Genomic DNA, 57,671 nt, shown 5'->3' with positions numbered 1-57,671 from the left:
AATGTCTTGATCCTGTGACTGAGATCGAACGCTTTTAAGCAATCTAAAGGTGACTACCAAGGTAATCAGTCCAAGTACCGATGCAGCCATCCAACCGCTTCGCCATCCCAATAGTGGAACAATCAGTAAAATGATCAAACCATTAACACTGTAACCCCAAGCAGTACCGCTTGAAGCAATAGACAGGTTGGTTGCGGTTCGATCTGGGCGACCATAGCGAGTAACCAATTCCACAATCGCCCCCCAACTAATCGCCGCACTCGCCGCCATAACGGTGAGGACAAAAATCATAATGGTCGTATTATCTAGCCACGCCATGGTAAACAGCAAAGACGTAGTTAAAGTACCAGTGATCAATAATAAGCGACCTGAATCTAAACGCGGGCCAATCACTCCCAATAACATGGCGCCTACAAGATAAGACACTTGGGTTAACGCACCAGCAAGAGCGAGATGCCAGCTATTTATATCAACAGAACCTTGCATCATTGGCACTAATGCCGCAAACAAGAAAACACCAAAGCCATGACTGATAACCTGATTAAAGCCGAATGTTATTGGAATACGCATCACAAACCCCTTGCTTCAATACCTTTGAAAGGCATGGACGAAAAACGATCAATGTCGCCATATTAGGAGCTTGCTTTTATTCGGTAAATCGATAAATATTCAACTCTATGTTCAACTTTATTGAAGTCTAAACGATGCGTGATTTACCGATAAATTTACTTCGCACTTTTATGGTGGTGGCTGAGACGCTAAACCTGACTGAGGCCGCCAAACAACTGCACAAGGCGCCATCGACAATCAGCATGCAGCTCAATCGTTTGGAAAATTTAATCGCCAACCCACTTATGGAACGTGGTCAACATGGTGTGCGATTAACTGCTGTCGGAGAGCAATTAAAAGCGCATGCTCAACAGCTTTTAAACTTGCATGATCAAATTATGGGCTCGTTTCAGAATATGGACATCAGCGGTGTGGTTCGGCTGGGAACTCATGATCAATACGCCAGCCGCACGCTTGCTCCACTTTTGCAGGACTTCATTTTGAGCTATCCGGAAGCAGAACTAGAAGCGGTTTGTGATTATCGTCCAGATTATTTGCTAGAGCTTTTGGACAAAGGCAAGCTTGATATTGCTTTAGTTGAAATGCTGGCTGACACCGAAGGCGGCGTCCGATTACGCCGTGACGAATTGGTTTGGATTGGGCCAAAAAATCATTTTGTTCATACCCAAAGCGTACTGCCCTTGGTGGTATTTGCAGAGGGTTGTAAACACCGTCAATTTGCCTGTGAAGCACTCGACAATGCCAAGATTCCTTATCGAATAGCCTTTACCAGCCAAAGCCGCTCAGGTGTCCTAGCTGCGGTTCGTGCTGGCGTGGGAATTGGTATTGTTCCCTACCATACTTTAGAAGATGATTTGGCTATTTATCAGGATTTGCCCTCTCTTCCAGACATGGAAGTGACGCTTTTCACATCGCCAAAAGCCAATGAGGCAACTCGACGTTTAGAAAAAATCATTGTCGAAAACTCAATATTTAATCCACTAATGATAGGAGCCAGATACTAAGGTAATAAGCGCGATATAACGAATGCACGGCATCGGTTTTGATCAACCAATGGACTTTTGGTTTGATAAACCAGTTAAGCGTACCTTGGTAAAAAAGGATTTGATTTCAAAAGCCTTGAACGACCTGACTGTTGGTAATTAATAGGCATTGAACACTGTCATTAAAGTTGCCTCAAATCGTTACACGTTACAGTGTTTATTGAGTAGTGCTCACAATTTGACGTTAAAATTTATCTGTCATATTACGAAATAAATCCGCACCAGGTAGCTGACTGGCAATGCCACATAACCAAAGGTAGGCTCGATGCATTGGGTAACCGCGAAAAATCCAACGCTTTCTGAGTTGGTTATAATTCATTAAAAACTCTTTTTTATACTCTGTCATTGGTTGCTCACACCCAGTTAACCAAGCTTTGTAAACACCAGATAAATCCGCTCCCCGCATAATGCGTTTTAACCAATTGGGAAAACGGGAAAAGGTTATAGCCGATTGATAGTCAATAATATAAGGCTGACCATCTTCCCCTACAAGAATGTTCCCAAGGTTCCGCAGATCCAAATGCACTAAACCACGACGGTGCATTTCAGACACTCTATGCTCTAATTGATGAAAAAATGATTTAGGCAGTTTTTTATTCTGTTTTTTGAGCGTTCGCAAAGGAGTCCCTTCGATGAAAGAGTACGCTATGCTGATGTTAGACAGACGATGAAATTGATCACTCACGCCACTCATTCCATTGAGGCGCTCTAAAGCTTTGTATTCTTGACCAATAAATAAGCGGGCAAACGTTCTTCTCACAAACCATGGGCTGTGTTGAAAGTCCTTAATGACAAAATCAAAAGAATCGTCTTTATAACGGTATACAATTGCATTAGCAAAGCGGCCTTTATGAAGCACACTAACTTTATTGCTATGGAACGAATGTTCGGGAAAGCATTCGCTTAACTGCGAAACCAAAACCTGCTCTTTCATCAACAACACCTGTACTAGTCGCCATTTAGATAGCTACCCTAACAAACGTCAGTTTTATGAAATAGAGATGAACAAAAGTCTCACGTTTCATTACGCTTTTATTTCAAAATATGCAGTAAAATAGTGAAAAAAGAATGAAATAACACTTTTTTCGAGTTAAAAATATTTAAGAAATTATTAACTGTCATATCAACTAAAAAATGGCATCCATAAGAGATATCGACGTCTTTATTTTTCAGCTTTTTGACAAATCATAGGTTGCCATTTACATAGATCGGAACGGCTCACAGTCTGATAATCTATCAATTGGATGCCAGTGTGTTACCCTGTTTAGACTATGGCTGGACTCTAGGAGAGTTGTATTGTTTAAACCAAACTATTATTTATTGATCACTGCTGCTTTAGTTTTGTTGGTTATTATGACCAGTAATGTCTATTTTCAGCTTGCTTGGGCATGGTTTGCCCTGTCATTTTTCACTGTCAGTCTTGCCTACCTTCTAAATAAACCCACTATTTTTCGTAAACGCTCCGATGGCACTGTACCCGTTTATATTCGCTGGGTATTTATGCCGTTTTTGTGGAGTACACAACTTTATAATAGCTGGGCGAGAAGTACTGATTCTGTTCCTGCATTACAAAAAATAGACGAAGGTTTATATCTTGCGAGGCGTTTGTTTCCTTCCGATATTCACCAAATTAAAAGCGAGAACATCAGTGCTGTATTAGATGTGACAGCCGAGTTCAGCTCTTTAAATTGGATGTCTTATCAAGCCGATGTCGATTATTTAAACGTGCCTATTCTTGATCATTCAGTTCCTTCCGATACGCAAATACATCGTGCGCTAAACTGGATACATACGCACCGTAAAACAGGGCGTTCAGTTGTTGTGCATTGTGCTTTGGGCCGTGGCCGCTCGGTGTTTATGATGGCGGCGTATTTGCTAAGCCAGAATCCCAAATCATCACCCAGTGACATCATGGATAAAATTCGTGAAATACGCCAAACAGCGCGTTTAAATAAACGCCAGTTTAAGTATTTGAAACGCGCCTTGGATAACAAGCTTTTGATAGTACAGAACTCCGCTTGGTTGATCGCTAATCCTGTGTCTGGTACCCGTCAATGGGAAGAGCAGCAAGACGTCATCCTTCGTTATTTATCTGCCTATTTTGATGTCACAGTGAAAACCACAACACCAGAAGTGAATGGTACTGATCTAGCCCAAGAAGCCGTTAAAGCCTCGCCAGATATGATCATTGCCTGTGGTGGCGACGGCACAGTCACCGAAGTCGCCGCCACAATGGTTGGAACAAACATTAAGCTGGGCATTATTCCATTTGGTACCGCCAATGCGTTAAGTCATGTGCTCTGCGGCACTATGTCGAAAATTGCCCCGTTGGAAACCATTTGCTTGAATTTAATTGATGGCTGCGAGCAACGTATCGACACAGCAACCTGTAACGGCGAATTAATGCTATTACTTGCGGGGGTTGGCTTTGAGCAGCAAATGATCGAAAAAGCTGATCGCAGCAAAAAGAATACCAGTGGTCAGCTCGCCTATTTGAAAGGTTTGTGGGAAGCCATCGGCCAAAATGAGGTTCATGAATTTACTATTCAGCTAAATGACGATGAGCCGTTTACCATCAAAACTCCGAGTTTAACTATTGCTAATGCCGCGCCTATCACCACTTTGTTAGCACAAGGCAAAGGTGTGCCTAATATTATGGATGGCGAATTGGATTTAACTTGGTTGGACCCAGAGCGAATGCAAATATTGAACTTGGCGGAATTAGCCATGCTTGGTATGGGCGACAGGAACGAAGACAACGACTTACCAGAAGGCAACAACGGCATCTTTCATCGTTCAGCACAGCGTGTCACAGTGGATATTAGCCAAGTTGGTCATTATGTGGTGGATGGTGAAGAACGCGAAGCAGAGAAGCTAGAAGTCGTTGTCAGGCCTAAATCATTGAGCGTTATCGTGCCGGAGTCGGTGGTTAGCTAACACCTCAGCCGCCAAAGATAGACACAATACTTCGTTGTTCATTCTTTAATAACCTGAACCCCAGATTCATCCTTTCACCAAGATTTAAAACAGAGCCTAACTTTCATTAGGCTCTGTTTTTTGGTGCCATCCCCCTACAAATAATAACAATTATCGTTATAATCAAGCTCTTTTATGCGAAGCCTTTTTAACCACTCACACGAGTTACTGACTTCAGGACAAGGTTAAAAGATAGGGAACTCTAGATTCAATGACGTTACATATAGAAAACACAGACATCGTTAATCAAAGACATACAAACTGGCGAGACAGTCAAAATTACTACGGAAGAGTCAGCCGTACACTGCATTGGGTTACGGCGGCACTCGTCATATTACAATTCTCAATCGTGTTAGCATGGCGTGGCACAGGGAAAAACACTTTTACCCTATTCCTAGACAGCATAGGTCCACACGGATCATTAGGATTATTGATTTTAATAGTCACCTTGATTCGTCTAGGATGGACATGGGTAAATAGAAAGCAACGTCCGCCTCAGGCACAAGGTATTGGAGGGAAATTAGCGCGCCTCGTGCATGCCTCTTTTTATGCGTTACTGCTTTTTTTGCCCGTTTTTGCACTACTACGTGAGTATGGTGAAGGCTATGAAATACGCTTATACGGCATGATAATACTTCCCGAAATGGAGCGTAACATCACTTGGATGGTGGCACCTGCCAATCTGTTACACAGCCCTATGTCATGGCTACTTTTTGCCTTAGTCATCGGCCATATTTCCATGGCACTGATTCATCGTTTTTGGTTCAAAGATAAGGTTTTGGCACGTATGACAGGACGACACTCAGCCAACTAAAAAAGCCAGCATTCACTCCTATTGAGTCAATGCTGGCTTTTTGCTTAGTACTTTTTTAGATCAAAACTAAGAGACCGTATTCCAAGGTAATTGCCCAGGCGCTGCATCAACGAAGTTGAAGTACTGCTCTAGCTGGTCAATCAAGTCTCGTATTACTTCATCTTGGCTGCAGCCATAAAGTTCATAACCCAGAGCACCATTGCGAATATACACATCGGCCTGCCAATGAGTATTGTATTTCGAGTTCTCACTGTGCGCTTCTGGTATTTCATGCTCTGTGGCCACCACTTGGTAGTAGAAATCCAATTTTTCGTCACGCTCTAGCTGGAAGGTCACACCGTTTTCCTCTCGAGTGATATTGGCTTTCCAACCATGAGTCGCCAGCTCTTTTTGCACTTCTTCCATAGCTGGTTCCACTACGTCTTTAATAAAGTGTGTCACCTTGGCTTCACCAGGAAATTTAAACAAAGTACTTAAACGTTTGCGCCAGCTGCCTTCATTACTGAATGCTCGACCCGGTGTCGCTGCGGCTTCCACTGCTGCGCCACGATGTCCTTCGATTACCAAGGCTCGCCATAAACCAAGTGCGGCTAACAACATGATGATGGCAAAAGGCAATGCTGCTAAAATACTCATGGTTTGCAATGCGCCTAAACCGCCAGCCAATAACAAGGTTGCAGCAATGATCCCCTCAAGAGATGCCCAAAACACGCGTTGCCAAATTGGTGTTTCTAATGCTCCACCAGAAGCCAATGAGTCGACCACTAAGGAACCCGAATCCGAAGAGGTAACAAAGAAGGTGATAATCAAAAAGACGGTAATAACAGATAAAAAAGTAGACCAAGGCAACAAATCATAGAACTGAAACAATGCAACCGAGTGATCCGCTTGCACTTCGCCAATCAATACATCCTTGCCCTGCTCCATAATCAAATACAGCGCGGTATCACCAAAAATAGCGAACCATAGGAAGGTAAATAATGTCGGAACGGCAAGCACGCCAAAAATAAACTGACGGATAGTACGACCACGGCTGATCTTGGCAATAAACAAACCGACAAATGGTGCCCAAGCGATGGTCCACGCGAAGATGAATAGCGTCCAGTTACCAATCCAATCACTTTGCGTATAAGCCTGTAGATTAAAGGTACGCTCGACAATATTACTGAGATACGAGCCGGTGTTTTGTACGAAGGCATCAAGAATGTGAATACTTGGGCCAACGAAAAACACAATCACCATAATGAATACAGCCAGTCCCATATTCAAAATCGAAAGGTTTTTCACCCCCTTATCCATCCCTGCAACCACAGAACCAATTGCGGCGAGCGTGATTAAACCAATGGCAGTGATCTGAACCGTGGTATTAATTGGAACGTCTTCCCAAAGGTAATGCAAACCTGCATTGATCTGCGTAACCGATAACCCAAGCGTAGTAGCCAAACCAAACAAGGTACCGAGGATGGCAAACACATCGACAATATGACCAATAGGCCCATAAATACGATCACCAATCAGAGGGTAAAGTGCGGAACGCACAGACAATGGCAAACCATGACGGAAAGCAAAATAGGCAAGAACCAGACCCATCAGGCCGTAAATACCCCAAATATGTAAGCCCCAATGGAAGTAGGCAATTTGCATCGCTTCGCGAGCAGCACCGATTGTCTCGGCGGTAGCGTTAGGCGGTTGGGAGAAATGTAAGACAGGTTCAGCCACACCAAAGAACAATAAAGCAATACCGTAACCAGCGGAAAATAACATCGCAAACCAAGCCGGAAAACTGTATTCAGGATCTCCGTGGTCTGGGCCTAAGCGAATATTGCCCCAACGACTGAATCCGATACAAACAAGAAATACGAGAAAAATCGCGGTAGCCAGCATATAGAACCAGCCAAAGGTCTTAGTCACCCAAGCCAATGCGCTTTGAAATACTTCCCCTGCAAGCTCTGGATTACTTAGAGTTCCAACGATAAGAAATAGGGTAACGATAACGGTTGGAATAAATACAGGTAGCAAAATTGCACCCGTTGCCGTCTTTTGTGAATTGGTCATAAAGGCTCCTCCTCTATGTATACTCTGACAAAAGCTGACAATAATTGCAATAAATGATTAGATGTCTAAACATTAACAAGCATAAATGAACCCGCTAAATAGACACAAAAAAGCCAGTGTTACCCCCTAATCTGGCAACACTGGCTTTTGAATTAACACTGTTTCACGGCTATCTTTCTCCTCTTTTACCTTGATCTCGATACACTTTTATCTTGATCTCGATACACTTTTATCTTGATCTCGATGGACGAGAATGTCACCAATCAACAAATTAAGATTAAACCTACTTCAAGTACGGATGATTAATGCTGAGCCGCTACTTGCAATGCTTTCATCTCGTCGTGGCACTCTTTCATTCTAACTTTCACACGGCGTAGAGTAACTTCACAGTCTTGCGTTTGATTTCTCTCTAACGCAAGGTCAAGCTCCTCGAGCACCTTGTCTTCCACTTCTTCTAGCTGATCAACGTAAGTAAAAGCGGTAGATTCGCTGGAAAGTTTAGATATCAATTTGGTGTAAGACTGGCGCGCTTTCACCAAATTATTCGTGTCTGTTTCTACTTCACCTTGCTGATCGACAGCGAATGGCTGCAGCTCTGCAACGGCCTCAGATTTAGCACCGATCATGCGATCAAAAAAAGCGTTATAAGTACTGTCATCTAGTTTGGTTTTCGCTTCTTGGTAGAATTCAATACCTCCGTTCATCACTTTAATAATATCTGTAATGTGGTGGGCATGTGCAGTTTGATTTTGCATATCTTCCTCCTAAGCTAAATTGTTCTAGTTAACGTTTCTTTTATTTCGTGTTCCTACATACATACTTGGCGATGGCAGGATGAAAAACAACCGTCTTTCTGTGGATGCACTTAGACTGCATGTTTTCTGCACTAAGTAGAGACTCCCTTACAAAGTCTTTTTTTCTTATAAAAAATTAAGACCTAACCCTGATCTAACGCAGTTCTTACCCTCTTCATCTGTGCCACTATGACCTCATAGCATTGCGTCTAATTAAATCAAAAGATGGAGTTTGTTATGAAAGCAGCTGTAGCCAGTAAATTTGGTGCCATTCTAAAAATTGAGGATGTGGCTAAACCTAACATTGAACCACATCAAGTACTCGTAAAGATTCATGCTTGTGGCGTTTGCCATACGGATTTACATGCTTGTCATGGAGATTGGCCTGTTAAACCGACTCTACCCTTTATCCCAGGTCACGAAGGCGTTGGCGAGATAGTCGAAGTCGGCAGCGCAGTAAAGCATTTGGTCTTGGGAGATCGAGTCGGCATTCCTTGGTTGTACAGCGCCTGCGGACATTGTGAATATTGCTTAACAGGCAACGAAAACTTATGTCTTTCACAGCAAAACGCAGGTTACTCCGTCGATGGTGGTTACGCGGAATATTGCGCGGCTCATGCGGAATATGTGGTTAAAGTTCCTGAAGGCTTGGGTTATGTTGAAGCGGCGCCGTTATTCTGTGCTGGTGTGACGACTTATAAAGCACTCAAAGTCTCCGGTGCAAAACCTGGTGATTGGGTCGCTCTGTTTGGTATTGGCGGCTTAGGCCATTTAGCCGTGCAATACGCCGTTGCCATGGGGTTTCGAGTGGTTGCTGTCGATACGGGTGAAGCCAAACGTGACTTGGCGATGTCATTAGGTGCAGAATATTTCTTCGATTTCAAAACCGACGATGTCGTAAAAGAAATTCTAGACACAACCTCAGGTGTTCATGCCACCGTTTGTACTGCTGTCAGCAAAGCGGGCTTCAGACAGAGCTATGACGTGATTCGTCGTGGCGGTAAATGTGTCTTGGTAGGTTTGCCGCCAGAAGACATGCCATTGCCTATTTTCAACACAGTGCTTAATGGCGTCAGTGTCGTTGGCTCCATCGTCGGTACTCGTAAAGATCTGGAAGAGTGCTTGGAATTTGCCGCCCGCGGTAAGGTCAAAGCGATTATCGCCGAAAAAACACTGGACGATATTAATGAAATCTTTGCCGACATGGAAAAAGGCGACATTACAGGCCGTATCGTAATGACCTTGTAATTTCTCGTTTTACACCTGTTTTTAAAGTACCAAAGCCAACCCATAACGGTTGGCTTTTTATTGTCTGTGTCTTCTATGAAATACAGCCATTACACTGGCAACCGCGTTGAGGCTTTCAATTCTCGTAAAGAAATATTCGAAGCGATAGCAGACACTCCAGGTAGCTTTCTCAGAACTTGATCCACAAAGCGACTGTAATCGTCTAAATCTTTGGCAACCACTTGCAACAAAAAATCTGCCGCGCCCGTGGTGTTGTGGCAGGATAAAACATTGTCGCAACGTTGGATCATTTGTTCGAAGGTTTGTGTGGTTTCAGCATCATGTTGATTGCAGGTCAGCTGCACAAACGCCATCACGCCAAAACCTAATTTACGTCGATCAAGATTTGCCTGATAGTCAGTTATAATGCCCTCTTCCTCCAGCCGCTTTAATCGTCTCCAACAGGGCGTTTCACTCAACGAAAGCTCACTGGCTAATTTTGCGTTAGTCAGCTTACCATCTTGCTGCATACGTCGAACAATATCAGTGTCTACCTTATCCAAAGCCACCATTGAAATATCCCCCTCTTATTAACCTCATATCTGAAATAATATTTCTTAAGGTCGCTAATATACAAGGAAAAGAGCAAGGTAATTTCTTCTATATTCAGTAGTCTATTAGGCTGACGTATTGATCACCAAAGGAGAACACAATGAAAGCCGTTGTCTACGAAAGCTTTTCAGCCACACCTAAAATTATGAATGTCGAAGATCCAACACCAGAAAATCATGGTGTGGTGATCAAGGTGGAAGCGACCGGTGTATGCCGCAGCGATTGGCACGGTTGGATGGGACATGATCCAGACATTGTGTTGCCACACGTTCCCGGTCATGAGTTTGCCGGTGTTATTGAAGCCGTTGGCAAAGATGTTCAGCGTTTTAAAGTAGGCGACCGAGTGACTGTGCCTTTTGTCAGCGGATGCGGTTCTTGTCCAGAATGCCACGGAGGGAATCATCAAGTCTGCGGCAATCAAACTCAGCCAGGCTTTACCCATTGGGGATCTTTCGCGGAATACGTCTCCATTCATCATGCGGATGTGAATTTGGTGACTTTGCCAGAAACCATAGACTTCACCACAGCGGCTAGCCTTGGCTGTCGCTTTGTAACCTCGTTTAGAGCGGTTGTCGATCAAGGTAAAGTAAGCGCAGGCCAGTGGGTCGCGGTGCATGGTTGTGGCGGTGTTGGACTGTCTGCCATCATGATTGCCAACAGCATTGGTGCCAATGTTATTGCCGTGGACGTGACCGACGATAAACTTGAACTGGCAAAAGCCCTAGGCGCTTATGCGACTATTAATGCCACCAGCGTGGCTGATGTAGCAGAAGCAATTAAAGAGATCACCCGTGGCGGAGCTCATTTATCAATCGATGCTTTAGGCCACCCAACAACCTGTATCAACTCCATTAAAAGTTTGAAAAAACTAGGCAAGCACGTTCAGGTCGGCTTGCTGTTAGCGGGTCAAGCCACACCGCCCATTCCGATGAATCTGGTTATTGCTCACGAGCTAGAAATTATTGGCAGTCACGGCATGCAGGCGTTCCGTTACGATGCCATGTTAGCCATGATCAAATCAGGCAAGCTTCAGCCAGAAAAACTACTTGGCCGCACCATTAGTTTGGAAGAATCTATTGCAGCGTTGACCAACATAGACAAGATCAACCCACCGGGCGTGACTGTCGTTACACGTTTTTAACCTCTGTATCGCATGTAAAAAAAGAGCGCTTACCCTTGAGGGCTGCGCTCTTCTCTATTTAGACGATTCGTTTGTTCAGAGAATCCTCTGATACTAACCGTTATTAGCTCTGTTTGGTTTCTAAATGCATTTCAGACTGATTACCCGCATTAGGATCATTGTAGACACTTTCGTCTAACTGTCCTTCGCTCTTAGCAACCACAGTAGACACTACAGCATCACCAGACACGTTAACCGCAGTACGAATCATGTCTAACAGGCGGTCCACACCCAAAATCAAGCCAATACCTTCGATTGGTAAGCCTACTTGAGCAAACACCATAGATAGCATAATCAAGCCAACACCAGGAACGCCAGCGGTACCAATCGATGCCAGTACCGACATCAAGATCACCGTTAGGTAACCCATCATACCAAGCTCTACATTATAAATATTGGCAATAAAGACCGTCGCGACACCCTGCATAATGGCAGTACCATCCATGTTGATGGTCGCACCAAACGGTACAGTAAAAGACGCTACCGAGTTTTTCACGCCAAGCCGTTTTGTCACCGCACGCAAGGTAACAGGAATCGTCGCGTTTGAGCTGGATGTACTAAAAGCAAACACTTGCGTGTTACGCATTTTCTTCATGAAAGTAATTGGGCTCAAGCCAGACAAGACTTTCAGGATCACTTGCAAAGTCACAAATAAATGGAAGAACAAGACGCCAATCAGCACCAATACATAACCCAACAACTGAGCGAGTAAATCCATCCCCAAATCCGCTATAGCTCTAGCGATAAGACAGAACACGGCATACGGCGCCACTTCCATAATAATGGTGACCATCTTCATCATTATGTCGTTCAATGACTCAATGAAATCGCTAACAACCTTAGCTTTTTGTCCTACCATTAAGATGCTTACACCAAACATGATCGAGAAAAAGATCACCGGAAGCATGTCACCTTGCGCCATGGCGCTAATAGGATTTGAAGGAACGATATTAATCAATACCGTCGATAATGGTGGAGAGTCTTTCCCTGTGAAGGTCACAGAGGACTCGGCATTCATGCCTTCACCAATACCAAAAGCGGTGGCAATAGTCAGCGCTGCGGCAATGGCAATGGCCGTTGTCAGAAGGTAAAGAACGAACGATTTAGACCCAATCCTTCCCAGTAACTTGATGTCACCAATGCCACACACACCACAGACCAATGAGAAGAAAACCAAAGGTACAACAAGCATTTTCAGGGCGTTAACGAACATTGTACCAACGACTTTAAACAAGCCATCCGTTAAATAACTGTTCGCCCATGTTCCATCGGCATTTAGCCCCGTTAAATTGAGGATCAAGCCAACGATGATGCCAAGCCCCATCCCAAGTAGCACTTTAAACGTTGTATTCATAACAGTCTCTCTCATGCCATTAGTTCTAATGGTTTAGGCCGCTAAATGATGACGACCCTAAAATAAAAGTCACGCATATTACATGCCATTATAGTGCATAAAAACTATTTTCTTCGCGATGAAGGGAAAAGACAGTGTCATTTTCAAGAATAGGAAAGGTAAAGAATGTGCCGTTTTTAATGTTTTCAGAAAAATAAAAACACAATAAGGGATGTCTAGAATAATTCTTAAATCATTGTTATTAAAATGATTTAAATCAAAAGATGTCTACTTCCGCACTTTTATATCCTAATAAAAGTACGGAGGAAAACAGATTAAATATTTGAATTTTTTGCCTCACAAAAAGCTAACGCATCTTTAAGTGGTAATGGATGGCAGAAAAAATATCCCTGTATTTTTTGAGCACCCAACTCTTGCAACACTTCCAACTCCGCCAAGCTTTCCACACCCTCACCAAGCACCTTGCTTTTGGTTTCTTTTGCAAAGCCGATCAAAGCTGCGACCAAAGCTCTTTTTCGATGATCTGAATTGATATTAGCGATCAAGCTTCTATCTAATTTTATAATGTCCGCTTGTAACTCCAATATGTGTTGGAAGCTTGCAAAACCTGCTCCTGCGTCATCTACAGCAAGACGCATACCTCGTTCCCGAAAAGACTGAATGGAATTCCGAAATACTTTGTAGTCTGGGATAGATTCACGCTCAGTCACCTCCAACACAACACGATGCAAAGGAGCTTTGTCTAACATGGCTTGTAGACAAGACGATGTAAGGTGTTTGGGAGAAACATTTAACGTTATGTAATATTGCTCAGGGATAGCTGGCAATAAATTGAGCGCTTCTTCAATAGCAAATAGCTCTAGTACTTCGCCAACACCTGACGCATTGGCTTTATTGAACCAATAATCAGGGGAATGATAGGGCTTGGTTTGAAAGCGCGACAAACACTCAAAACCTTTAATCGAGTTTGTTTTAAAATTATAAATTGGCTGAAATACGATGGAAAGTTGTTTGTTATTAATGATATCGAAAATATCGTTGCGAGCGAGCTTGTGCAATCTTGATACAGTAAGTTCTTTCTCTATATTGCGAGCGGCAAATTTCGCGAAGAGTGTTAAAATAGATAAGTCTTTAGCCGACAGTGACTCATCAGCTTTCTCGCTGAAACAACATAGCGTGCCATAAATAGAGTCGTCCGAGAGATAAATAGGCACACCAATATAACTGCCTATATTTAAAACTTTTGTTACTGCTAATGCTTTCGTAATGTCGTTTTTCGATGTATCGGGAATAATTTGAGGCAGCTTTTCTTCTGCAATTAACTGGCAATAAGTGACTTCACTTCTGTCCTTATGGCCTTCATTAAGAAAGACACCACAACTGTCACTTTTATCTACATGCAACATTTCACGATTACCATCATGAAAACGCGACAAAAACGCGACATCCATTCCTAAATGCTGTCGAATAGTTTGCACTAGGTGCTCTAAATCATGGTTCAGTGAGCTAGCTAAAAGCTCCTCATCTATCCTACCTTGATTCTGCGCTCCCAAAATAGCAGTCATTAAATCGACGCTATTATTTGTTTTCAACATAGTTGCTCCGTGCATTCTCGACCTCTGACAAGCTTATTAATATATGAAGCATAACGACACTCGCCTCAAGACGTAGATAAAGCATATCAAAGGCGCTAAACCTCTTACCGTATTTTTTCGACGTCATTACGTAACCATATGAGTCTAACGTTTTTTATTAATGTCATTGCGTAAAAAAATGAATCTTTAAGTAAACAATACAAGGAACAACTCTAGCCTCAATCTCAAAATAAAGAAGGCTTGTATGCTGGCTTGTGATAGTCGCTTTTCTGTAACTTAATTGCTTCAAAGTTATTCCTTGTATAGCGAGTTTCTAAAACATACTATCAATATTGTTCGAAAAAACGGGGCTTTACCTCGTGAGATCTTGCCTCGCATTAATCAATCTAAATTTATTGGAGTGAGCAATGAAAAAAACAGTAGTGGTTTTCTTCTCTGGATACGGACATACCAAACGCGTTGCAGAGTATGTTGCAAAAGGCGCTAATGCAGAAAGCATTCAAATTGATGATAATGGTGACATTACAGACGCGGATTGGGATACATTGAACGCAGCTGACGCCATCATTTTTGGTGCTCCAACTTACATGGGCGGCGCACCTTGGCAATTTAAAAAGTTCGCTGATGCCACCTCTAAAGCGTGGTTTGCTTTAGCTTGGAAAGACAAAGTATTTGGTGGTTTTACCAACAGCGCAAGTTTAAACGGTGACAAACAAGTCACTTTTATTTACCTACAAACATTAGCATCTCAGCATGGTGGTATTTGGGTAAGTTTAGGGTTACCACCTGCCAATGCGCTTGCAGCGACACGTGACGACGTAAATAACCTAGGTGGTTCTGTGGGTGTTTTGGTCCAGTCTCCATCAGATGCTGGCGACGATGCTATTCCTGAAGGCGACTTGGAAACAGCACGCATTTACGGCGAACGCGTTGCGCACATCGTAAGCCGCTTCAATTAATTAAGCACTATTTTGGCTTTTCAAACGGCATGGCTTTCCATGCCGTTTTTCGATGCTTCTTAGCAATCCTCCCAACGACTCATTTTTTCCAATCCATCCATATAGTGGTCTCTTTGTTCCTTTGTAAATCACCGCTTAAGGTGCTTTAATTCCCTCCACTATTCGCTGACACTTACTATTCGAAATCTGTTTTATTCGAACATCAGCACACACTAATAATGCAAAGAGGAAACACCCATGGTTACCGCTATCATCATGCTTTCTGTTGAGAAAAAGCACATCAACCAAGTCGCTGAAAAATTGGCTTCCATTGAAGGGTTATCTGAAGTTTATTCCGTCAGTGGTTCATACGATATCGCCGCTATCGCCCGTGTGCAGACTAATGACCAACTATCTGAATTGGTGACAAAACACCTTGCTCAAATCGATTACATTTTGAAAACAGAAACCATGCTGGCGTTTCAAGCGTATTCGAAACATGATTTGGAAGGCATGTTTTCGGTTGGTGTTTAATTTTAAAACTCTTTTTTGGAGAGAGCAGTTATGAGTCATCTTCACACTGGATCTTGTCTATGTGGTGCGGTTAAATTCGAATTGGAAGGCGAGTTTAAAAAGTTCTTCCTTTGTCATTGCAGCCGATGCAGAAAAACCTCTGGCACCGCCCATTGTGCCAATTTATTTGCGCCGGGTGCTACGCTTACTTGGTTGAGCGGTGAAGATAAACTCAGCTTTTATCGATTAGAAGACACAAACTTTGCCCGTACTTTTTGCTCTGTGTGTGGCTCCAATGTGCCTACCGATGCGAAAGCACGCGGCTTAGTTGTCGTTCCTGCCGGTTGTTTAGATACAGATGTCGATATAACACCACAAGCGCATATCTTTATGGACAGCAAAGGCAATTGGGACGATCACTTAGGTGATGTTCCAGCGTTCGAAGCGATGCCAAGTTAAATAACTAATGATTAAAATAAGCCATTGCAAAAAAGCCAACGGATAAGAAAACACCAACGTTGGCTTTTTTATGACTTTTCTTTGCGCTACTTACCCTATTGATTAAAGCTCACTTAAACGACGAGCAGCCTCAAGCAAGGTACTTTCTTCTTTGGCAAAACACAGACGGATAATGCGCTGATCTTTGGGCGGTTGCTGATAAAACACGCTAACCGGAATCGCGGCTACACCGACTTTGTCAATTATCCATTCACAAAACGCCACGTCATCTAAATCACTGATCGCGCTGTAATCCAATAGTTGAAAATATGTGCCTTCGCATGGCAGTAACGCAAAACGGCTGTCAGCCAGTGCATTTCTCAGTACATCGCGTTTTTGCTGATAAAATGCCGCCAAGCTAGCACTGGCTTCAGGCAACGCAATTAAATGCTCAGCCAAAGCTTGCTGCAAAGGCGTTGCAGTGCAAAAAGAAACAAACTGATGCACCTTGCGCAGTTCCACGGTTAATTCCGCTGGTGCCACAATGTAGCCAACTTTCCAACCTGTTAAATGAAAGCTTTTGCCAAAAGAAGAAACCACTAAGCTTCGTTTTGAAAGCTTTGCGTGTTTGTGAACGCTGACCGCAGATTCACCAAAATGAATAAACTCATACACTTCATCGGACAATACATAAATGTCACGACTCGCAATAGCTTGCCATAAGGATTCTAAATCTTCAGCCAACCAGCAACTTCCCGTTGGGTTGTGTGGTGTATTGATTAAGACCAAACGCGTTTTATCACTAAGCAACTCAGAAAACGCCTGCCAATCAGGGCGAAACTCAGGAGCATTCAGAGTAACACGACGACAAATACCACCCGCTAAGGTCACCGCTGGCTCATATAAGTCATAAGCGGGATCAAACAAGATAACTTCATCACCGTCATGCACTAACGCAGCAATCGCATCAAAAATGGCTTCGGACGCACCACTCGTCACCGTAATCTCATCCAGTGCGCTAACTTTTCGGTCATAATGACGCTCGATTAAGCTGGCAATTGCGTCTCGTAATATTGGCAAGCCAGTCATAGGCGAATATTGATTATTACCGGTTAAAATCGCCTGTGACGCGCGCTCTAATAATCCCGCATCAGGTGAAAAATCAGGAAAACCTTGCGATAAATTAATCGCACCTTTTTCAGCGGCCAAGGCCGACATCTTGGTAAAAATAGTGGTGCCGACTGACGGCAGTTTGGAAATAAGTGTTGAAGCGATGGTCACGATGATTTTGCCTCATCATATAAGGTTGGGCATTTGAAATACGAATTTGAGAGCCATTCTCTATGAACAAATAATGCAGAGTCAAAGGTTATTGCTTGCATTACATTCTTGCTTTGTATTCTCGTGCGTAATTACGACATTCAACGATGCAGTTTAAAATTCTAGGGTCTCGTTCTCGGCTAGCAAGACACACCATGACTACTTGCTGTTTCATATCAGACATATTTTCTATCGATAATAATTTTATTTTGTTATCAAAGACATGCTCTACACGACGAGGCAATATGGCGTAACCAACACCGCCACTCACCATGCTCATCAACGAGAATATGTCCCCTAATTCCATCGCTATATTGGGTTGTATCCCTGCTTGCTGAAAGACTTTTTTGGTGTCTGCTGAGGTGGCAAAACCATCCGATAACGTGACGAAATTTTCGTGCTGAAAATCCTCAAGTTTAATTTGGCTATTATTGGCAAGAGGTGAATCATAGCTCACGGCCAACATTAGCTCATCTTCAAAAAGAGGCAAGTGGGTATACTCTACATCATCAATGGTTTTTTCCGCTGAGATAAGAATCACATCGAGCTCGAAGGATCTTAGCTTGCCCAATAAAGAAGCATTTGAACCTAATGATAGCTCGATATTTAAGTCACTTTTGCGGCGTTTAAGACCGGCGATTAGCTGCGGTAATGTGCTGATAGTGAGCGAATATAACGCCCCTAATTTGAATTGATTGGAATAAATACCGGCGACTTCTCGAGTGCTGGTGATTCCGTCTTGGAGGTCATTTAATACTTGTGTGACCCTTTCCTCCAACACTCTAGCACTGGGTAAAGGCGTCAGTAACCGCCCTTCTTGTCGAAACAAAGGACACTTCAATCCTTCTTCAAGAGAGTGTATCGCCCGATGAACACTCACTGAACTGAGCTGCAGTTTCTCGGCCGCCTCAGACAAAGTGCCCACTTTCATAAAGGTCAGAAACACTTCCAACTTTTTAAGTGTGATCATTTCATCAAACATAATTCTTTCCCGCTTTTTATTAGAGCGTCACTGCTTTCTATTATTTTTTTCAAAGATTATTAGCATAAGAGTAATAATTCCACAAGCACCTTGATTGATAGACAACGCCTTCCTTCATACTGTGAAAGAAAAAAACAGGATGAAGTGCGATGCAAACGAATACTGATTCTGGACATAATTGGTTCAGCCGACGTCAAAATAAAGAACGCCGTATGTCAGATCTTAGTCATCTAGTAGACGGGTCTATCATTCCAACAAAAAACATCGTTGCTGCCATGGAGCAGTTAATAAAGCCTGGTGATAAAGTCGTATTAGAAGGCAATAACCAGAAGCAAGCCGACTTCCTTTCTCGTTCATTAGCAAAAGTCTCCCCTGATAAAATCAACAACCTCCATATGATTATGCCTAGCATCAGTCGATCCGAACATTTGGATCTATTTGAGATGGGTATTGCTCGTAAACTGGATTTCTCATTTTCTGGTCCACAAAGCTTACGCATTGGCCAACTAATGGAAGATGGCCTTTTAGAAGTTGGTGCTATACACACCTATATCGAGTTGTATGCTCGACTTTACGTAGATCTTAATCCAAATATTGCGCTACTAGCGGGTTTTAAAGCAGACAGATTAGGTAATATTTATACAGGACCAAGCACCGAAGACACGCCAGCGTTAGTCGAAGCGGCGGCATTTCGTGATGGTATTGTTATCTTTCAAGTCAATGAAATTGTCGACGATGTATCGGACTTGCCGCGTGTGGATATTCCAGCGTCTTGGGTCGATTACATTGTCTTAGCGGATCAACCTTTCTTCATCGAACCTTTGTTTACTCGTGATCCTCGCCTTATTACACCACTGCAAGTTTTGATGGGCATGATGGCCATTAAAGGCATTTACGCGAAACACCAAGTGCAGTCGCTTAATCATGGCATTGGCTTTAATACTGCGGCTATTGAATTGCTCTTGCCAACCTATGGCGAATCATTGGGACTAAAAGGCAAAATTTGCCGTCATTGGACGTTAAACCCTCACCCAACCTTGATCCCAGCGATTGAAACGGGCTGGGTTGAAAGCGTGCATTGTTTCGGCACCGAACTCGGCATGGAAGATTATATTGCCAACCGTCCGGATGTTTTCTTTACCGGTAAAGATGGCTCTATGCGTTCTAACCGTGCCTTTTGTCAGCTAGCAGGCCAGTACGCCGTTGATATGTTTATCGGTTCGACGTTACAAGTTGATGGCGATGGCAATTCTTCCACCGTCACACGAGGTCGTTTGGCCGGCTTTGGCGGCGCGCCAAATATGGGTCATGACCCTGGAGGAAGAAGGCATTCATCGCCCGCTTGGCTAGATATGAAGCCCGATGATTCTTTGTTAAGCAAAGGCCGCAAGCTTGTCGTACAAATGGTAGAAACCTATCAAGACAGCAATAAGTCGACCTTTGTCGAAGAGCTTGATGCGCTAGCTATGGCGCGTGATTACAAAATGCCATTGGCTCCCGTGATGATTTATGCCAGCGATGTAACTCACGTTCTGACCGAAGAAGGCATCGCTTATGTATACAAAGCCGAATCACTAGAACAACGCCGCGCCATGATTGCTGCCGTGGCTGGCATTACGCCACTGGGACTCAGCCAAAACCCTGAAGTGACCGCTCAATTACGACGCGATGGTTTGGTTGCTTACCCAGAAGACTTAGGCATACGAAGAAGCGATGCTAGCCGGGATTTGTTGGCGGCTTCAAGTATTTCAGACCTTGAAACATGGTCAAATGGTCTCTATAAGCCACCAGCAAAATTCAGGAGTTGGTAATGACTATTTTATTACGAAATTCAACAGCTCCAGATGTAAGCAAACTGTTGCGCCTTGATCCAGAGAACCTAGCTCATCTTGCTTCTCAGGCACTGAAGGAAGAAGCGTCCTTGAGTCCAAAGCCAGCCCTCGTGGATTCACGAGGTTCTGGTGCTCACACTGATATGGATGTGGGTTTGTTAATGAAATCGGCTCACTGCCTTGAACCTTACTTTTGCAAGATGGCCGCAGCTGCCATCGTGCACCCAATAGGTTTTGAGCTGCGACGGAATATTGGCGCCATTGGTCGTGATGCAGAACGGGCAATGCGCCAAGCGACAAACGGCGTTAATACTCATAAAGGTGCAATCTGGGCATTAGGGTTATTGGTCGCCGCCGCCACAAACGCCAGCACGCTTGATGAACTATTTAATGACGCTGGGCGTTTAGCAAACTTACCTGACGAAGGACTTAAAGCCGTGTACCTAAGTAACGGCTTACAAGTTCGCCACCAATATGGCTTATCAGGTGCGAAGGAGGAGGCGCAACAGGGTTTTCCTCATATCCAAGAGCTCGGACTTCCCATGCTATTCATCAGCCGTGCTCGAGGCGACTCAGAGTCCGATGCTCAACTTAACGCATTATTAGCCATTATGACGCGACTTTCAGACACTTGTGTTGCGTCACGAGCAGGACTTGAAGGGGTAAAGACCATGCAGAAAGGCGCTAATGCCGTGCTTGATGCGGGTGGAACAGGCACATTATTAGGTCGTCAGTTGCTTAACAAATTAGAGCAAGACCTATTGCGATTAAATGCCTCTCCTGGTGGCGCTGCCGATTTATTGGCTGCGACCCTGTTTATAGACAGCCTGACTCACCAGACTAGCCACTAATTTAGGAGTTTTTATGGATACGTTTCATATTGTTCGCCCTGCTCGTAAAACCCCCATTAATCAAACCTTAGTGGGTTATGTTGGGTCAGGTGATTTAGAAGTCATGATTGATAACAGCGATCGCCCTCAAGCTGACATCTATATCCACTCTTCTAGCTCGGCTGGAGAACAACGTTGGCTCGCTCTTATCGAACGTATTGAAGCCAGTCAGCCTTTACCTATGATGCGCATGGACATCCATGATTTTTCTGCAACACCGGGTGTGATTCGTTTACGTTTAGAACAAGCATTAGAGCAAGCCTTAACCAAGGAGACGTCTTATGAGTAACCCTCAAGACTCAAGATTAAATACTAATTTTGTTGAACAAGGCGCAAGAAAACGCATTGAATACGTATTGGATTCGGGATCGATGCGAGAACTGGTTACACCATTCGACCGAGTTATTTCGCCTTGGTTAGAAGTACAAGGCATTGTGCCTCAGTTTGATGATGGCGTAGTGGTTGCTCGTGGTGCAATTGATGGCAAGTCTGTGATTGCCATCGCGATTGATGGCAGCTTTCAGGGTGGCAGTTTGGGTGAAGTAGCTGGGGCAAAAATAGCGGGCGCTCTTGAATTGGCCGTTGAAGCGAACCAAGCAGGAGAATCCATTGCCGCTGTATTAATGTTTGAAACCGGTGGTGTTCGTCTACAAGAAGCCAATTTAGGTTTGGCCGCGATTGCCGAGATTCAATCGGCCATTGTGGCGTTACGAAAACTGCAACCTGTTGTGGCCTTGATTACGGGTCCCGTTGGTTGTTTTGGTGGCATGTCTATTACCGCAGGTCTGTGCAGCTATTTATTAATGACTCGTGAAGGTCGCCTTGGATTAAACGGCCCACAAGTTATTGAGCAAGAAGCTGGCGTAGGTGAATATGACTCTCGTGATCGCCCTTTTATCTGGGGTTTAACCGGAGGCGAGCAACGTTATACAACTGGTTTAGTTGACGACTTTTTTGGCTCAGATGTCATAGACGTTCGTCACAAAGTACAAGAGTACTTACGCAAAGGCGTACCAGATACTTTCCGCAGCGAAGCGATTCAGTCCTCTTTAGACAGACTAAAAAATGTAGACACACAGCATCAGATTACCTCTGAAGCAGCACGTGAGATTTTCGCTAAGGGAGCATCATTATGAGCACTGCAGCAATCAAGACAGATACCGTAAAAACGCACCGTGGGCGTGTTTGGTTTGATCTATTAGCAGATAAGATGATGGTGCATGAAGGCGCCGCTCCCTCAGTGATGATTGCTAATGGCAACCTAGCTGAACGTCCATGCTCACTGATATTGGTTCAACCCGATAAAAACAACCTCTACCCAAGAGCGATAAATGGCGAGGTAGGACTTTTGGAAGGTTGGGCACTGGCGGATGCGATCCATAATATTGTTTCTAAAGACGCTGAAAGCGAACAAAAATCGGCCATTATCGCCATTGTCGATGTATCTAGCCAAGCTTATGGGCGAAGAGAAGAAGCGCTTGGTATTCACCAAGCTCTCGCGGCGGCGGTGTCTGCTTATGCGCAAGCCAGACAAGCAGGCCATCCCGTTATTGCGCTACTCGTCGGCAAAGCCATGTCGGGGGCATTTTTGGCCCATGGCTATCAAGCCAATACGATTCTTGCCCTAAATGACGATGGCGTCATGGTACATGCGATGGGCAAAGCGGCTGCAGCTCGAATTACCATGCGTTCTGAAGAGGAATTAGATCAACTAGCCAAAACCATACCGCCAATGGCTTACGACCTTAAAAGCTTCGCAACGCTTGGGCTGATTGAGCAATTTATTGATGTTAGCAGTGCCGATGCGCCTTCTTCTAAAGATATTGAGCTAGTGCAAATCCTATTAGCCGATGCCCTAGAAAGGCTGAAGGGCGACACGCAAATAACAAAGCGTTTACAAGGTGAGAATAGAGGTGCATCGCGTCGAGTTCGTGAACTGCTTCGCTCGCAATGGAAAAAGGCTGAGCCAAATTTATGATGTGGCTAGCGCACGATTTACTCTGGCTTGACCGCTTTTTGCTTGTTGCTGGTGTTGAAAAACCAGACCTACCTGATTGGGTAACAAGTGGAAATGGCCCAGTTGTCGTGCGCCGAGAGCGGGGTTCGATAGCAGGGCTTGTCGCAGTAGGTGTTCGCGGTGCTAACAAAAATGAGCGTTGTGCCGCTTATGCTCCTCTATCTGCGGTGCAATGGAGCTTAACGCCTTATGAAATAACAAGGGCACAAGCTTGGTTAGATCATCAAGATCGCTTCAAAGCGCCCGTTTTACGGGCATTGGAAACAGTCGCCCAAGTGCTCGACGGTCATAATTTAGAGTGGGGGATTACCGGAAGCCTTGGTTACGAGCTTGCAACTGGTGATAAGCAAATCCATGCAAAAAGTGATCTGGACTTAGTCATCAAGGCACCGAAGCCATTAAGCAAACCCTTTGCACGGGAGCTTTTGAAAGAGCTTGGTGAATTACCATGCCGCCTAGATATTCAAATCGAAACAATGACCGGAGCAATAGCATTATTAGAGTGGGCAGGCAAAAGTTCGACAGTGCTTATTAAAACGGAAAAAGGCCCATTTTTGGTCGCTAATCCTTGGGAAGGAGGAATGCCATTATGACTCAAGTATTTACCTTTCCAGGACAGGGGTCGCAGCGTGCTCACATGTTACAAAACTTACCAGATCATCCTGATGTGACCCTTATAAGACAACAAGCTGAGAATATCTTAGGCGTAAAACTAGACACACTAGACTCCCAAGAAGCGCTTACTGATACAGTAAATGTGCAGCTTGCTCTATTAATTTGCGGCGTTGCTTGGGGCCGATATTTACAAAATGCAGGAATAAAACCTGACTACGTTTTAGGTCTTTCTATCGGCGCTTACCCTGCAGCAGTGGTAGCAGGAAGTCTAAATTTTGGCGATGCATTACGATTAGTAAAAGCTCGCGCCGATTCAATGAAGTCAGCTTATCCAACTGGCTATGGCATGCTGGCAATCACCGGAGCTGAGTTTAAACATGTGCAAGCCGCCGTGAACTCACTCCAGGAAAAGGGTGAAAACGTTTATCTGGCCAATCTTAATGGTGAATACCAGTTCGTTCTGGCTGGAGAAAAGCGAGTTTTAAAAATTGCTGCTGAGCAAGTTAGAAGTACGGGGGTTGGAGCCAGTGTCTTTTTAGATGTCACCGTACCCTCTCATTGCCCTTTACTAAGAAAGCAATCGGAAAAGCTTCTTGCCATGTTTCAGTCCATCACTTTAAAGACTCCAAACAGCCTATATGTCAGTGCTGCAAAAGCTCGAGTCTTACGTAAGCCAGATGAGATAAAAAAAGATCTAGCTCTGAATATGTCGCATCAGCTGCATTGGCATGACAGCTGCCAAATGCTTAAAGAGAGAGGCGTAAATAGAGTTCTAGAAATGCCTCCAGGCAGCACTCTTACAGGTCTGTTCCGTAAGATTTTAAGCACTGGCGAATGTTACAACATTGAAAATATAAGTCTTAAGACTCTTTTATAACCACACCAAAATATTGCAGCAAATAAAAGGAGGTGAACGCCACCCAAGAAACCAGTGAACAGCATTTTCGTCCAAAAACAAAAACGATAAGAGTGGAGAGAAACATGATCATTTATGGTGTCGCGTTATTATCAATATGTACATTGGTAGGGATTAGTATAGGACAGATTTTAGGTAACTTAATGGGTCTTCCTGCGAATGTTGGTGGTGTGGGTATTGCCATGATTTTACTGATTATTACTGGCAGCTACCTCAATAAAAAAGGCTTTATCGATGCTAAAACAGAACAAGGCGTTGAGTTCTGGAGCGCGATATATATTCCCGTTGTAGTCGCTATGGCTGCAACACAAAACGTTCATGGTGCGTTAAGCGGCGGCCCAATGGCAATCCTTGCCGGTGTTATGGCGGTTGTTGTCGCATTTGCTTTGGTACCTGTTATTGATCGTATGGGAAACAGCGACAATACAGAATCGGCTCATTCCACTAAATCAACTAATAACCTATAAGGTGACTGTATGTTCGAATCTTTACTTTTAGTTAGCACGAAATACAGCTTAATCACTGGATTTGCCGTTATAGGTTTTACTATGTGGGTCTCGTATTGGCTTTCAGCTAAATTGACTCAAGGACGCATCCATGGCTCCGCTATTGCCATTCTTCTGGGTTTAACAATGGCGTATTTTGGTGGCCTGTTCACTGGCGGCAGTAAAGGCGTCGTGAACGTTCCTTTATTATCTGGTATCGGCTTACTAGGTGGTTCAATGTTGCGCGATTTCGCCATTGTCGCAACAGGCTTTGGTGTCAAAATAGATGAATTAAAACGCGCAGGAATGGCCGGTGTTAACGCCCTTATCGTCGGTATTCTTTCTTCTTTTATTGTTGGGGCTATCGTAGCAGTGATGTTTGGCTATACCGACGCCGTTAGCATAACCACCATTGGTGCAGGTGCAATTACTTATATTGTTGGACCGGTTACTGGCGCTGCAATTGGTGCTAGTTCAGAGGTGATTGCCCTATCTATTGCTGCTGGTTTGGTGAAATCTATCCTTGTTATGGTGGCAACACCATTTGTCGCGCCGCTTATTCGTCTTAATAACCCAAGAACCGCCATTATATTTGGTGGTCTGATGGGAACATCGAGCGGGGTGGCGGCTGGACTTGCAGCGACTGACGCGAAGCTTGTTCCTTATGGCTGTATTACTGCAGCTTTCTACACGGCTCTTGGTTGTCTTTTGGGACCTTCCGTTTTATTTATCGTAGTAAGAGCAATCCTTCCAGGCTAATTGAGTCATCAGAAACAAAAACGCCAAGGCAGTTGCCTTGGCGTTTTAAACATTTTGTATAGCACAAATTACGCAGTCATGAACGGGTAATCTGTGTAGCCTTCCGCACCTGGTGTGTAGAAAGTATTTGGATTGGGCTCGTTTAGTTCAGCGCCCGCCTGAACACGTTCAACAAAGTCAGGGTTGGCAAGAATACCTTTGCCAAACGCAACACTGTCCGCTTGATTATCTGCTAGCACTTGATTGGCTTCTTCTGGCGAGTAGCCCATATTGACCATCAAATGCCCCTTGTAAGCGTCACGCGCTACGCTGACAACATCCGCTTGCTGTAAACCAAAGAAATCTGCGCGCATTAAATGTACATAAGCTAAGTTAAAGCGATTAAGGTGTTCGCTCAAGAAGCGTGTCCAAGCAATAGGATCATTTTCTTTCATGCTTTGGAAGCTGTTAAGAGGTGAAAGACGTAAGCCCACTCGACCACTGCCCATAACTTCCGTTACCGCTTCAATGACTTCGGTTAAAAAACGTGCACGGTTTTCTAATGAACCACCGTATTCATCTGTGCGCTGGTTAGAACTTTCACGTAAGAACTGATCAATTAAGTAACCATTCGCACCGTGAATCTCTACGCCATCAAAACCTGCTTCTTTGGCATTGATCGCGGCTTGACGGAAATCACCTACAATCTCTTTGATTTCAGCAACGGTTAATGCTCGAGGCACTGTGTATGGTTTTTTGCCTTCTGGCGTGTGGGTTTCACCCTCAATAGCAATGGCACTAGCAGAAACAGCCTCTTTACCACCATTCAACAATGGGTGTGCAGCACGCCCTCCATGCCAAATTTGTATAAAAATACGGCCGCCAGCTTTATGCACTGCGTCGGTTGTTAGTTTCCAACCTTCAATTTGTTCTTGTGAATAAATACCTGGGTCATCACCAAAAGATGACGTACCTTCCGTCACCATAGTACATTCTGTAATCAACAAACCAGTACTAGCACGTTGAGAGTAATATTCTGCCATCAAGGCATTTGGCAGATGGCCCGGAGCACGTGTACGAGTTAAAGGCGCCATGATAAAACGATTAGGTAATTCTAGATCGCCGATTTTTACTGGGCTGAAAAGATTCTTTGCGGTGCTTGTCATTATGAACTCCAGAGTAAATTTCAATCTTTATAGAAAGGATAGACACTACATATGGCAGTTATTTTAAAAAACAATCTCGTGCACTTTTTTTCCTGAATAGTCGATCCAATTTCACTAAATAATAGTTCAAAAAATAAGCGGTGTGAGTGCTTGCAGGTCATCTTTTCAAGGTCTATATTGCGAGCATCAGACGGCAGTTGTGTCGCCTTTCTTTTACCCGTTTAAACACGTTCCGTGTGAGGGAATTCAAGCTAATGACATCCGATTCCAGCAGGCCAATGGCTCCTTTTGGCACCTTGTTAGGCGTAGCGCCGGGCAATGTGCCCGTTTACTCTTCCGATTATGATTCCGCCGATGATAATGAGCTGCCTAACCGCCACGCTTATCGCAGTTATGTGGATGGAATTTTCATGGGTTATAAGTGGCAATGCGTTGAATTTGCTCGCCGCTGGCTGTATCTCAACAAAGGCTACATCTTTGATGACGTCGCCATGGCCTATGATATTTTTCGCCTGACATCAGCTCGGCTCATTGCCGACGAGAGCCGCTTGCCACTGAAATCCTTTCGCAATGGCTCGTTACGTCATCCTGAAGTCGGTGCGCTGTTGATTTGGAACGAAGGTGGTGAATTTGAAGTCACCGGCCATGTGGCGATTGTCACCAAAGTCTTGCCAGATCGTTTGTACTTGGTCGAGCAAAATGTCGGCCATCAAGTGTGGGAAGAAGGCCAAGATTACTCTCGCGTGCTTGATGCGCGCATTAGTGAAGACGGCGGCTACTGGCTGCGTTGTTCTTATGGTGATGCTTCTGTTATGGGCTGGGTAATACAAACAGACGATGATTTGCATGCCGAGAATATTGAACCTGAAGATCCCGCATTATTCAATTTGCAAATACGTCATGTGCCTAACAAAGGCCAAGCTTCTCGTGCTTGGTTAAATGTCGCGAATCCAGCGGAAGAAGCTTTTGTCGACATGATGGGCGGACACAAACTCGCCAGTCGACCGGAAGACGACTACAAATACATGGTGATGACAGAAACCGCAGAGCGAGAACTAAAGCGCGCCACCAATGAATTACACGCCTTGTTTATGCACGCCACAGATTATGTGCTGCAAAACGAAGATCTATTATCTAGCTTTAATATTCCATCTGCTTTATGGCCTAAAATTCATCAATCTTGGGACAACCGCCGCAACCAGATGATCACTGGACGCTTTGATTTCAGTCTTTCTGCTCAAGGCATCAAGGTCTACGAATACAACTGCGACTCGGCCTCTTGCTACATGGAAGCTGGCATCATTCAGGAAAAATGGGCCAAGCATTATGGCGCAAATGAAGGCGAAGGTTCAGCAACTGAATTGGTCGACGAACTAATCGAAGCGTGGAAAAACAGTGATGTAAAAGGTGTAATTCACATCATGCAAGATACGGATCTAGAAGAGAACTATCACGCTCTTTTCATGAAACGTACCATGGAAAAAGCGGGGCTCGATTGCAAAGTCATCAAGGGTGTCAGTAGCTTACGTTGGGACGAAGACGGTGATGTGGTCGACGCTGACGGTGTTAAAATTCGTTGGGTATGGAAGACATGGGCATGGGAAACCGCGTTGGATCAAATCCGCGCCGAATGCGATGACGATGAACAACGTCTACGCGACTATAAAACCGATGTACCACGCAGCGAAGCACCACGTTTAGTCGATGTATTATTGCGTAAAGACGTGATGGTATACGAACCTCTTTGGACGCTTATTCCAAGCAATAAAGCGATTTTACCGGTTTTATGGATGCTTTTTCCCGATCATCCCTATTTATTGGAATCGTCCTTTGAATTAAGCGATGCGTTAAAAACCAACGGTTATGTGAGCAAACCGATTGCGGGGCGCTGTGGCTTTAACATCAGCTTGTACGACGGTGAAGACGACTTAATGGAAGAGACGACTGGGCGCTTTGCTCATCAAGATCAAATCTTCCAAGCGCTATGGAAGCTACCAGACATTGAAGGATATCGCTCACAAGTCTGTACTTTCTCGGTAGCGGGACATTACGCTGGCAGTTGTTTGCGCGTTGATCCAAGTTTGGTCATCACCAAAGACAGTGATTTGATGACCCTACGCGTCATTGAATAATGATTTAAACTATTGATTTATAAAAATTTAAGCCTTTTTCTCCACAATGGAGGCAAAGGCTTTTTTTATTCTAAATTCTCTCGCTGCAATTCCATTTACTCATTTTTCACCTATGATCGTGCAATTAGTCATTGACTATAAACTCATCAGCTCTTAAATTACCTCAAAAAATATAACACGTGTAACATTATTATGATTGCTAGAATGGTTCACCAAACCGAGGCAACTCGGGACAAAATCATCAACATTGCTGAAACCCTTTTTATCGAAAATGGCTTTGCTGATACTCAAATGAAAGACATTGCGGCGGCCACTGGCATGAGTCGTAATACCTTGTATCGCTATTACCAAGACAAATACGATTTGGGCTTCGCCATTCTTGTGGTGGTGCTGACTCGTAAGATCGATATTTATGAAAGCATCATAGAAAAAATCAAAGCTCGCCATTATTCCAACATTCGCGAGGGTCTTGGCGTGTTAATGCAAGCCTATTCTGATCCTCAATACGAAGACGATGACCGTTTTATTGCCGAGTTTGATGGCTACTATGCTGGATCACGTATACCAACCGAATTCCGTGAAAAACTGACACAATTATTACCAGAAACGGTCAGCCAATCTCTCTCTGACATTGTTGCCCTAGGACAAGCCGAAGGCAGTATTCGAACCGATATTCCAGCCGCTTATTTAGCGGTAACCCTATTCAATGCGGTCCCAACTTTTTTCCGCCGAATGTTGCTACGCAAAGATGCCTTAATGGAAATTGAACAAGAGGCCATTCCGCAACTCACCCCTGTGTTAATTCAATTACTACTCGATGGTATGAAACCATCTCGACAACCTTAAAAAGGATGAAAGCGATGAGTGATACAAAAATAAAACAACTCTTAACCGAACTAACCCTAGAAGAAAAAGCCATGCTCTGTACCGGCAAGGATTTTTGGAACCTCCATGGTATTGAGCGCTTAGACTTGCCCTCCATCATGGTAACGGATGGCCCTCATGGCTTACGCAAACAAGCCGGCGAAGGCGATCACGTTGGTTTAAACGCAGCAGTAAAAGCTACCTGCTTTCCAACTGCATCAGGACTTGCCGCATCTTGGAATACCAAGTTAATTGAAGAAATGGGCGTCGCGTTAGGCAAAGAATGTCGCGCTGAAGATGTGTCTGTATTACTTGGCCCTGGCACCAACATCAAACGTAACCCATTGGGCGGGCGTAACTTCGAATACTTTTCTGAAGATCCATTACTGGCTGGCGACATGTCTGCCGCTTGGATCAAAGGTGTACAAAGCCAAGGCGTGGGAACCAGCTTAAAACATTACGCAGTGAACAATCATGAACATTGCCGTATGACCGTTGATGCCGTTGTTGACCAAAGAACCCTTCGCGAGATCTATCTACCAGCCTTTGAAAGAGCCGTTAAACAGACGCAACCTTGGACAGTCATGTGCTCTTATAACAAGATAAACGGCACCTACGCTGCCGAGCACAAACAATTACTCGACGACATTCTTGTCAAAGAATGGGGCTTTGAAGGCATTATTGTTACTGACTGGGGTGCCAATAACGACCGCGTAGAAGGCGTCAAGAATGGCCAGCATTTAGAGATGCCAAGCTCTGGCGATATGAATACCAAGAAGATCATTGCTGCCGTTGAGAGCGGTCAACTGACAATGGAAGCATTGGATAAATCGGTTGCTCGCGTACTAGAACTGATTCTGAAATCACAAGCGTCTTTAAAAAGTGATAAGGTCGAAGCCGACCTAAATGCTCACCATGAACTCGCTGCGCGAATAGCGGAAGAAACCTGTGTGCTGTTAAAAAATGATGGTCTATTGCCAGTGGCTGCAGGAAAGAAAATCGCTGTTATTGGCGCATTAGCTAACAACACTCGCTACCAAGGCGCAGGCAGTTCTAAAATTAATCCATTCAAATTAGAGCAACCTCTCGACGAAATCAAAAAACAATTTGGTGCCAATAACGTTACTTACACTGAGGGTTATCACCTAAATGATACGGAAGATAGTGCAGAAATCGCCAATGCAGTTGAGCTAGCCAAACAAGCAGACGTGGTATTTTTGTTTGCAGGTCTGACACCAAAATATGAATCCGAAGGCTTTGATCGTCAGCACTTAAACTTGCCACAAGTTCAGCTTGATCTCATTCATGCGCTTGGTGATCAGCTAGCTAAGACCGTGGTTGTTTTACAAAATGGCGCACCAGTCGTTCTTCCGTTTATAGCAAAAGTTCCCGCTGTTTTGGAAGCTTACCTAGGTGGACAAGCTGGAGCTTCCGCGATAGCCAAAGTACTTTCTGGTGAAGTAAACCCAAGCGGAAAATTAGCAGAAACCTTCCCTGCAAATTTAGACGATGTGCCAAGCCAGCCTTATTTCCCAGGTACCACTAAGCAAGTGCAATACCGCGAGGCCATCTGGATTGGGTATCGCTATTTTGATACCACTAATACGAAAACGCTTTTCCCATTTGGTCATGGCTTGTCTTACACCGATTTCACTTACTACCATCTAACATTGCTAAGTGGTGATAAAACGCCATTTAATGAAAGCGCTTCCATTAAACTGCAAATCACCGTCACCAATACAGGAAACAGAGCAGGCGCCGAAGTTGTACAGTGTTACGTGGGCCAAAAATCCCCTTCCCAACCTCGCCCAGCCAAAGAATTAAAAGCGTTCGAGAAAGTCTTCTTAGAACCAGGTGAAAGCAAAGAAATCGTTTTTGAACTGGATTATCGAGCGTTCGCTTATTGGCACAAAGAGAAAGCCACTTGGGTTGCAGAAAGCGGTGAATATCAGATTCACATTGGTTCTTCTGTGGAAGATATTCGAGACACTGCGTCTATTGCCCTAGATACAGGAATCACAGCAGAGCAACCAAATTCCGCTTTGGCCACGTACTTTACTCCAGCTAAACGCGACTTTAATGATGCAGCTTTTGGCGCTCTATTAGGTTACGACATTCCAACATCAACACCCATCACACCTTACACAGTGAATTCAACCTTGGGCGACATTGCTAATGAACCACTGGGCAAGCCGCTTTTCGAAAGCATGTTATCCATGTTCACCCAAATGATGGGAGGAGATAAAAACGACTCGGCAGCCGAAGCGGACCGTCTGATGGCCGAAGCTATGGTGGCAGATATGCCTTTACGTAATCTGCCGGTATTCAACAGCCAGCAATATTCTGAAGATCAGATTTTGCAACTTATTGCCTCGTTAAATAACAAGGAAGCAACTCTCTAAAAAGCACCTTTTAGGCTCTGTCACAACACCGTTATTACGCTCATCGTCGATGCGTAATAACGGTCTTATAGTTGATAAACAATAAAAATAAAGAGGCAATCATGTCCAATACAAGCTATGAAACTAGTCGTCATGAACGATTAAGCTATTACACGTTTTTCACCGGTCAAAACATTATTTTTATGTTTGTGACTATTTTCATCAGTATTTACTACACCTCTGTACTGGGCTTATCTGCCGGTACTGTGGGGATTATCTTTCTTTTAGCCAGGGTATGGGATGCGGTTAATGACCCTATTCTTTCTATTCTAGTTGAACGAAGCCGCTTCAAAGGCGGTAAATTCAAGCCTTGGGTGAACGCAATTGCTTGGGCTGTCCCTCTTGCTACCGTATTGATATTTGCCTTCGGCGATTATCTTGCGGAACAACCGATGTGGCTGCGTATTACTTACGCCTTCGTCACTTATGTGGGCTGGGGGATGTTATATACCGTCTCCGATGCGCCTGCCTACGCTATAGGCTCAGTAATGACACAAAATAAAGATGAACGAAATGTCATCTATTCTTTTGTGCGTTTTGGCGGCTTTGTGGGTATGGTCATCGCCATGATTAGCGCACCTTGGCTGGTAGACAAACTAGGCGGAAAATGGACGCTGGCAGCCGTCATTATGTGCTCTGTTGCCATGGTTCTCATGTTAACCATCCGCACAGTGAAAGAACGCCACGTAGTAGAACAAGAGATTCCCACCCTTAAACAAATATTAGGCACAGTAACCGGCAATAAGTATTTGTTGATGTTCCTCCTCGCTTTTATCTTTATTGGCGGGTCAAACGTTGCCTTTACCTTAATGCCTTATATCGCCCGCGATGTTTTAAATGATCCATCGCTATCGGGTATATTGCTATTTGCCATGATTGGCCCAGCAATGCTGGCTTCCCCCTTGGTACCAATTGGCATTCGTAAAGTTGGCAAAATCGCCACCTTTGCTTGGGCTTCTGCCGCACTCACCGTCTTATCGATCATTACTTGGTTAATGGGTTACGAACATGTCGAACTGTTTATTGCTTTAACCATGATTAAAGCCATTGCCCTTGGTGTAACACTGGTGATGCCTAGTATCTTTATTGCTGATTGTATCGAATATGGTCACATACGTTCAGGTCAACGCTTAGAAGCAGTCACCTTTGCCACCCAAACTTTCGCTAATAAAGCCACAACAGCCGTTGGCGGATCCATTGCTATGGGGTATCTCGCTATGGTGGGCTTTGTTCAATCCACTGGTGGATCTGTCGTACAGCAACCTTCACAGGTCATTCAAGGAATGTGGGACGCTCTAAATTTAGGTAACGCGATTGGCGCTACGATAGGCTTGGTCATTTTCTTGTACAACTACAAACTCACCGACCAAATGCTAGAAAGAATGAAGGCCGAGGCATCTAAAAAAACAATTTAAAAAATAAATATTTGTGCTTATAAAAAATATAAAAAAGGGAAGTAAAATGAATAAAAATCTAATGTTAGTTGTTGCTCTATCTTCAAGCATGAGTATTAACGCGTTGGCCAAAAATAAAAACGATGGCAATTGGATAGAAAACTATTTAGATAAAAATAATGGTAGTGAATTATCTCAATTTACTGATTATGAAAATAATAGTCGCTGGTATTATAACCTAAGACTTCACGCACTCTCTGCGGTTGGCTCCTCTACGGATAATCATTCAAATCAGCTAGAAGCCAGCCTACGACTTCGCGGTAAAACCATGTTTACGGATGATCTAGGTTTTACCGCAGATTTGTGGATAAAAGCACAAGAAAACTACAATACATTAGATGGAGAAACGGTTAACGAATATGATGATTTAGACGAAGATGCCACTTGGGAAAACTTTATTGTTGGTGTTGAATCTAATAAATACGGCGCTTTAGTTTATGCTAAACACACGGCAAACTGGTCTGTATTTGCAACAGACATTGGCATGCACGGCGCTAATAATATTCAAGGTGAAGCTGGCGGCAAAAATGCAGGAAAAATAATCTACAAAAATCATTTTGATAATAATCTATTTATCCATACAAGCTATGACCTCAATTCTAAAATCATCGGCTTAGATCTCGGCTACCAAACAGATAATATTTATCCTTTTAGAGCAGATTCTTATGGGGTTTATTTTTCTGTACATAATGGACAGCCTTTTTTAAACAGTGGTTTTAACAGCTCTATTATTGGTAATGTTGATACTGATTCAAAGACAAAATCAGATACTGACTACAACAGACACAGTGATGACTTATTAACTTACTCCTTAAGTGGCTACAAACAGTTTGGCGTCAAAGGTAGAGCTGGGGCGGTTGTTGCTTATTCAGATAGTGAAGACGATGTATCTAAAGATGTGATCAGAGAAAGAGGCTATACGGAAGGTGGCTTAGGCTTATCAGTATCTGTTAGTTACCAATATCTCCCTGATGGTTTTACAGGCTGGGCACCGGGTGTAACAGCTTCCCATGATGAATTTAATGATAAGTTTATTCCATTAGTTCAGTACTTTATTACCCCTCAAATACGGGTATGGGGAGGCCATGTCTTTGTATCTAATGGTGCAAACTCAACACAAATCGAGTTCCAAGCGGATTTTTAAGTAGGATTTATTCATTGGCATCATAGGTTCACTTTGTTGAACTATGGTGCCAATAATAATTAACACCAAGCGATACAGTGAGAATAATCAAACGGACTAGAATGAGTATCCCTTAAACAAACGCCTTTCACCAAACAGCACCAATACGCCATGCCCTTTCTACCAACGGTGATGCTAGTCTCTAATTTTTCAAACAGGTAAATGTGCGTAAGGTAGGAAATTTGAGCTTCTATACGAAGAAACCAAGACAGGAGAAAAAAACGTTGGATGAAGAGCAATATCACCAGAAAAGGGAGTAACCAACAATATTGCTCTTACCTTTAACTAAACATTAGAAGTCATAGTTAAATCGAACTCGAGCTGCGGTTGTTTTGTCATTTTCATTTGCAGCAGCATCATCAATAGTAGAGTACGAGCCAGCAAATGTTACGCTTGCATTCTCGATATCCAATAATGGCACAGTGTAAGCAATATAAGTGGTCAACATAGATGGATCATTACCCGTCTGGTTATCTACATTTGAGCCAATCACACCTAAACCAAAGTTGCCATAAACCATGTTAGCAATAAACGAGGCGACTTCTCGATCAGTAATGTCATCTTTACTGAAAGCCGCAGCAAGGTTGATATTAGCCTCTGCAACATCAAAATTGGCAGTCACAGCATAACCTGTTAGATCCACTTTACCCGTGGTAGGAGAGGTTGCGCCATCCGTTGTATCATATTTAACACTTTCATAACCAACCGAAATGGTTGCCGCGTCGGTAATAAAGGTCACAGATGGGCGAACCCCCGAAATAGCGGTTGTATTATCTCCATAAAGTGAGCCATCACCTTGATCTGAATCACCATCACCATACAAGGTATCAACTTCGAATTTTAGTCTTTCACTAGCACTGTAATGAAAAGCAATTTGACCACCACCGTCACCAATACGTCCGCGAACTTTATTAGCTTGATAGACATAATCCTCATTAGCATGAACTATCAAAGTATCTTTCGCTAATGGAAATAAGTTGATTGCTTCAAAACGACCAAGTTGAAAATCCCACGTGCTATTACCAAATTGGATAAAAGCGTCATCAATATTTGCGTCACCATCGGTCGTCAATAACAGCGTACCTTTACCAGCAAAGAAGTTATCACCTGCTGTATGTTTACTGTAAGCATTCAATTCGACACGACCATTTTGGTCATAAGTGGTGTCGCCAGTCTCAGTATCAGTAGCGTCATTGTTTAACTCGAAGTTTGCATCAAATACTGGAGCGGCATTAGCAGCACTAATAGACAAGATACTGCTCAAAATCGCAGTAGTTAGGATAGTTTTTTTCATGATTTTCAGACCTAAATGTATGTTGTTTTTATAATAAATAGAGCTTTGACAAAAACGTGTGTTTTCATAACCAATGATACATTTCAGTAACTTTATTACAACAAAACAACAACGATAATAGTTCTTATTTTTTACTTAATTTTTTAAAAATTTAAAACATCAAAATAAACTATTGATATATAAGAAATTAAAATAAAAAAATAGCAATGTAAAAAAACAATAAACAGCGAAATTAAGTAAGAAATACACAAAAAATACTGAATAGTAGGGCGTTACGTATTTTAATTACACGATTATGATATTTTCAAAACGGCTACAATCACTGCTAAAACCACCCTAACTCTAGGTGCAAAATTTTTGCTAGCTCATCATTTTTCACAAAAAAAATCCCAGCTCTGAGCTGGGATCTACCATTTAAACTTAATCAGATTTCAAAAAATATTATCGACTATCAAACTTAGCCGCATACATTGCATTATCCGCTCTGTGCAATAAGCTTTCTAATGTGTCATTGCCTTCCACCAATGCACTACCCACACTAAATTGAATGGTGACACTTTGCTCGTCCATTTTGATAACCAGCGATTCACGATCGTCTTGGAGTTTCTCAGATATGCTAGCCAAATCTTGGGCTCTATCCTGCTTAACTAGAATCAAGAATTCATCACCCCCCCAACGAGCGACTTCCCCCCTATCTCCTACCGTTTCTAGTAAGTAGTTTGCAATTTCCTGCAATACTCGGTCACCGGCTGCATGTCCATATAAGTCATTTACTGATTTAAAACGATTCACATCGACATTAATTAGACCGAATGAATGATGATTTTTCTGCCAGCGCTGCATATATTCCGTCATATGCACTTCAAAGCCGCGGCGGTTATAAAGCTCAGTCAAAGGATCAAGCTTAGCAAGACGACTCAATGCCTCTGTACGTTCAGCAACCTTGTTCTCAAGCTCAAGCTGGTACTCCAAAAGGGATGTCGACATTTTTTGATAATGGGAAACCAGTTTTTTGATTTCTAAACCGGCAAAACGGCCTAATTTTGGCGCTCTATATTGTTTTTTATCCAATGATCCAATAGAAAGATCCAACTCAGCTAATGGCTTTGTAACAATCAATGTGAGCAATAGATAGAACACAATTAAAGCGCACACTAGACTAATGAAAAACACGACTAACAAGCTAGAAAACTCAGTCAGAGGAAGAAAGCCGTTGATATCAATAAAGTTCACCTGAAACCAATCAATTTCAGGAATGTAAACAACACTCGCGAGTTGGCGAACACCATCTTTGTTCACAGAAGAGGTTTTGACATGACTAGGTGACTCTTTCGCCAATGCCAAAGTTAGCTTTAACTGCGTACGCGATTGCTCATCGTCTAGCAGCTGAAAAACCTGACTTTTATTTGGGGATTGTTTCGTTAAAGAAGAATAATCGATTAATTCTTCTCTCTGATAAAGCTGGATAGAGCCTTCATTATTAGTAAATACAATAGCTGAATAAATATCTTGTTTTTCAACCATTTGACGCAAGAACCCAGAAAGGTCTAAACCCGTTCCCACTACGCCTAATATGTCATCACCATCACGAATTAAGACATCACTCCAAAGCTTAATAACCCCTAATTCTACATCTGGATTTACATTCAAATGTAGATCGAGTTTTTTCGCCATGATCTGGTAAAACCATGCATTATCAGGGTTAGATTCGTGGAGCGTATAGCGGTATAGGTCAGAATTAGGTGATTCCTTACCATCACTATAATAATAGTGTTCATTCCCTTTTAAGGCGATGAAGTAGGATTTATCTGAAAAACGATGACGAAATGCTTCTGTATCTTCAAGAGCCTGCTGTTTTAAAGCCTCATTAAATGGATGTTTAGCCCATGCTTTTAATGATTCAAGCTCGGCAAACTCTTTAGATCGGTTTACCTCTTGAATCAATGGCAACAGCGTTCGCACCTTATCATATTGAATCTGCTTCTCGGCATAACGCTCAACCCAGCTAACAATTATATCTTCTGCCAACACTCTCATCGAAAGCCAGGAAAAAAATCCTGTAAGTAATAAAATCAGAGCAGTCGATATTAAAAAGCGCGACTTAATAGCCATTTTCACAACATTCCATATGATTAAAGCAAAAACTCACAAAACACTCACTCCACCAGCAAAAAATAAGCCAGAACATTAAAGCCAGCCAGTAAATGAGACACTATTATTCGACAAAAATTAAGAACACTTTTGTAACAGAAGATGGCAAAAGAAATAGCCTCATTACAGACTGATACACAAGCTATTTGCTTTGCCTGGGAGAAAATCCCATAACCTTGCGGTAGGCTCGTGAAAACGAAGACGCGTTCGAAAACCCGTATTTATCTGCAATCATGGCAATGGAAATCGACGATGTAGCAATAAATTGATGTGCTTGCTGCAGCTTACGCGTCAAAATATATTTTTGAGGGCTCATCCCAAACTGCTTTTGACACACTACATAAAAATGGCTTTCACTCATATTGAAATAATGCGCAAGCCATTCATTACTAAAAGTCTGATCAAGCTGACTATCAATCAAACCATTGAAAACTGCTAAGTCTAATCGTTGATGAGCAACACTTCGCCATACACTGTCTTGTTCGCTGACAATATCAGTCACTTGTAGCAGCACCATTGGCAACATCTGTGTGCTAACACGACGCCTTACTTGTTCAGATGCATACCGTAATTGCTTAGCAGCGAACTCAAGACAACCAATTAATTCAACAGGTAACTGGGAAAAGAATGGCGCTGAAGACAATAAAATATCCAGAGAAGAACCTGAACTTTCTGCAATGTAAGTCATTAAAGGATCTTGCTGATGAATATCTACCACCAGCAGTTCGCAGTCCTTCGTCTGTCCCGAAAATAAGTGCGGAATATCATTTGGTGCCAAGGCAAAATTCCCACGACCTAACGCTCCAGAAGACTGAGGCAATTCACATGTCATTTTTCCTTTCCATCCGATCAGAATTTGAGAAAAATCATGCAAATGCTCACCTTGCTGTGTCGAAATCAAATTGTGACGAATTTCACTCTTCATAACACAAAAGCCTACCTTAAATATCGTAACGACTATTCTTTATAGCAGCTCCCTATGTCACTGCATAGCTTTGGTATCAATCACCATAGTCTAGGGCAACTAAAGGACAAACCAACTTGCTAGGATGACACATCACTCAATTGATAGGAGTCGTAACATGCAAATTTCAGCCGAAACCTTACGCGAACGCTTAACATGGCCAAAAATGATCGACGCCCTGCGAGCTATTTTTGTCGATAACGTTCAGTCTCCTGTTCGTCACCACCATTTTATAGATGTACCAGATGAAGCCCAAGCTACCTTGCTACTGATGCCTGCATGGATTGAAGGCAAATATTTGGGGGTAAAACAAGTCAGCGTATTTCCAGGCAATAATGCCAAAGGACTCCCAGGATTAACCAGCCTTTACACCTTAAGTTGCGGCAACACAGGGCAAACCTTGGCGCAAATGGATGGCAATGTGATCACAGCCATACGTACGGCAGCGGCATCCGCCTTGGCTTCTAGCTTTCTGTCTCGTCCAAATTCTCGTTCTATGTTGATGGTTGGCGCTGGTCGTATGGGACATCACCTTGTTCCGGCACACTGCAGCGTTCGTCCTATTGAAACGGTTTGGATTTGGGACCGAACTATATCGACAGCAGCAGAGTTTGTCGCTGAACTACAAACTCAAGGTATTGATGCTCGAGTCTGTGAAACCGAGCAACTTCCAGAAATCGCTGGCAACGTCGATATCATCAGCTGTGCCACACTCGCCAACAAGCCAATCATTGCAGGTGAATGGCTCAAACCTGGCGTGCATTTGGATTTAGTCGGTAGCTTCACTCCAACCATGCGCGAAGTCGATAATCTTGCTATGCAAAAAGCAGACATATTTGTCGATACTCGAGCTGGCGCCCTATCCGAAACAGGTGATTTGATCATACCAATTAGAGAAGGTGCTATCTCGGCTAACGACGTTCACGCGGAGTTAGCCGAGCTTTGTGGCAACACTCATCAAGGCAGACCATCTCTTAATCAACCAGATAAAGCCATCACCTTATTCAAATCTGTCGGCGATTCTCGTGAAGATTTAGCTGCGGCAATTTTGGCCTATCAGAGTTCATAACAGTCTTTGTTGAACATCAATTAACTTACTAACCTCAAGTACGAGCCTTTTTCGAGAGAAAACTAATGAAAAACAACACCCTAACGCCTTCGCTGAATAATGAAAAATCAGAAGCCATCAGCAGATTTGCTGTCGTGGGTGCGGGTGTCGTCGGATTGTGCGCAGCACTAGAGGCTCAAAGACATGGCCATCAAGTCACCCTGATTGACAATAAGGCACCAGGGACATCAACCTCTTCTGGCAATGCTGGTTACTTAGCTACGGAGATCATCGACCCACTGGGAACGCCAGAAGTGCTTAGGTCTGCGCTCAAGCTTTGGCTAAATCCAAAAGGACCGATCTGCACGCCAATACGCTATGTAGCAAAAGCTGCACCTTGGTATTGGCGTTTCATTAAAGCGGCCCGACCAGATCAGGCGCAACGCGGAACAGAGACGATACACCAGCTAAACAGAGAATCTGTTGACGCTTGGAAACGCACTTTAATCGACATTGGCGCGGAAGCTCTTCTCATCAAAGGTGGGCATTTAGTGGTTTGGGAAAATCCTAATAACCGTGATGATGCCTCAAAACTAATTGAAAAAATGCGCCGCTACGACATTCCCTGCGAATTAGTCGATGGGCACAACTTAGCCTTGCTGGAGCCTGAACTATCCCAAACGCTCAGTCATGCCGTTTTCTTCCCAGAAATTCATCGATTATCGGACCCTTATGAGGTTTGCAAAGCATTATTCGATGCATTTATAAAACGTGGCGGACGATTTATAAATGCTAAAGTAAACTCAATTCAAGCTAATAAAGACAACATTAGGCTAGAAACAACACGGCAAACAGAGACTTTTGAGCACGTTTCCATTTGCGCTGGTGCTTGGAGTAAAACTTTATTGGAACAGGTCGGAATCCATATACCACTAGAAGCAGAGCGCGGTTATCACGTGACCTTCCCTAATGACAAAACACGCATTAATCACACTATTTTATCGGCGGATCGTAAGTTAGTTTTGTCGCCTTTAGGGGCGGGGCTACGCGCGGTAGGTATGAGCGAAATAGGAGGGTTGGATTTACCACCAATCAAAAAGCGTTATCAGGTTTTACGCGAACACACTAAAGGCTTGTTACCTAAACTATTCGACAATCCTAATCTACAATCAAGCGAATGGATGGGACATCGACCTTCGTTACCAGACTCCTTACCAGTAATTGACCAGCACCCTCTTTATTCTCGTTTATCTTTTGCTTTTGGTCATCAGCATTTGGGGATTACACAGGCAGCGATTAGCGCAGAGCTGTTACTAGAAAAAATAGAAATGCGTCCAACGCGAATCTCAATAGAGTCTTTGCGAGTCGACCGATTTTAATGCCCCTGAACAGCGTTTAATAATAAGTCTAAGGTCTCTTCATAAAGCGGTCTCAATGCATTTATTTCAGAACTAAAATCTGCTTTAGAACTGTCGTTACAGTGGTTTTCTAATTCGCGGAAAGCCGCTGCTAAGTTTTGTGCACCGACAGCATCTGAATCACCCGCTAAACGGTGAGCGATATCTGCTAGTTCGTACAAATCTTTTTGCGCATTCATTTCTGTCAGCTCATCCAAACCACGCTCTATCGCCGACGAAAATAGTGACACCAATTTTTGTAAACGCTGTTTACCCAACGCCGTTAGATGAGAGTAAATAAGACTGATGTTTAACAAGCCATTACTCGCCTGTTGATCTAATGCTATTTGACTATTGAGATTAAGCTGCTCTCCCATGATTTGATACAGAAGTTCGCGCTTAAAAGGCTTAGGAATGACGGCTCGGATACCAATGTCATGGCATTGTTTCACATTGCTTGGTAGCACATTGGCAGTGAGCGCCACAATAGGCGTTTGAGCATTTACTTGACCACCATTGCGTATTTGATCAGCCACATCTAACCCACTTAATGAAGGCAAATGAATATCCATCAGGATCAAATCAAACTGGCTATGATTTGCTTTATGAAGCGCTTCTTGACCATCCACTGCGAGCGTCACCTGATGCCCATCTTGTTCTAATAGCTCCGTGGTAACCGCTTGGTTAATTGGCGTATCTTCAACCAATAAAATCGACATAGCCGCTAGTTTTCGAGGCGACTCTATGGCTTTAAGCGGCGCTATCATGGTTTCATCTATCGCCATCAAAGGTACATAAAACCAAAATACACTACCACGACCTTCCTCACTTTCTACGCCCATTTCACCTTCAAGCAATCGCACTAGCTGAGCCGTAATGGCCAATCCCAATCCCGTACCACCAAACCGACGAGTGACACTTTCATCCGCTTGGCTAAAGCGTTCAAATATATGCGAAAGATAACTTTCAGGAATGCCCATCCCCGTGTCTTCCACTTCAATAAGCACACCGTTAGATTGCTCAGGGTTCTCATTAGCCGGCATCACGGAAATAGTTACCGAGCCATCACGAGTGAACTTAATGGCGTTAGACACAAGATTCGACAAGATTTGCCGTAACGCACCCGCAGCCCCTTGATAACGATCTGGCAACTGATCACTGATTTGCACATTCAATAGAGTGTTTTGTTGTTGGGCTTGAGCCAAAAACAGCAAGCTCGTGGAATTTACGAGCTCACTAATTGAAAACGGCAGAATCTCCGGACTATACATGCCTTCTTCTAGACGAGCGTAATCTAATAAGCCATTCAGTATTTCTAATAAGGCCTCGCCTGACTGATAAATTGCGGACAATTTTTCCTGACTTTGATTGGATTGAGGCTGGCTCTGTAGTAACTCCACCATACCCAAAATACCATTCAACGGCGTTTTGATTTCGTGGCTCATGGTCGCCAAAAACTGGCTCTTGGCTAAGTTCGCTTTTTCAGCGGTTTCTTTAGCATCTTGTAATCGTCGGGTCCGGCGGCTCACTTGCTCTTGCAGCTGATCTCGGTGATAACGCAATTCCGCTTCGATCACATCTTTTTGCTTGATATCCGCTAAAATTGCTTCTCGCATGTCATTCATCGCATTCACCACAGAATCTATTTCATCACTTTCTGGGCGCGGTGTTTTATGAGGAAGAACCAGTTTTTTCTTAAGGTTTCCAGCGCCAATAGAACGAGTATAACTGGCCATATATTCCAGATGTCTCGTTACCATAAAATGCACAATAAGCAGTAACAGCACGCCATTGATTAACACCAGGAGACTTTGAAAAAGCGCAATTTCGATGGCAGATCGTAGCAGTTTTGACTGAATAGCCGCCATATCGTGATATACCGTTAACTCACCAAGCATGCGCTGTGTCTGCTTGCCATCTCGGTCGATGTAATAGATAGGTAAAGTGGTGCCATTCTTATTACTGGCAATTGAGTCTCTGTCTCCAACTATGATGTCATCTTGCCAATCCGCAGAATGCAAGGTAACCGCATTCACATTGGAAAAGTTCATAATACCTTTTAGCTGCAGCTCTAATTGCTCACTATCCAGATCCCACAAACCTTTACGAACCCCCTCAATGTGCGATGAAGTAATGTAATCAGTTTGCTGTTGCATCGAAGCACGCTCCCGACGATATTCATTGAACACTTGAACGCTCGTCGAAATAAGGGCCAGCAGCAAACTCAATGACAAAAGTTTGATAAAAATACGGTATGCCAGCGGATGCATTTGCTTATAGCGTAATAGGTTGGGGATGATAGAAAATTTTATTAGTGGACGCATAACTAGTAGTCGAACTCCCCGTTCAAACCAAGATCAGCATTATAAATTTGGCGATAGCGTTCCACCAATTCGGGCACCATATCTGGGTCTTTCAATAAGGTATTTAAGCGCTTATTTAATGAAGGTAGCCAATTAACCAAAGGGGATTTTTGAGAAATGGCAAGGTACCAAAAATCGCTAACATCCGTTTTTGTATGGCCTATTTTTCCTTCTAGACCTAGTCGATGAACATCTAATTGACCTGACAATTTCCCCATTGGTACAACGTCTAAACGATTATCAGCCAGCTTTAATAGATTTTGATCTTGAGTTGAGACAAGCTCTAAATTTGGATATTCATGAAAGGCCGCATCCACTTCATTACCAAAGCTATCGCCCATTAGTAGACCAACTCGCAAGCCAGCTAAACTTTTCCAATCCTTGAAGACTAGCGGATGCTTAATAGGGTAATAAAGGTAGATCGTCTCTCGAATGACTGGAGCGTCTAAATAAGTCAGAAATTGCTGACGTTTCGTGGTTTTGAACCCCGACAACATATCAACATTCCCTAATTCGACTTCTTTAAGGCAACGCCGCCAATTGCTATTTTGACGAACATCTACTGTCACACCAAGTGGTTCCAGTAACATTCTAATCACTGCGACATTGACACCATCGACTTTTTCATCCGCATTAACCCACGAAACAGGTGGATAAGCACTGGTCCCGCAAACTCTTACTGTTAATCCAGATAAGTCATCCAGAGACGGGGCGTTTTCTGCAAAAGCGCGGTCTTGTGCCAACACATTCCAAGAAAACAAGATACTCAGCCAAAGAGAACATAACCGAAATGCCCAACCGTAAACTGTAAACCTATGAAAGAGAGGGCTGTGATGAACGGCTTCTTTTCTAACATTCACCACAAACAATCGCCTTATCACTGCCCACATTACAAATCGTCTTGAGGATTATTACTAAGGAGGTAGCCAACACCATGAACGGTAATTATCATTTGTGGACAATCTGGGTCTTCGCCTAACTTACGACGAATTCTGCCGATTAAGACATCAATCGTACGATCCGTAGCGTTCCAAGTGCGGTTTTTGATTCGATCCATAAGTTGATCGCGTGTCAGGGCAATGCCCTCATTTGCTTTAAGCGCTAACAAAAGCTGAAACTCACCTTCGGTTAGTTGACTCACACTGCGGTCAGACTTAACCAAAACACGGCGCGAAGTATCTAATTGCCATGTCCCAATCGTTCGAAGAACAGGCTCTTCTACTGGATTTTTAGCAAGCTCTCTCTGATTCCGCACTCGGCGAATTAGATTTTTTCCACGAGCCAATACTTCTCGTGCATTGAAAGGTTTGCAAACGTATTCATCCGCTCCACACTCTAGCCCTATGATGCGGTCTATATCATCCTGTTTACCTGTTACTAAAATAATTCCGACTTCTGAACGGCTCCGCAACTCGCGGGTCAGAGTTAATCCATCTTTACCAGGCAAACGAATGTCGAGCAGAATCAGATCGAATTCTTGCTCACTTAATAATTGTTCAGCGGCTTCAGCAGTGTCTGCACCTGAAACGGTATAGCCTTCTTCTGCAAAGTAGCTTTCGAGTGTTTCTCTGATTACGCTAGAGTCATCAACAACGAGAATTTTAATGTCTGACATTAACATAGCTAAGTACTACAAAAGGTAAAAGTGGAATCAAGTGTCTAATGATCATTTTATTATCGTTATTTTTAATATTGAAGAAGCCATTCCATATCAGCTCAATGAACTATAACAATTAAGCTAAGAAAAGATAAGAGAGTAATATTAGGAAAAAACATCAACAGAATGTAAACCTATTATATAAATGTAAATGCCTGTTGTTGTTTTGTTCACCCCTATTGTTAAATAAAATCATATCATAAGGAAAACGACCGCAAAGCAAAGAAACGCTGACATACTTTTCCTTGCGAAGGCGACAAAACGCAGCTCAACATTCAGATACGCTCGACATTGGTGCATTTTCTTTTACCCCTCGGTCAATAAGCCCCCATTGAGATTTTCTTAATCATATTTAGCTTTAATCAATCGACTGAATACGCACAACAATGGAGCGAAAAATATCAAGATCTTACTCAATACTCTTGCCGAATCGGATTCGCCTATTCTATTTTTTGTCATCAATTGATTAAAAAACTGTACTCTCTCTTAATATTTCCCCATCAAATAGCGCATTAACAGACGCGTTGATGCAACTTTCTATTTCACATTGTTTATACAAAGTATTACGACTTGTTTGTGAATTAATACTTTCTTCCTGTTACAACATTAATTAAGAAAAATGAAATAGGGCATTTCACTATGCCAATTTCGCTTATCTCCCATAAAAAAGAAAACAAAGGAACAACCTATGGCTGTCAGCACACAACTATCAGATGAGCAGAAGCCAAGCCTTACGCTTGCTCTTGTCCCCGTCATACTCACTCTTGCTTTACTTGGCGTACAAATCTTCTATTTTGGTGATTTCACTCCACACATACCTCTTGCGATTGGCTTAGCCCTTACGGCATTAGTTGGTATTAAGCAGGGCTTAAAATGGAAACAAATTGAAGAAGGCATTTTTCATGTAATCCATGTATCCATGCCTTCCGTATCGGTATTGATTCTGGTCGGGATGCTGGTCGGGGTATGGATTGCCAGTGGTACCGTTCCTACTTTGATTTATTACGGCCTGACGTTACTGTCGCCACAAATATTCTTAGCCGCGGCGATGATTCTTTGTTCTGTTGTCTCTCTGTCTTTGGGAACATCTTGGGGAACAGTCGGTACCGTCGGTCTAGCTCTAATGGGTATTGGTGCTGGTTTCGAAATTCCAATGTACTGGACTGCGGGCGCCGTTGTATCAGGTGCGTTCTTCGGTGATAAAGTATCGCCTCTTTCAGATACTACTAACTTAGCACCTGCGGTAACTGGCACAGATGTGTTCTCTCACATCAAAAACATGATGCCAACTACTATTCCAGCGATGTTGATTGCCTTGGTTATCTATTTAATCGCAGGTTTTACTTTGATCGACAATGACAACGGTTCTTTTGAACGTATCACGGCGATCACATCCTCTCTACAAAGAAACTTTGAAATCTCTGCTTGGTTGCTAGCTCCGGCTTTAGTCGTTATCGTATTGGCTGTTAAACGCATGCCACCCATTCCATCTCTATTTGCAGGTGTTATTGCTGGTGCCATCGTTGCAGTGTTTACACAAGGCGCAGGCATCCATGACATTTTAACTTATGCGAACAGCGGTTACTCCATCACCACAAGCTCTGATGCGATTAACAGCCTCCTAAATCGTGGTGGCATCCAATCTATGATGTGGACTATCTCCTTGATTTTGATCGCACTTGGTTTTGGTGGCGCACTTGAAAGAACAGGCTGTCTAGAAGCCATTATCAGTGCCATCATGACTAAAGTAACAACCTTCAAAGGCGTTCAGACATCTGCAACATTGACGTCAGTAGCAACCAACCTTGTCGCAGGCGACCCTTACCTATCGATCGCTCTACCTGGTCGTATGTATGCGCCAGTATATCGTGGAATGAAGTATTCAACGCTTAACCTTTCTCGTGCAATCGAAGAAGGCGGCACCTTGGTTTCTCCTCTTGTGCCTTGGAATGCTGGCGGCGCTTTCGTTATCGGCGCATTAGGCCTAAGCATTGGCGATGGCAATTTCGAAAACCTACTTTATATCCCACTGGCCTTCGCATGTTGGGTATCTCCTGTATTAGGTCTAATCTACGCACAGCTAGGATTCTTCTCTCCAAAAGCAACAGCTGAAGAGCAAGCAAGATGGAAGAAAAACGACGAGTTAGTCATGGATTACAGCACAGCTAAGTAACCACCTAATATTCAAGTCAATAAAAAAGCAGAGTGCTGATGCAACTCTGCTTTTTTTGTCTTCTAAAGATGATCTTTCGATAATCCCAAAACAGCTCTAGAATGCTATACTAGCGCCCTCTATCATTGCATCCTTCATCATTAGCGAGACATCCATGACCTTTGCGTCTTTAGGGCTTCATCAAGACATTATTCAGCAAGTAACAGAGCTGGGATATATAACACCAACGCCCATTCAACTTGCCGCTATCCCAGCTGTCTTAGCGAAAAAAGACCTTATGGCCGGAGCACAAACAGGAACAGGAAAAACAGCCGCTTTTGCGTTGCCACTTTTACACCAGATTCTACACACTAAAAACTTAAATAATGTCGAAGGCATTCAAGTATTGGTGCTAACACCTACTCGCGAATTGGCCCAACAAGTTCATGCTAGTTTTGTTAAATACAGTGCAACATTGCCAATTCAATCGGTTGTCGCTTATGGCGGTGCAAGCATCAATGTTCAGCTCGATGCGTTGAAACAAGGTTGCGATGTATTGGTTGCCACACCCGGTCGCTTGCTTGAATTAATCATGAAAAACCTGATTGATTTAAACAACCTAAAAACGCTGGTATTAGATGAAGCAGACCGCATGCTAGATATGGGCTTTATTATTGATATTCAAAGAATATTGAAGAAGTTGCCTGAGTCACGACAGACCTTATTCTTCTCAGCGACCTTTAATGATGACATTTTCGCCCTAAGCAAAACCTTATTAAAAGACCCGCAATTAATCGAAGTAGACAGCCGCAACACCACAGCGACTCAGGTCGCACAAACGATTTACGCGGTTGACCAAGACCGAAAAAGTGCGCTGTTATCATTTTTAATTGGGTCTAAAAATTGGCAACAAGTGCTTATCTTTACTCGCACCAAACAAGGAGCTGATGATTTAGCAAAAGAAATGCAAAAAGATGGTATCGCCACTCAATCTATTCATGGTGATAAATCACAAGGCGCGCGTGATCGCGTGTTGGCAGACTTTAAAGCAGGTAAAGTACGCGCACTGGTCGCGACCGATGTTGCCGCAAGAGGGATCGACATAGACCAATTGCAATATGTTGTGAATCACGAATTACCTTACAACGCAGAAGATTACATCCATCGCATTGGCCGAACTGGTCGCGCAGGAACAACCGGCCTTGCTGTCACCTTAGTGTCAGAAAAAGAACGTTATTTATTAACCGATATAGAAAAACTAGTGGGTGAGCAATTCATTCCTCAATGGCTACCCGGTTTTGAACCCGACCTTAACAAGGTTATTAATACCTCAAAAAAACGTGAGCCATCTAAAAAAGAATTACGCGCAAAAGCGCTTGGTCTGAACCCGTCTTCAAAAGACAAAAAACCGAAGAGAAGACGCCGTTAAAAATATATTTATGTTCTCTGGTATAATTTTTGTGTGCCTATTCTAAGCGTGAATGGCATCTCCTAAAACCCATCTATCTTTAGAAACCCCATGATGAAACCTCAACCTAACATAAGCACTGAGAAACCTTTAAGCGCGGCTCAGATTTCTCCGGCCTTATTCCGTCAGTTGCTGATTGTTGCCATCCTAGGGTTTAGCTCGATCTGGGGAATCGATGCTTACAGCGGGATTATTGCAGTATTTGACGCCTTTTCGTATCCATTATGCATTGGCGCATTTATTCTGATTTACATACTCAGTTTTTCACGCCTCAACCAGCAGAGCTTGCACTATCTTGCCTACCTCGTTGTGGCTGGCTACTTAATAAGCTGCAGCATTTGGCATCATTTACCGGATAATGGTCTATTTTCTAACTCAGCACAGTGGCTAGGGCTAAATTACGTCATTGTCTATCTTTTTCTTGATGTCAAAAAGGCCGCTCCCGCAACCGCAATTGTTTTTGTTGCAACTATCGTAGGGCATTACATTGCACTCATACAAAACCACACAGTCAACGCAGCACTTGTTGTCACATTAAATATGGCCATCGCCCATGTTATCTATATTTTCTTATTGTGGACGGTTATTAAATTAAAAGTGACATCGGACAAAATCGCTGCACGAGCAAACACCCTTGAAAATTACGCCTACGTCGATTTACTCACTCGAGTGCTAAACCGACGTGGCATTGAGAAAGTATTTAACGAACTTAACCTAGATTCAACGGAACAACAGAAGAATTACGCAATACTCATCATCGATATAGATCATTTCAAACAGGTCAATGACCTAAATGGCCATCTTGTCGGAGACAAAGTTCTTAACAGAATCGCAGGCAAACTAAGTAGGAGCATTCATCCAAATGACATACTCGGCCGCTGGGGTGGAGAAGAATTTATCATTCTCACTTTAAATAGGACACCGCAGCAAGTCATGGCGCTAGCCGAAAAACTAAGAACAGCCGTTAGCAACCTTGTTGTCGACGATATATCAAACATTACTATCAGCATTGGTATTGGGTACTCCTATGAAGCAACCTCAAAAGAGGCCGTCTTCAAAATTGCTGATGATCATCTTTATACAGCCAAGAATTCAGGGCGCAACACGATTCGTGCAGACCATTTTTAACTACTAGTTTTCCAATACAGCAGATCACACTCAATCTTGTCAAAAACCATAGACTCGCTCCGGCACAGTCTACAATGTTTTTTATTGCTCTATGCAATGCTCCCACCCAATAAAAGAGTAATAGCAGCCTTTAGCACTTATATAACCTGTTATTACCCTCTCTTCTCATTCTTTCGAAAAGCAAAAGACCTCTCCTTCAATCCTAACAACGCTAGAAATTATCTATAGATAAAACAACAACTTAATTAATGGCCAAAAAGTAACAATCTGACTTTTCTCAACCTTAAAAGCAAAAAAGATATAAACCAGTTTGAAAATACGCTTTTTAATACATGAAAATAAAATTAGAACATTAATTAGATCAATAAATATACTGTAAAATTATTGTAAGGTTACGGAAATACACGTAAGATTTACGGAACATCTACACAGTAATTTTTAGACTCTTTGAATAATAAGTATTAAAAAAGGAATGATAGGTATGATTAAAAGCAGTGCTGAATTTCTTGAACCGGCATCTGAAAGGGAACTCACTTTTTATACTGATTATTTGCTACGAACTATTCGAAGTACCTCTTTAAAAAATTTACGCGGAAGCTCACAATTCGAACGTGTGAAAAAGCTAAATGAAGAGTTAGAAAATTTAATAAACAAAAAACGCGCCCCACAAAATTTCGCCTCTCAAATGCGCACCGCGTTTAAAGCAACACAGTTGGCTTCCAATCATTTTCGATGGATTGATAAAAAAGACGAGCGCTTGTGTAACTGGGTATGGTGCTATTTAAAAAGTAAGACTAAAAAGACTGAGGCTGGTCTAGAACAAGAAACGTCCAAAGAAAGCAGTTTCTTCTTACTTGCGGAAAAGACCTTCAGTACTGACAGGGATAACGCAGCCGATAGGCACATAGATATTTTAGATGCTTTTTATAATGGCGAGGCTGATACACAGCAACAGCAAGATCTACTCGAAGAACTCAAAGCAAAATGGCAAGAAATCCGCTTTAATGAAACAATAGTAAATTGGCTAGAAGACAATAATCCTTCACAATGGACTTGGGCTTGGTCTTATCTGCAAAACATTACCCAAAGACCCTTAGAACAAGCTTGGATACCAGCCAATGCGATAGAAAAAAAAGCGGTGGTTATTGCTACTATTGATTTATCTGATAACGTAGACCGTAAAGCTTTGATCATTGATAAAATGAAAAAAGCTTGGAGCCAGAAAAAATTTCGTGAGAAATCGAGTGGTAAAAAGCCTTACAGCATTAGCATGACGCTAAACACCAAGCAAAAGCTAAATGCACTGGCTGAAGAAAAAAACATGAAAATCAACGAGATGGTTGAGTATTTAGTAAGGAATGAATATAAAAAACGTGATTCCAACGAATAACCTTGTTAATTGCAAGGTAGAAATAATGCCGCTGCACCAGCGATAAAGTCTATTTTCTATTTCTGGTAGTTTCATTTGTCATCTAATCACTGTATAACGAGCCGCATGAAAATCCCTAAAAGAATACAACCACTCATCGAAGATGGCTTAGTAGACGAAGTTCTTCGACAATTAATGAGCGGAAAAGAAGCGACTGTCTACGTAGTACGCTGCGGATCAGAGATCCGTTGCGCAAAAGTGTATAAAGAAGCGGGTAAACGCAGCTTTAAACAGGCAGTACAATATCGAGAAGGCAGAAAAGTCCGTAATAGCCGTCGCTCTAGAGCGATGGAAAAAGGCTCTAAGTTTGGCAGAGACGAACAAGAGAACCTTTGGCAAAATGCTGAAGTCGATGCCCTGTATCGACTAGCAGCCGCTGGCGTTCGCGCGCCTACACCCTACGGTTGCTTTGACGGCGTTTTGTTAATGGAACTGGTTACTGATGATAGCGGTGAAGTAGCACCACGTCTAAATGATGTGGTATTAACTGAAGAGCAAGCCAAACGCGATCACGACACCATTATCAAAGATATTGTTCGCATGTTGTGCGCTGGCTTGATTCACGGCGACTTATCCGAATTTAACGTACTAGTTGATTCCCACGGCCCTGTGATTATAGACCTTCCTCAAGCCGTTGATGCAGCTGCAAACAATAATGCCGAATGGATGTTAGAGCGCGACGTAAACAACATGCGTAACTATTACGGTATGTTCGCACCAGAGCTTCTTGAAACCAAATACGCAAAAGAAATTTGGGCGCTGTTCGAAGCTGGTAAATTAACACCACATACCGAACTGACCGGTTTATTTGAAGAACCAACAGAAGAAGCCGATGTCGATTCCGTACTACAAGAAATCAAAGAAGCCTTCGAAGAAGAACAAGACCGTTTAGCTCGTATTAACAGTTCAGACGACGAAGATTAATTAGCAATTTAGGTACAGATTTTTTAGATTAACCTAAGAGAGCAACAGCCATCGCTTTTGCTCTCTTAGCGGCATCTAAATCGCCCGATACATAGGCTTGTGCAATAGCCCCTTCTTTTAGCACACTGACACTTTGTGCTAAATCAGCCGGAGCCAATTTAGCAGAACAACCTACAAGGTTCGCTTGAATAAAAGACGTAATATTTTGCTTATGGCGCTGACATATTTCATTAACTACATGATCAGAAAACTCCCCATTGGCTTTCACGAAAAAGCAGCCTTTAAATGGCGATAACACCTCAACATTGTCATGAAACCAATCATCAAGCGCATCAAACAAGGCCAAAACAGCGGTTTTTCCTTCCCCAGCCGCCATCATTCTTGATGTTAGCCAATCCATAAAAATTTGATCCCGATAAATTAACACAGCCTCAACCAAAGCATCTTTACTACTAAAGTGATGATAAAGCGTTTTTTTGGCTACTCCAGTTTCAGACAAAATGAGATTAATCCCCACAGCATGAATGCCATGTTGATAAAAAAGTTTAAACGCCGCGTGTATTAATAAGTCAGGCTTAGTCACTTTACTTCTCCCTCATTAAAAAAGAATATTGACACGAGTGAACAGACTTGTCTACCATTGCAGAGACAGATCGGTCTACCTTTATTTACCAATGATAGCCAGCACTCAAGAGGAATCCATTTATGCTATCCAATTTTTTCACTTCATTTCATCAGTCTAAATTTTTTACTATTTGCTTAGCAGGGATCGGAGCAACACTGTGTATTTTTATGATTGCTCAAGGTGCCCAGCTTGCACCAGAGTATCTTGGTATCATGGCGCCATTTGGCGCAACCATGGTTATACTGTTTGCCTTACCTAAAAGCCCTTTGGCTCAGCCAAAAAATATCCTAGGCGGCCATTTATTAACAACCACAATAGGATTAATCGCATTACAATTTTGGGATGTCACACCATTAACTATGGCAATAAGTGTTGGTGCTGGCGTTTCCTTGATGATGTTAACCAATACGCTGCATCCTCCGGCAGGAGCAAACCCTCTTCTGGTATTATCATTGCAAGTTTCGTGGGGATTTTTACTCTCTCCAGTTCTATCTGGATGCTTGCTCATTATTCTATTCGGCTGGTGTTACCACAACTGGATCTCACGTATTGGCTACCCGCTAAAATCCAAAAAATGAAGCCACAAAAAGAATTAATGCACTAAAAAACATGATGACTGCTTTTTTATACACACTTTTAGCTCATCAAGCACGATTTCTTACATTTGATGCTTTTTTAACCAAATGATTCATGTATAATTCCGCTCCGCATTTGACCTTATGGTCAAATGTCTATGCAAAGAGCGTTATAAAATTTTAAATTTGGGTTCCCTCACCCCAATCAAACGAAAAAGGCCACAAATATGAGTACTTTTACCTCAGAACAAAAAGGCAAGGCACTGTGCTACCTTGCGATGTTCCACCTACTAATCATTGCTTCTAGCAATTATCTAGTACAGATTCCCTTCACGGTTTCTGGGTTCCACACCACTTGGGGTGCGTTCACTTTTCCTTTTATTTTCTTGGCAACAGATCTCACCGTAAGAATCTTCGGCGCGGCATTGGCACGAAAAATCATCTTCTTAGTGATGATTCCATCGCTAATCGTTTCTTACGTATTGTCAGTTCTATTTGCTCAAGGAGAGTTTCAAGGGTTTGAGGCTTTATCGTCGATAAATACATTTGTCGGAAGAATAGCTATTGCCAGCTTGATGGCATATCTGCTTGGTCAAGTACTTGATATTCAAGTCTTTAATCGCCTACGTCAGCTTAAACAATGGTGGGTTGCTCCAGCAGCATCAACGTTATTTGGGAATGGTTTAGATACTTTGGCGTTCTTCGGCATCGCTTTTTACCAAAGCCCAGACCCATTTATGGCCCAACATTGGCAAGCAATTGCATTAGCGGATTTTGGCTTTAAGCTCATCATTAGCCTTGGTTTGTTTATCCCAATATACGGCGTACTGTTGAATTATCTGACCAAGAAAATCACCTCAATTAAACCAGACTTTACTTTGGCAAATGCATAAGACTAAGTTAATTTAGGGGATTAGCAGGAAGGTTAAAAAACACTGCGTAGATAAAGGCCTATCTAAAAGGGAGGAAAAATAGGCCTTTACAGTGCATTAATTAAACACGAATACGCTTAGTAGTTGTATTTAGCACCAATTTTATAAACAGGACGCCAGCTGTCATTCGCTGTAACTGATTCGCCATTGAAGTTGTAAGTATCACCTGATTTATAAGGCTTCATGCCAATTTCTGCAAAAGGGCTCCAGCCGTTTTTAAAGCCTTTGTATTCGCCGGTAAAATTCACTTCTGAGAAACCCGATTTATCATCTTTCCATCTTGGGCCTGAACTTTCTTGGTTGAAGGTATAATCTACAGATGCCCCAAAGCCCCAATCTTCAATGCCTTTATATCCAGCAGAAAAAGTCCAACGATTATAATGGGAGTTTCTGCTAGTGCTTGTTTCATTGGCTAGCTTGTCGTAATGGTAGCGATGACGGAAGCCAACTGACCAATCATCATTTACTTTGTAACCAAGGCTTAAATTAAATTGATGGCCGACTTTGGTAGATCCAGAATCCCATTTGTACTGCGGAGTTAAGGTAAGAGTATCGGAGATTTTATAACGATAACTGATATTCGTTTGCTGGCCATTACCACTTAGTTCATCAAAAGGACCTTCGCCTTTTGCACTACTCCACTTAGCCTCAACGCCAAAACCTATGCCATTGGCAAACCGATGGCTAACTTCAATACGATCTTTATTCTCTTGATCCTGACCGTCGTACTGAGGAACGTATTCATGGCGAATATTAATCGTTGTTGCATGCGCTGCAACGCTAGTGAGTCCAATGAGGACTGCCGCAGATACAATTTTCATCTTCATATTAAAACACCGTTTTATTTTTATAGGGTTGAGATTTTAATTTAACTCTATATTTTTATTTTTGGAAGTATTTTTGTAATGTAAAGGTAAAAATAATAAAACAATGTTTTAAAAATGAGGATTTATTCAGCCCAAAAGCCAGAAAGATAGGGCCTTACAATAAAAGTGTAAAAATTAAGAAAGCGTAAATTAGTGTCAAGAAATGCTCTCTATCGCGAGGGCAGTGTATGAGAAATGAGTATTGAATAGCAGAAAAGGAAGAAGCTTGTATGTTTAAACTATTAAGACCAAATAGGCTATTAAGACCAAAGATCGCCAAATCGGTCACGATGACTTAAATATAAACGCAGATCGAATTCTAGCTGATGATAATCGGGCTCCATATAACAACAAAGCTTGTAAAAGGCTTTGTTGTGGCCCTTTTCTTTGAGGTGTGCGAGTTCATGCACCAAAATCATCTTTAATAAAGGTTCAGGAATCCGACGAAATAAAGACGAGATACGAATTTCATTTTTCGCCTTTAGCTTATTGCCCTGCATTCTAGACACGAAAGTATGCAACCCAAGAGCATTATTGATGATGTGTATCTTATCGTCATAAATGACTTTGCTGATTGGCGGGGAGCTACGCATAAACTCATTTTTGAGATCCATTGCGTATTCATACAAAGCACGAGTTCCGTTCAGCCCATGAACGTCAGGGTATTTTTTTAACAACCACTCACCAGACTTCTCCGAGTCCAACAAAGTTTGTGCTTGCTGTTGAACCTGTGCGCTGTAAGCGCCAAGATAGTTTTTAAACCCAGTATTCTGACTCATAGACTCTATCGGCCACGTATTTTAAGGCCGACAATCTTCGCAGAGTTAGCGAAAAAACACCATTCAAGAACTTAACAGAGGACTCAAATCTTGCCATAACTGCGGGCTTGCCGCCCAAACTAGGCTACCGTTTAACAGCCCATCTTTCTTAAGGAAGTCCGTCACTTGACCGCCTGCCTCTTCGATTAACAGCAAGCCCGCCAACGCATCCCAACTGTTTAAATGTGACTCAAAATAGCCATGAACCAGTCCAGATGACACATGAGCCAGCATGAGAGCGCCCGCGCCAAAGCGTCGGTATTCGATATTCTGTTTATCCAACATCAAGATAAGATCACAATATTCTTGTATTGGTCGGCGATTAGACCGCCCTAATCCCAGAAGTGCTTGACCTTTTTTAGGCTCATGAATAGTTAATTGAACGCCATTCAAATACGCACCTTGACCTTTCTTGGCAATAAAAAACTCCTCTCTATCCGGCGCATAAACAAAGCCCATCTGGATTTCTTTGTGTTTTACATAAGCGACGGAAACACACCAATAGTCCATACCTTGAACGTAATTAGTGGTGCCATCAATAGGGTCAATCACCCAGACTCCATTGTTTTCTGGGTTTGAAGCCTGAACCAGACCACTTTCTTCCCCCAAAAAACCATCGTCTGGGAATAGGCCTCGAATCACTTCTTTTAACTCTGCTTCAACCGCAACATCTGCCTGAGAGACAAAATCTTGCCGACTTTTTGTGGTTACTGACAATCCAGACTGACGAAGGCTT

The 57,671-nt window shown here is 42.9% G+C and carries 51 protein-coding genes (2 of these 51 only partly in view); 31 read left to right on the top strand and 20 right to left on the bottom strand.

Features of this window, described 5'->3' with window-relative positions; translation table 11 throughout:
- Positions 1-570 carry the beginning of an MFS transporter gene (locus CYL31_RS01770; RefSeq protein WP_212917293.1) on the bottom strand. It extends 642 nt beyond the left edge of the window, so 570 of the gene's 1,212 nt are visible here — the first part of the coding sequence; it begins with the start codon at positions 568-570; its stop codon lies beyond the left edge, outside the window.
- A 134-nt stretch (positions 571-704) separates the two neighbouring features.
- Between CYL31_RS01770 and CYL31_RS01765 the strand changes: the two genes are divergently transcribed.
- A complete protein-coding gene (locus CYL31_RS01765; protein WP_212917292.1) occupies positions 705-1,574 on the top strand; it encodes a LysR family transcriptional regulator in 870 nt (289 codons plus the stop codon).
- Positions 1,575-1,797: 223 nt separating this feature from the next.
- Here CYL31_RS01765 and CYL31_RS01760 read toward each other — a convergent pair whose 3' ends face one another.
- Positions 1,798-2,547 (bottom strand): RIO1 family regulatory kinase/ATPase domain-containing protein, encoded by a 750-nt coding sequence (locus tag CYL31_RS01760; RefSeq protein WP_212917291.1) that lies wholly within the window; start codon positions 2,545-2,547, stop codon positions 1,798-1,800.
- 362 nt (positions 2,548-2,909) lie between these two features.
- Here CYL31_RS01760 and CYL31_RS01755 point away from each other — a divergent pair, with 362 nt between their 5' ends.
- Together CYL31_RS01755 and CYL31_RS01750 are read left to right on the top strand one after the other, a co-directional pair.
- Positions 2,910-4,550, top strand: a complete 1,641-nt coding sequence (locus CYL31_RS01755; RefSeq protein ID WP_212917290.1) for a diacylglycerol kinase family protein — start codon at positions 2,910-2,912, stop codon at positions 4,548-4,550.
- Positions 4,551-4,800: 250 nt separating this feature from the next.
- Entirely contained in the window at positions 4,801-5,403 is a 603-nt protein-coding gene (locus CYL31_RS01750) for a cytochrome b (protein ID WP_212917289.1), read from the top strand.
- A gap of 66 nt (positions 5,404-5,469) precedes the next feature.
- Here CYL31_RS01750 and CYL31_RS01745 read toward each other — a convergent pair whose 3' ends face one another.
- Entirely contained in the window at positions 5,470-7,458 is a 1,989-nt protein-coding gene (locus CYL31_RS01745) for a BCCT family transporter (protein ID WP_212917288.1), read from the bottom strand.
- 302 nt (positions 7,459-7,760) lie between these two features.
- Positions 7,761-8,213 (bottom strand): PA2169 family four-helix-bundle protein, encoded by a 453-nt coding sequence (locus CYL31_RS01740; protein WP_212917287.1) that lies wholly within the window; start codon positions 8,211-8,213, stop codon positions 7,761-7,763.
- Between the two features lie 276 nt (positions 8,214-8,489).
- Here CYL31_RS01740 and adhP point away from each other — a divergent pair, with 276 nt between their 5' ends.
- A complete protein-coding gene (gene adhP, locus CYL31_RS01735; protein WP_212917286.1) occupies positions 8,490-9,500 on the top strand; it encodes an alcohol dehydrogenase AdhP in 1,011 nt (336 codons plus the stop codon).
- Positions 9,501-9,589: 89 nt separating this feature from the next.
- Here the strand turns inward: adhP and CYL31_RS01730 are convergent, their stop codons facing one another.
- Positions 9,590-10,051 carry an Lrp/AsnC family transcriptional regulator gene (locus CYL31_RS01730; RefSeq protein WP_212917285.1) on the bottom strand — a complete coding sequence of 154 codons (462 nt, stop codon included), beginning with the start codon at positions 10,049-10,051 and terminating at the stop codon, positions 9,590-9,592.
- Positions 10,052-10,191: 140 nt separating this feature from the next.
- On the opposite strand from CYL31_RS01730, the gene CYL31_RS01725 reads away from it, so the two are divergent.
- Positions 10,192-11,232: a zinc-dependent alcohol dehydrogenase family protein gene (locus tag CYL31_RS01725; RefSeq protein ID WP_212917284.1), complete on the top strand. Its 1,041-nt coding sequence runs from the start codon at positions 10,192-10,194 to the stop codon at positions 11,230-11,232.
- Positions 11,233-11,335: 103 nt separating this feature from the next.
- On the opposite strand, the gene CYL31_RS01720 is transcribed toward CYL31_RS01725, so the two are convergent.
- Entirely contained in the window at positions 11,336-12,625 is a 1,290-nt protein-coding gene (locus tag CYL31_RS01720) for a dicarboxylate/amino acid:cation symporter (RefSeq protein WP_114412052.1), read from the bottom strand.
- 314 nt (positions 12,626-12,939) lie between these two features.
- Positions 12,940-14,220, bottom strand: coding sequence for an EAL domain-containing protein (locus CYL31_RS01715; protein ID WP_212917283.1), 1,281 nt, complete (start codon positions 14,218-14,220; stop codon positions 12,940-12,942).
- 407 nt (positions 14,221-14,627) lie between these two features.
- Between CYL31_RS01715 and CYL31_RS01710 the strand changes: the two genes are divergently transcribed.
- From CYL31_RS01710 to CYL31_RS01700, 3 genes are all read left to right on the top strand, one after another.
- A complete protein-coding gene (locus tag CYL31_RS01710) occupies positions 14,628-15,179 on the top strand; it encodes a flavodoxin family protein (protein ID WP_212917282.1) in 552 nt (183 codons plus the stop codon).
- 237 nt (positions 15,180-15,416) lie between these two features.
- Positions 15,417-15,692, top strand: coding sequence for an Lrp/AsnC family transcriptional regulator (locus tag CYL31_RS01705; protein ID WP_212917281.1), 276 nt, complete (start codon positions 15,417-15,419; stop codon positions 15,690-15,692).
- A gap of 30 nt (positions 15,693-15,722) precedes the next feature.
- Complete coding sequence (locus CYL31_RS01700) at positions 15,723-16,130, top strand: GFA family protein (RefSeq protein WP_212917280.1); 408 nt, start codon at positions 15,723-15,725, stop codon at positions 16,128-16,130.
- Between the two features lie 102 nt (positions 16,131-16,232).
- On the opposite strand, the gene CYL31_RS01695 is transcribed toward CYL31_RS01700, so the two are convergent.
- Both CYL31_RS01695 and CYL31_RS01690 read right to left on the bottom strand, forming a co-directional pair.
- Positions 16,233-17,390, bottom strand: coding sequence for a methionine aminotransferase (locus CYL31_RS01695; protein WP_212917279.1), 1,158 nt, complete (start codon positions 17,388-17,390; stop codon positions 16,233-16,235).
- Positions 17,391-17,490: 100 nt separating this feature from the next.
- Positions 17,491-18,411, bottom strand: a complete 921-nt coding sequence (locus tag CYL31_RS01690) for a LysR family transcriptional regulator (RefSeq protein ID WP_249411660.1) — start codon at positions 18,409-18,411, stop codon at positions 17,491-17,493.
- Between the two features lie 149 nt (positions 18,412-18,560).
- On the opposite strand from CYL31_RS01690, the gene mdcA reads away from it, so the two are divergent.
- From mdcA to madM, 9 genes are all read left to right on the top strand, one after another.
- Entirely contained in the window at positions 18,561-20,222 is a 1,662-nt protein-coding gene (mdcA, locus tag CYL31_RS01685; protein ID WP_212917278.1) for a malonate decarboxylase subunit alpha, read from the top strand.
- Positions 20,222-21,094: a triphosphoribosyl-dephospho-CoA synthase gene (locus CYL31_RS01680; protein WP_212917277.1), complete on the top strand. Its 873-nt coding sequence runs from the start codon at positions 20,222-20,224 to the stop codon at positions 21,092-21,094. The genes mdcA and CYL31_RS01680 overlap by 1 nt, the downstream gene beginning before the upstream one ends.
- 13 nt (positions 21,095-21,107) lie before the next feature.
- Positions 21,108-21,422, top strand: coding sequence for a malonate decarboxylase acyl carrier protein (locus CYL31_RS01675; RefSeq protein ID WP_212917276.1), 315 nt, complete (start codon positions 21,108-21,110; stop codon positions 21,420-21,422).
- Positions 21,415-22,269, top strand: a complete 855-nt coding sequence (locus CYL31_RS01670; protein WP_212917275.1) for a biotin-independent malonate decarboxylase subunit beta — start codon at positions 21,415-21,417, stop codon at positions 22,267-22,269. The genes CYL31_RS01675 and CYL31_RS01670 overlap by 8 nt, the downstream gene beginning before the upstream one ends.
- A complete protein-coding gene (mdcE, locus tag CYL31_RS01665) occupies positions 22,266-23,111 on the top strand; it encodes a biotin-independent malonate decarboxylase subunit gamma (RefSeq protein ID WP_212917274.1) in 846 nt (281 codons plus the stop codon). The genes CYL31_RS01670 and mdcE overlap by 4 nt, the downstream gene beginning before the upstream one ends.
- The gene (locus CYL31_RS01660; protein ID WP_212917273.1) at positions 23,108-23,743 is read left to right on the top strand and encodes a malonate decarboxylase holo-ACP synthase; all 636 of its coding nucleotides are present in this window, start codon (positions 23,108-23,110) and stop codon (positions 23,741-23,743) included. Before mdcE ends, CYL31_RS01660 begins: the two co-directional genes overlap by 4 nt.
- A complete protein-coding gene (gene mdcH / locus CYL31_RS01655; protein ID WP_212917272.1) occupies positions 23,740-24,642 on the top strand; it encodes a malonate decarboxylase subunit epsilon in 903 nt (300 codons plus the stop codon). The genes CYL31_RS01660 and mdcH overlap by 4 nt, the downstream gene beginning before the upstream one ends.
- Before the next feature lie 104 nt (positions 24,643-24,746).
- Entirely contained in the window at positions 24,747-25,148 is a 402-nt protein-coding gene (madL, locus tag CYL31_RS01650; protein ID WP_212917271.1) for a malonate transporter subunit MadL, read from the top strand.
- Positions 25,149-25,157: 9 nt separating this feature from the next.
- Positions 25,158-25,925 carry a malonate transporter subunit MadM gene (madM, locus tag CYL31_RS01645; RefSeq protein WP_212917270.1) on the top strand — a complete coding sequence of 256 codons (768 nt, stop codon included), beginning with the start codon at positions 25,158-25,160 and terminating at the stop codon, positions 25,923-25,925.
- Between the two features lie 68 nt (positions 25,926-25,993).
- Here madM and CYL31_RS01640 read toward each other — a convergent pair whose 3' ends face one another.
- Positions 25,994-27,070, bottom strand: coding sequence for an alkene reductase (locus CYL31_RS01640; RefSeq protein ID WP_212917269.1), 1,077 nt, complete (start codon positions 27,068-27,070; stop codon positions 25,994-25,996).
- A gap of 254 nt (positions 27,071-27,324) precedes the next feature.
- Between CYL31_RS01640 and gss the strand changes: the two genes are divergently transcribed.
- From gss to CYL31_RS01615, 5 genes are all read left to right on the top strand, one after another.
- The gene (gene gss, locus CYL31_RS01635) at positions 27,325-29,202 is read left to right on the top strand and encodes a bifunctional glutathionylspermidine amidase/synthase (protein WP_212917268.1); all 1,878 of its coding nucleotides are present in this window, start codon (positions 27,325-27,327) and stop codon (positions 29,200-29,202) included.
- Between the two features lie 204 nt (positions 29,203-29,406).
- Positions 29,407-30,048 (top strand): TetR/AcrR family transcriptional regulator, encoded by a 642-nt coding sequence (locus CYL31_RS01630; RefSeq protein WP_249411659.1) that lies wholly within the window; start codon positions 29,407-29,409, stop codon positions 30,046-30,048.
- Between the two features lie 14 nt (positions 30,049-30,062).
- Positions 30,063-32,468, top strand: a complete 2,406-nt coding sequence (locus tag CYL31_RS01625; RefSeq protein WP_212917266.1) for a glycoside hydrolase family 3 C-terminal domain-containing protein — start codon at positions 30,063-30,065, stop codon at positions 32,466-32,468.
- A 101-nt stretch (positions 32,469-32,569) separates the two neighbouring features.
- Entirely contained in the window at positions 32,570-33,922 is a 1,353-nt protein-coding gene (locus CYL31_RS01620; protein WP_212917265.1) for an MFS transporter, read from the top strand.
- Between the two features lie 46 nt (positions 33,923-33,968).
- On the top strand, positions 33,969-35,105 hold the full coding sequence (locus CYL31_RS01615; RefSeq protein ID WP_212917264.1) for a hypothetical protein: 1,137 nt from the start codon (positions 33,969-33,971) through the stop codon (positions 35,103-35,105).
- Between the two features lie 331 nt (positions 35,106-35,436).
- On the opposite strand, the gene CYL31_RS01610 is transcribed toward CYL31_RS01615, so the two are convergent.
- From CYL31_RS01610 to CYL31_RS01600, 3 genes are all read right to left on the bottom strand, one after another.
- The gene (locus CYL31_RS01610) at positions 35,437-36,438 is read right to left on the bottom strand and encodes a carbohydrate porin (protein WP_212917263.1); all 1,002 of its coding nucleotides are present in this window, start codon (positions 36,436-36,438) and stop codon (positions 35,437-35,439) included.
- Positions 36,439-36,879: 441 nt separating this feature from the next.
- Positions 36,880-38,550 carry a GGDEF domain-containing protein gene (locus CYL31_RS01605; protein ID WP_212917262.1) on the bottom strand — a complete coding sequence of 557 codons (1,671 nt, stop codon included), beginning with the start codon at positions 38,548-38,550 and terminating at the stop codon, positions 36,880-36,882.
- A 181-nt stretch (positions 38,551-38,731) separates the two neighbouring features.
- On the bottom strand, positions 38,732-39,514 hold the full coding sequence (locus CYL31_RS01600) for an AraC family transcriptional regulator (RefSeq protein WP_212917261.1): 783 nt from the start codon (positions 39,512-39,514) through the stop codon (positions 38,732-38,734).
- A 157-nt stretch (positions 39,515-39,671) separates the two neighbouring features.
- On the opposite strand from CYL31_RS01600, the gene lhpI reads away from it, so the two are divergent.
- Complete coding sequence (lhpI, locus tag CYL31_RS01595) at positions 39,672-40,622, top strand: bifunctional Delta(1)-pyrroline-2-carboxylate/Delta(1)-piperideine-2-carboxylate reductase (protein WP_212917260.1); 951 nt, start codon at positions 39,672-39,674, stop codon at positions 40,620-40,622.
- Between the two features lie 65 nt (positions 40,623-40,687).
- Positions 40,688-41,980: an NAD(P)/FAD-dependent oxidoreductase gene (locus tag CYL31_RS01590; protein WP_212917259.1), complete on the top strand. Its 1,293-nt coding sequence runs from the start codon at positions 40,688-40,690 to the stop codon at positions 41,978-41,980.
- Here CYL31_RS01590 and CYL31_RS01585 read toward each other — a convergent pair.
- From CYL31_RS01585 to CYL31_RS01575, 3 genes are read right to left on the bottom strand one after another with little or no spacing between them, the layout of a single operon-like run.
- Entirely contained in the window at positions 41,977-44,322 is a 2,346-nt protein-coding gene (locus tag CYL31_RS01585) for an ATP-binding protein (protein WP_212917258.1), read from the bottom strand. The two genes, CYL31_RS01590 and CYL31_RS01585, sit on opposite strands and share 4 nt — an antisense overlap.
- Positions 44,323-44,324: 2 nt before the next feature.
- The gene (locus CYL31_RS01580; protein ID WP_212917257.1) at positions 44,325-45,224 is read right to left on the bottom strand and encodes a substrate-binding periplasmic protein; all 900 of its coding nucleotides are present in this window, start codon (positions 45,222-45,224) and stop codon (positions 44,325-44,327) included.
- Between the two features lie 26 nt (positions 45,225-45,250).
- Positions 45,251-45,976: a response regulator gene (locus CYL31_RS01575; RefSeq protein ID WP_283247968.1), complete on the bottom strand. Its 726-nt coding sequence runs from the start codon at positions 45,974-45,976 to the stop codon at positions 45,251-45,253.
- 730 nt (positions 45,977-46,706) lie between these two features.
- Here CYL31_RS01575 and nhaC point away from each other — a divergent pair.
- From nhaC to CYL31_RS01550, 5 genes are all read left to right on the top strand, one after another.
- Entirely contained in the window at positions 46,707-48,191 is a 1,485-nt protein-coding gene (nhaC, locus tag CYL31_RS01570; protein ID WP_212917255.1) for a Na+/H+ antiporter NhaC, read from the top strand.
- A 154-nt stretch (positions 48,192-48,345) separates the two neighbouring features.
- Positions 48,346-49,599, top strand: coding sequence for a DEAD/DEAH box helicase (locus CYL31_RS01565; RefSeq protein WP_212917254.1), 1,254 nt, complete (start codon positions 48,346-48,348; stop codon positions 49,597-49,599).
- A 90-nt stretch (positions 49,600-49,689) separates the two neighbouring features.
- Positions 49,690-50,766, top strand: a complete 1,077-nt coding sequence (locus CYL31_RS01560; protein ID WP_249411658.1) for a GGDEF domain-containing protein — start codon at positions 49,690-49,692, stop codon at positions 50,764-50,766.
- A 481-nt stretch (positions 50,767-51,247) separates the two neighbouring features.
- Positions 51,248-52,156, top strand: a complete 909-nt coding sequence (locus CYL31_RS01555; RefSeq protein ID WP_212917253.1) for a hypothetical protein — start codon at positions 51,248-51,250, stop codon at positions 52,154-52,156.
- Between the two features lie 105 nt (positions 52,157-52,261).
- Positions 52,262-53,119 (top strand): PA4780 family RIO1-like protein kinase, encoded by an 858-nt coding sequence (locus tag CYL31_RS01550; protein ID WP_100186327.1) that lies wholly within the window; start codon positions 52,262-52,264, stop codon positions 53,117-53,119.
- Between the two features lie 28 nt (positions 53,120-53,147).
- Here CYL31_RS01550 and CYL31_RS01545 read toward each other — a convergent pair whose 3' ends face one another.
- Positions 53,148-53,702, bottom strand: coding sequence for a TetR/AcrR family transcriptional regulator (locus CYL31_RS01545; RefSeq protein ID WP_212917252.1), 555 nt, complete (start codon positions 53,700-53,702; stop codon positions 53,148-53,150).
- 122 nt (positions 53,703-53,824) lie between these two features.
- Between CYL31_RS01545 and CYL31_RS01540 the strand changes: the two genes are divergently transcribed.
- Positions 53,825-54,322: an HPP family protein gene (locus CYL31_RS01540; protein ID WP_212917251.1), complete on the top strand. Its 498-nt coding sequence runs from the start codon at positions 53,825-53,827 to the stop codon at positions 54,320-54,322.
- 224 nt (positions 54,323-54,546) lie between these two features.
- On the top strand, positions 54,547-55,212 hold the full coding sequence (locus CYL31_RS01535) for a 7-cyano-7-deazaguanine/7-aminomethyl-7-deazaguanine transporter (RefSeq protein WP_212917250.1): 666 nt from the start codon (positions 54,547-54,549) through the stop codon (positions 55,210-55,212).
- Between the two features lie 116 nt (positions 55,213-55,328).
- Here CYL31_RS01535 and CYL31_RS01530 read toward each other — a convergent pair whose 3' ends face one another.
- The 3 genes from CYL31_RS01530 to CYL31_RS01520 all read right to left on the bottom strand — a co-directional run.
- Positions 55,329-56,078 (bottom strand): oligogalacturonate-specific porin KdgM family protein, encoded by a 750-nt coding sequence (locus CYL31_RS01530; protein ID WP_212917249.1) that lies wholly within the window; start codon positions 56,076-56,078, stop codon positions 55,329-55,331.
- Between the two features lie 299 nt (positions 56,079-56,377).
- A complete protein-coding gene (locus tag CYL31_RS01525; protein WP_212917248.1) occupies positions 56,378-56,896 on the bottom strand; it encodes a YgjP-like metallopeptidase domain-containing protein in 519 nt (172 codons plus the stop codon).
- 63 nt (positions 56,897-56,959) lie between these two features.
- Positions 56,960-57,671 carry the 3' portion of an inositol monophosphatase family protein gene (locus CYL31_RS01520; protein ID WP_212917247.1) on the bottom strand. It continues 59 nt past the right edge of the window, so 712 of the gene's 771 nt are visible here — the last part of the coding sequence; the start codon falls outside the window, past its right edge; its stop codon occupies positions 56,960-56,962.

The organism is Marinomonas sp. A3A, assembly GCF_018336955.1.
Lineage (GTDB): Bacteria > Pseudomonadota > Gammaproteobacteria > Pseudomonadales > Marinomonadaceae > Marinomonas > Marinomonas lutimaris.
The sequence above is the reverse complement of the archived record's forward strand: the minus strand, read 5'-3'. Positions and strand labels throughout refer to the sequence as shown.

Coding starts and splice junctions, on each gene's coding strand:
- madL (WP_212917271.1), top strand. CDS start 24,747: ATGATCATTTATGGTGTCGCGTTATTATCAATATGTACATTGGTAGGG.
- CYL31_RS01550 (WP_100186327.1), top strand. CDS start 52,262: ATGAAAATCCCTAAAAGAATACAACCACTCATCGAAGATGGCTTAGTA.
- CYL31_RS01605 (WP_212917262.1), bottom strand. CDS start 38,550: ATGGCTATTAAGTCGCGCTTTTTAATATCGACTGCTCTGATTTTATTA.
- mdcH (WP_212917272.1), top strand. CDS start 23,740: ATGACTCAAGTATTTACCTTTCCAGGACAGGGGTCGCAGCGTGCTCAC.
- CYL31_RS01525 (WP_212917248.1), bottom strand. CDS start 56,896: ATGAGTCAGAATACTGGGTTTAAAAACTATCTTGGCGCTTACAGCGCA.
- CYL31_RS01560 (WP_249411658.1), top strand. CDS start 49,690: ATGATGAAACCTCAACCTAACATAAGCACTGAGAAACCTTTAAGCGCG.
- CYL31_RS01705 (WP_212917281.1), top strand. CDS start 15,417: ATGGTTACCGCTATCATCATGCTTTCTGTTGAGAAAAAGCACATCAAC.
- CYL31_RS01700 (WP_212917280.1), top strand. CDS start 15,723: ATGAGTCATCTTCACACTGGATCTTGTCTATGTGGTGCGGTTAAATTC.
- CYL31_RS01555 (WP_212917253.1), top strand. CDS start 51,248: ATGATTAAAAGCAGTGCTGAATTTCTTGAACCGGCATCTGAAAGGGAA.
- nhaC (WP_212917255.1), top strand. CDS start 46,707: ATGGCTGTCAGCACACAACTATCAGATGAGCAGAAGCCAAGCCTTACG.
- adhP (WP_212917286.1), top strand. CDS start 8,490: ATGAAAGCAGCTGTAGCCAGTAAATTTGGTGCCATTCTAAAAATTGAG.
- CYL31_RS01680 (WP_212917277.1), top strand. CDS start 20,222: ATGACTATTTTATTACGAAATTCAACAGCTCCAGATGTAAGCAAACTG.
- gss (WP_212917268.1), top strand. CDS start 27,325: ATGACATCCGATTCCAGCAGGCCAATGGCTCCTTTTGGCACCTTGTTA.
- CYL31_RS01540 (WP_212917251.1), top strand. CDS start 53,825: ATGCTATCCAATTTTTTCACTTCATTTCATCAGTCTAAATTTTTTACT.
- CYL31_RS01565 (WP_212917254.1), top strand. CDS start 48,346: ATGACCTTTGCGTCTTTAGGGCTTCATCAAGACATTATTCAGCAAGTA.
- CYL31_RS01730 (WP_212917285.1), bottom strand. CDS start 10,051: ATGGTGGCTTTGGATAAGGTAGACACTGATATTGTTCGACGTATGCAG.
- mdcE (WP_212917274.1), top strand. CDS start 22,266: ATGAGCACTGCAGCAATCAAGACAGATACCGTAAAAACGCACCGTGGG.
- CYL31_RS01610 (WP_212917263.1), bottom strand. CDS start 36,438: ATGAAAAAAACTATCCTAACTACTGCGATTTTGAGCAGTATCTTGTCT.
- CYL31_RS01585 (WP_212917258.1), bottom strand. CDS start 44,322: ATGCGTCCACTAATAAAATTTTCTATCATCCCCAACCTATTACGCTAT.
- mdcA (WP_212917278.1), top strand. CDS start 18,561: ATGCAAACGAATACTGATTCTGGACATAATTGGTTCAGCCGACGTCAA.
- CYL31_RS01760 (WP_212917291.1), bottom strand. CDS start 2,547: ATGAAAGAGCAGGTTTTGGTTTCGCAGTTAAGCGAATGCTTTCCCGAA.
- CYL31_RS01720 (WP_114412052.1), bottom strand. CDS start 12,625: ATGAATACAACGTTTAAAGTGCTACTTGGGATGGGGCTTGGCATCATC.
- CYL31_RS01615 (WP_212917264.1), top strand. CDS start 33,969: ATGAATAAAAATCTAATGTTAGTTGTTGCTCTATCTTCAAGCATGAGT.
- CYL31_RS01640 (WP_212917269.1), bottom strand. CDS start 27,070: ATGACAAGCACCGCAAAGAATCTTTTCAGCCCAGTAAAAATCGGCGAT.
- CYL31_RS01575 (WP_283247968.1), bottom strand. CDS start 45,976: ATGTCAGACATTAAAATTCTCGTTGTTGATGACTCTAGCGTAATCAGA.
- CYL31_RS01725 (WP_212917284.1), top strand. CDS start 10,192: ATGAAAGCCGTTGTCTACGAAAGCTTTTCAGCCACACCTAAAATTATG.
- CYL31_RS01745 (WP_212917288.1), bottom strand. CDS start 7,458: ATGACCAATTCACAAAAGACGGCAACGGGTGCAATTTTGCTACCTGTA.
- CYL31_RS01630 (WP_249411659.1), top strand. CDS start 29,407: ATGGTTCACCAAACCGAGGCAACTCGGGACAAAATCATCAACATTGCT.
- CYL31_RS01740 (WP_212917287.1), bottom strand. CDS start 8,213: ATGCAAAATCAAACTGCACATGCCCACCACATTACAGATATTATTAAA.
- CYL31_RS01750 (WP_212917289.1), top strand. CDS start 4,801: ATGACGTTACATATAGAAAACACAGACATCGTTAATCAAAGACATACA.
- CYL31_RS01660 (WP_212917273.1), top strand. CDS start 23,108: ATGATGTGGCTAGCGCACGATTTACTCTGGCTTGACCGCTTTTTGCTT.
- CYL31_RS01590 (WP_212917259.1), top strand. CDS start 40,688: ATGAAAAACAACACCCTAACGCCTTCGCTGAATAATGAAAAATCAGAA.
- madM (WP_212917270.1), top strand. CDS start 25,158: ATGTTCGAATCTTTACTTTTAGTTAGCACGAAATACAGCTTAATCACT.
- lhpI (WP_212917260.1), top strand. CDS start 39,672: ATGCAAATTTCAGCCGAAACCTTACGCGAACGCTTAACATGGCCAAAA.
- CYL31_RS01625 (WP_212917266.1), top strand. CDS start 30,063: ATGAGTGATACAAAAATAAAACAACTCTTAACCGAACTAACCCTAGAA.
- CYL31_RS01530 (WP_212917249.1), bottom strand. CDS start 56,078: ATGAAGATGAAAATTGTATCTGCGGCAGTCCTCATTGGACTCACTAGC.
- CYL31_RS01765 (WP_212917292.1), top strand. CDS start 705: ATGCGTGATTTACCGATAAATTTACTTCGCACTTTTATGGTGGTGGCT.
- CYL31_RS01620 (WP_212917265.1), top strand. CDS start 32,570: ATGTCCAATACAAGCTATGAAACTAGTCGTCATGAACGATTAAGCTAT.
- CYL31_RS01690 (WP_249411660.1), bottom strand. CDS start 18,411: ATGTTTGATGAAATGATCACACTTAAAAAGTTGGAAGTGTTTCTGACC.
- CYL31_RS01675 (WP_212917276.1), top strand. CDS start 21,108: ATGGATACGTTTCATATTGTTCGCCCTGCTCGTAAAACCCCCATTAAT.
- CYL31_RS01710 (WP_212917282.1), top strand. CDS start 14,628: ATGAAAAAAACAGTAGTGGTTTTCTTCTCTGGATACGGACATACCAAA.
- CYL31_RS01670 (WP_212917275.1), top strand. CDS start 21,415: ATGAGTAACCCTCAAGACTCAAGATTAAATACTAATTTTGTTGAACAA.
- CYL31_RS01535 (WP_212917250.1), top strand. CDS start 54,547: ATGAGTACTTTTACCTCAGAACAAAAAGGCAAGGCACTGTGCTACCTT.
- CYL31_RS01715 (WP_212917283.1), bottom strand. CDS start 14,220: ATGTTGAAAACAAATAATAGCGTCGATTTAATGACTGCTATTTTGGGA.
- CYL31_RS01600 (WP_212917261.1), bottom strand. CDS start 39,514: ATGAAGAGTGAAATTCGTCACAATTTGATTTCGACACAGCAAGGTGAG.